Origin of the sequence: Nonomuraea sp. LPB2021202275-12-8, assembly GCF_037044575.1 — a bacterium.
Lineage (GTDB): Bacteria > Actinomycetota > Actinomycetes > Streptosporangiales > Streptosporangiaceae > Nonomuraea.
The window spans coordinates 1-55,796 of record NZ_JBAHWD010000005.1; the positions used below are offsets into that span (position 1 = coordinate 1).

Genomic DNA, 55,796 nt, shown 5'->3' on the forward strand with positions numbered 1-55,796 from the left:
CGGCCGCTCGACCGGCGCGGCCACGTGCTGCTGGTCGCATCCGCCGGGGGGCTGGCGTGGCTACCGGGCAGGCCGGCGCCGGCGCTGGGGGCGATGTTCGCCGCCATCGCGGGGGGCCGCGGGGCGGCGGGGCGCTGCCGCGCCGTACCGGCGGACTGCCGCTGTCCGCGCGGTGGAGCGGGACCGTGCAGCGCAGGCCGTGGACGGCCGGGCTGCTGGCGGCGGGGCTGCTCGTCGCGCTCGCGCTGCCCGCGCTGGACCTGCGTGCGGGCTGGTCCGACGCGAGCAACAGGCAGGTCGCTGACACCACCCGGCGCGCCGGCGATCTCCTGGCCCGTGGCTTCGGACCGGGCGCGGCGGCACCGCTGGTACTGGCGGCGGAGCCGGACGGCGGCTCGGCCCCTGCCGGAGGCGACGAGAGCGCCGGGAACGCTCCAGGGCCCGCTCCCGGGCTGATCGCCCGGGCCGTCGAGCAGGCGCGCGGGACGCCGGGGGTGGCCTCGGCGGTGGCGCTGGGGGAGCGGGCCGCGCTCGTGGTGCCCGCCACCGGCCCGCAGGACGAGGCCACCACCGCGCTGATCCACCGCCTGCGTGCCGAACTGCCCGCTCCCGTACTGGTCACCGGCTCCACCGCCGCGGCCGCGGACTTCGCCGGCTTCGCCGCCGGGCGGCTGCCGTGGCTGGTGGGCTCGGTGCTGCTGGCCTCGTTCGTGCTGCTCATGGGCGTGTTCAGGAGCGTGGTGCTGCCGCTGAAGGCGATCGTGGTCAACCTGCTGTCCATCGGCGCGGCGTACGGGGTGATCGTGGCGCTCTTCCAGTGGGACGTGCTGGGGCGCGGCACCGGCGGGCCGATCGACGCGTGGATGCCGACGATGCTGTTCGTCATCACGTTCGGGCTGTCGATGGACTACGAGGTGTTTCTGCTCTCGCGGATCAGGGAGGAATACCAGGCGGGGCTCGGCAACAGCGCCGCCGTCGCGGCCGGGCTCGCCGGGACGGCGCGGGTCATCACCGCCGCGGCCGCGATCATGTTCTGTGTGTTCGCCGCATTCGGCACCTTCGACGACCGCGCCCTGCAGATCATTGGCATCGGACTGGCCGCCGGGGTGCTGGTCGACGCGACCGTGGTGCGGATGGTCCTGGTGCCCGCGGCGATGGAGGTGCTCGGCGAGCGCAACTGGTGGTTCCCTCGACTGTCCTTCGGGAGTCTGCCACTGACGCGAAATGTTCCGTAGTATCCGGGCATCACGAGCGTTGGGGGCGCCAGGGTGCCAGGACAGAGCTTGGGTGTGGTCGTCGATCCCCGTGTGCCTCCGGGGGCGGCCGGGATGCTGCGTGCCAATGCCCCGTTGCTGTCCAGGATCAGAGCCGGCTGGGTGCCCCCTGCCGGGGTGCCGGCCGAGCGGCGGCGCAGGAGCCCGTCCAGCGTCGCGCTGCTCGCCACCACCCCGGTGATCATCGCCGCCATGGCGGTGCTGCTGGAGACGGCGATCGCGCCCGTCGGGTTCATCCTGCTGGGCGCGTTCGTCTTCGTCGTCCTCGTCAAGATCGCCAGCATCAACGAGGTTCCCGAGCATCACCGCCCGCACGAGCGGGAGGTCTACGAGCGGGCCCGCCGCTTCGAGGGCCGCTTCCTGCTGCCCGGTGACTTCGACGAGCAGGCGGCGCGGGTGCTCGGCAGGGCACAGCGCGCTGTCGGCTCCGTGCTGCGCTCCCACGTCAACGCCGAAGGCCTGCTCGACGACACGCGCAACGCCGTGATGCTGCCCGAGCAGGAGTGGGAGATCGCCCGGCTGCTGGCCAAGCTCTCCGCGCTGCGCACCGAGCATCGCGAGCTCATCGACCGGGGGATCGCGCCGGAGGTCGAGGCCGTGGTCCAGCCGCTGGAGAACGCGCTCACCAACAGCGAGGCCGCCGTGGTCGCGCGGGTCGAGGCGCTGGAACGTTACGCCGGCCACGTGGCCGAGGCCGAACGCGCCTACCATGCCCGCAGCCAGATCGAGCTGCTGCGCGCCCGGCTGCCCCGCTACGAGGAACTCCTGGCCGAATCCGGCGCCGACGCGCTGGCCGTACCCGAGATCGAACGGCTCGCCCAGGACGCCGACGACGTGGAACGCGCCCTGCGGCGCAGCGTGAGCTCCGCGCACGAGGCGTTCCGCTATCTGGAGAGCTGACGTTCGGACAGACCGCCACATAGGATCCGTTATGTGCCCGGTCGCCATGCGAAGGTGGTAATAGAGCCGACGGTGCCAGACGAGGCCGCCGACTTGTTCCGCGACAACCGCAAGCTGCTGGTGCGCATCCGCGCCGGCTGGACCCCCACGCACAGGCCCCGCCCGGCCGCCCTCGGGCTGTTCGCCAGGGGGCTGACGACCTTGGCGGCGCTGCTGGCCATCGCGGTCGGGCTCGACTTCTTCCTCGCGGGGTTCTACACGCCGTTCGTCGTCATCATGACCCTGGCCGCGCTGCTGATCGCCGGCGTGCTGGCCAAGCCCCGCCCCGACGCCGAGGTGGAGCGGCGGCACGCGGTCGAGCACCACGTCTACGAGAGCGCCCGCAGGTACGAGGGAAGGTTCGTGCTGCGCGAGGACCTCGACGACGGCGCCCGCACGCTCATGTCCCGCGCCCAGGCGGCCATCGACGCCATCATGGACTCCCACGTCAACGCCGAAGGGCTGCTGGACGACGTGCGCAACTCGGTGATGCTGCCCGCGCAGGAGTGGGAGATCGCCCGGCTGCTCGCCAAGCTGTCGCACTTACGGGCCGAACACGACGAGGTGGTCGCCGAGGGCGTCACGCCGGAGGTCGCGGCCGTCACCGAACCGCTGGGCCAGGCTCTCGACAGCAGCGAGCGCGCCGTGCTCACCCGCGTGGAGGCTCTGGAACGTTACGCCGGCCACGTGGCCGAGGCCGAGCGCGCCTATCGCGCCCGGCACCAGATCGAGCGGCTCAGCGCCAACCTGCCCCGCTACGAGGAACTGCTGGCCGAATCCGGCGCCGGCGACTCCGCGATGCCCGAGCTGAGCCGCCTGACAGAGGACGCCGACCGCCTCGAACAGGCCCTGCGCGACAGCGTCAGCTCGGCCCACGAGGCGTTCCGGCACTTGCGAGGGTGACAGGTTTGACGAGTCCAGAAGGCCGAGTTCCCATAGGATCCGGATTTGTGGCGGAAGTGGTGGTGGATCCGGGGGTGCCGCCGGAAGACGCGCAACTGATCAGGAACAGCAAGCTCGTCCTGATCAGGATGCGCCGCGGCTGGGTGCCCGAGCCACCGCGCAAGGCGGGCCGCTCCAAGGGGCTCGCCGGCATGCTGCTGGTCCTCGCGGCCCTCATGGTCACCCTCGGCGTGGCGAGCCGGGGCATCGGCCTGCTGTTGCTCGCGTTCGTGGCCGTTCCCGTGCTCGTCGTCACCTTCATCCGCAACGACCTCGCCGAGGAGGACGAGGAGGCGGCCGTCGACCGCGAGATCTACGAGCAACTGCGCTGGTACGAGGGCCGCTACGTGCTCGCCGAGGACCTCGAGGAGTCCTCACGCAGGCTGCTGTCGCGGGCGCAGCGTGCCATCGCCGCCGTGACCGAGTCGGCGGTCAACGCCGAAGGGCTCCTCGACGACGTGCGCAACTCGGTGATGCTGCCCGCGCAGGAGTGGCAGATCGCCCGGCTGCTCGCCAAGCTGTCCGCGCTGCGCGCCAAGCACAGGGAGACCGTCATCGGCGGCGGCCCCGAGGTGGCGGCGGTCGCCGAGCCGCTCGCCAGGGCGCTCGACAGCAGCGAGGCCGCCGTGGTGGCCCGGGTCGAGGCGCTGGAACGCTACGCCGCCAACGTGGCCGAGGCCGAGCGCGCCTTCCGGGCCCACCACCAGATCGAGGAGCTGCGTGGCAGGCTCCACCAGTATGAGGAGCTGGTCGCCGAGTCCGGCGCCGACGGCTTCGCCGTGCCCGAGATCGAACGGCTCAGCCGCGACGCCGACCAGCTCGACCAGGCGCTGCGGCGCAGCCTGAGCTCCGCCCACGAGGCCTTCCGCTATCTGGATCCCGGGCCCCCGCCCTCGGACTAGCCGTCGTGCCGGACGGCGCCTTCGGCGGCCCGCAGCAGCAGGTCGCAGAGCGCGTCGGCCGCGTCGAGGCGGCCCAGCTTCTGGGCGGCCTCGCCCATCGCGCCCCGCACTCCCGGGTCGGCGAGCAGCGGCATCAGCTCCGCCAGCAGCAGGTCGGCCGTGGGATGCGGCTCCAGCAGAGCCCGGGCGGCGCCCGCCGACACGAGGTAGGAGGCGTTCTTGCGCTGCTCGTCGCCTCCCGTCGGGATGAGCGGGATCAGCACCGACGGCTTGCCGATCGCCGTCAGCTCCGACACCGTGCCGGCGCCGCTGCGCGCGATCACCACGTCCGCGGCCGCGTACAGGTCGGCCAGCTCGCCGCCGACGTAGGGGACCGGATGGTAGCGGTCGGCCAGCTCCACGGGCAGCTCGACGGCCCGCATCTGCTCGATCCAGGCGGGCCCGCACTGGTGCACGATCTGGGCGTGCGGCAGGAGCCGGGGCAGGATCTCCGAGATCAGCGTGTTGATCTGCTTGCTGCCCTGCGCGCCGCCCGTCACGTAGATCAGGGGCACCTCGAACGTCAGCCCGAACAGGTCGTAGGCCGCCGCCCTGTTGCCCTGCAGCAGCTCCGGCCTGATCGGGTTGCCCGTCACGACCGCCTTGTCCCTGGCCGAGGCCGGAAGGTAGTCGAGCGACGACTCGTGGGACAGCGCGATCCGGGTCGCCAGCCTGGACAGGATGCGGTTGGCCAGCCCCACCACCGTGGTCTGCTCGTGCATGACCAGCGGGCGCCGGATCAGCTTGGCGGCGACCCCGATCGGCACCGCCACGTAGCCACCCGTCGACAGCACCACGTCGGGCAGGTAGCGGGCGGCGTGCCCGACCGCCTGAAGGACGCCCACCGGGATCCGGAACACGTCGGCGATGTTGGTGCCGAGCTCACGCAGGTTGGGCCGGCGGCGCAGCTTGCCCGTCGTGATCGCCTTGAACGGGATGCCGTGCTCGGCCGTGATCCTGGCCTCCAGGCCACCGGCCGTGCCCACCCAGAGCACGTCGTGCGGCACCTGACGCCGCCGCATCGCCGACAGGGTCGTCAGAGCCGGATAGGTGTGACCACCGGTGCCGCCGCCGGTGATCAACAGTCGCAGGGTTCGTGACATGCGCTCAGACTATGGCCGCACAGCGGAAACCCGTGTGTCCCGTGGCGGAGTCGGGGGTGTTGCCGGTGCGCGCGGCCACCCGGTAGCGGTTGCAGTAGGAGTCGTGGCACATGTACGAACCGCCGCGCACCACCTTGGCGGTGCCTTCGGCCGGCCCGGCCGGGTCCTGCGCGAACGGCTCCCACGTCGTGCCCCACCAGTCGGCGGTCCACTCCCACACGTTGCCCGACACGTTGTAGAGGCCGTAGCCGTTGGGCTGGAACGACTTCACCGGCACCGTCCCCTTGCTGGGGGCGCTCGGGAAGTGGCCCTGCCAGATGTTGCACCGTTGCCGCCCCTTCGGCGCCAGCTCGTCGCCCCACGGGTAGCGGGCCCGCTCCAGCCCGCCGCGCGCCGCGATCTCCCACTCGGCCTCGGTCGGCAGCCGCTTGCCCGCCCAGGCGGCGTAGGTGGCGGCGTCGTGCCACGACACCTGCACGACCGGGTGGTTCTGCCGGTCGCCCACCGACGAGCCGGGCCCCTCCGGCGAGCGCCACGTGGCCCCCTCGACGCCGACCCACCAGGGCGCCTGCGGCACGCTCGCGTCCATGACGCCGTGCCTGGCGAACTGCCTGAAGACGAACGACCAGCCGATCCGCTCGGCCTCGGTCACGTAGCCGGTCTCCTTCACGAACGTGGCGAACTGCGCGTTCGTCACGCACGCCGGATCGATCAGGAACGGCGCCAGCCGCACCTGGCGGACCGGCCCCTCGCCGTCCTCCGGATGGCCGTCGGAGTCGTCACCGCCCATCCAGAAGGTGCCGCCCGGAACGCGCGCCATCCCGCGCGGCGGCTCGCGCCGCACCGCCTCGGCCAGCCCGAGCAGCCCCGGCGTCGGCCCGGCCGGCCCCGGCGTCGGCCCGGCGGCCGCGTCCCTGCTCGGACCGCAGCACGCTCCCATCAGCACTCCTCACGTGTCACGACTTCTGGAAAGGGTAGTCGCCCCCGCATGCCCACGATCACCCGGCTGCCTCGGGCGACGGCCGCCGAGACGCTGCGCCTCGGCCTGACCATGGCCCTGCCGGCCGTCGCCCAGGGCGTCATCCTCCGCCGTCCCCTGATGGTCCGGCTGGCGAGCCTGGCCGACGCCGAAGGCAGGGCCGTCAAGCTGCTGCGGCGGCTGCGCGCCAAGCACGGCGACAGCCCCCTGCTCGTCCGCGTGCCGCTGCGCGGCTGGGCCGTGCTGCCGCTCGCCTCCCAGGACGTCCGGCGCGTGCTGGACGAGGCCTCGTTCACCCCCGCCAACCGCGAGAAGCGCGGCGCCCTCGGCCACTTCCAGCCGGACGCGGTGCTCGTCACCAGCGACCCCGAGCTGCGGGACAGGCGGCGCGCGCTCCACGAGCACGTGCTCCACTCCGGCACGGCCTCCTTCGAGCGCGTCATCAGGGAGGAGGCCGCCACACTGCCGCACGAGGGCGTGCTCACCTGGAAGGCGTTCCACGCCGCGCACTGGCGGGTGGCCCGGCGCATCGTGCTCGGCGACGCGGCCAGGGACGACGTGACCCTCACCCGGCTGCTCGACCGGCTGCGCGGCGACGCCAACTGGTTCTACCTGCGCGGGCGCCGCACCGACGTGCGCAACGCCTTCCAGCGCCGGCTGGCGCGCCACCTCCGGCGCGCCGAGCCCGGCAGCCTCGCCGCAGTCCTGGCCGGCACGCACGCCGCGCCCGACGTGCATCCCGAGGGGCAGGTGCCGCACTGGCTGTTCGCCTACGACGCCGCCGCCATGGCCGCCTACCGGGCGCTCGCCCTGCTCGCCACCCATCCGGGGCCGCTGGACGCGGCCCACCTGCGCGCCGCCGTGCTGGAGTCGGTCCGGCTCTGGCCCACCACGCTCGCCATCCTGCGCGACACCACCGTGCCGACCGAGTGGGACGTCCCGGAAGGCACCGTCGTGGCGATCTACAGCCCGTACGTGAACCGGGCCGAATCGGGCGACACCTACCGGCCCGAGCTCTGGCTGGGCGGCGACACCTGGGCGGGGGTGCCGTTCAGCGGCGGGTTCGCCCGCTGCCCCGGCGAGGACCTGGTGCTGTTCACCGCGGCGACCCTGCTGGAGACGTTCCTGCGGGAGCGGGAGGTGTTCCCCTCGGTGCGGCTGGAGGGCGCGCTGCCCGCATCGCTCGATCACTTCAGGCTCCGCTTCGCCGTGCGCGGCAGGGGGCTGTAGCGTCGAGCCATGCGACTCGGCGTGCTGGACATCGGCTCGAACACCGTCCACCTTCTCGTCGTCGACGCCCACCGCGGCGCCCGGCCGATCCCGGCCTACTCGCACAAGGAGGAGCTGCGCCTGACCGAATTTCTCGGCGCGGACAACAACCTGTCGGCCGAGGGCGTCGAGCGGCTCGGCGAGTTCGTCGAGGGCGCGGTGCGGATCGCCGAGGACAAGGGCGTGGAGGACCTGCTGGCCTTCGCCACCTCCGCGGTGCGCGACGCCGGCAACGGCGAGCAGGTGCTCGCCCAGGTCGACGAGCGCAGCGGGGCGCGCATCGAGGTGCTGTCCGGGCGTGACGAGGCGAGGCTGACGTTCCTGGCGGTGCGGCGCTGGTTCGGCTGGTCGTCCGGGCGGCTGCTCGCCTTCGACATAGGGGGCGGCTCGCTGGAGATCGCCGCGGGGGTCGACGAGGAGCCCGACGTGGCCGTGTCGCTTCCGCTCGGGGCCGGACGGCTGACCCGCGACCGGTTCACCGCCGACCCCCCGACCGCCGAGGAGGTGCGGAACCTGCGCAAGCACGTCCGCGGCGAGATCGCCCGCACGGTCGGCGACATCGTCAGACACGGCCGGGCCAACCGGGCGGTGGCGACCTCCAAGACGTTCAGGCAGCTCGCCAGGATCGCCGGGGCCGCGCCCTCCAGCGACGGCGTCTACGTCTCGCGCTCGCTGTCGAGGCAGGACACCGCCCACTGGGCGGCGAAGCTGACCTCCATGAGCTCGGCCGAGCGCGCCGAGCTGTCGGGGGTGTCCGAAGGGCGGGCGGCGCAGTTAGCGGCGGGGGCCGTGGTGGCCGACGCGGTCATGGACCTGTTCGAGGTGGAGCGGCTGGAGGTGTGCCCCTGGGCGTTGCGCGAGGGGGTCATACTCCGGCGGCTGGACCTGCTGCCCGGCCGGCTGGACGACAAGAAACCTACGCCCAAGTTAGGGTGAGATATCGTCACATAACGCCTGTCTGGCGGTGGTGAAAACGCATAAATGGATGTTTTCAGGGCATTTTTCCGCGAATGTGGACACTGCTCGGGGCGTTCGCCTCTCTGGTGATCGCCCTCATCCTGTCGTTCCTGGCCGTGGTCCTCATCTCGGTGCTCGTTCTCGTATGGCTCGCCTTCATGGCGGGCACGACGGCCGGGTCCTGACGGCTAAGTCGTCATGAAGTGCGGTCCGGCCGCCCCCGGGGCGAAGCGGAGCCGCTTCTCCAGGCACACCATCGCGCCGTTCTCGCGCTTGTTGGTGAAGCGGACGTCGTCGGCCAGGGCGCGCATGATCTGCAGGCCGCGGCCGTGCTCCGAGTTGGGCGAGGGCTCGACCACCGCGCCGGCGTCGAAGCCGCCGCCCGTGTCGGTCACCTTGATCACGCAGAGGTCGTCGTGGACGGAGGCCGTGACGGTGTAGTCGTCGCTCGGCTGCGCGTGCTTGATCACGTTGGAGCAGGCCTCGCTGAGCATGAGCTCGATGTCGTCACGGATCTGTGGATCCACACCCAGCGATCGAAGCGTGCCGTCCAGCATCTGCCTGATCAACGGGACACTCGCCGCATCCCTGGGCAGACGGAGCGCTATCGTCGCCTCCACTACTCCTCCTTCACTCGCCGTGTTCGAGCCTTCTGCCCGAGATCTCGCGCCCCAATCGCCACAGCGGTCTCCGACCTAGGGCTCCAGGAGCCTGAACGCCACTTCGAGGGAGGCATCGGCGATCTCACGCTCGGTGAGCGAGTCGTCATGCGCCGTCCACTTGGCGGCATGCAGCGTGAACAGCGCCATCGAGCGGCTGATCCGGGTGACCGGGGGCGTGCCGGGCTCGCTCATCTCGCCGACGAGCTCCAGCAGCACCTCGCGCATCCTGAGGATCTTCGGGTGATGGCGCAGCGCGGTCTGGTTGCGCTCCAGGAACCGGGCGATCTCCGCGTAGCGGGGCGCGCGGAGCCTGTCCGCGTAGCGCAGGACCAGCTCGCGCCGCATCCGCGGGGTCTTCGGCTGGGTCCTGGCCCAGGCCAGCAGCTCCTCGACCTCGACCACCCGCAGTTCGGCCAGGCTGGCCACGATGTCGTCCTTGGTCTTGAAGTGGTAGTAGAGGGCCGCCTTCGTCACGCCGAGCTTCTCGGCGATCTCCCGCAGCGAGGTCGCCTCGTATCCCTGCTCGATGAAGAGCTCGAGGGCGATCTCCTGGATCCGGGTCCGGGTGTCTTCCCGCACAACGCACCTGTCTCGACGGCGGCGATGAGATCCCCCAGCTTAGGGAGCGCACTTGCCGGGCGGCAAGTAAGCAAGATCTACGGGTCAGACGGGCGGCAGGCTGAAGAGCCGGTCCAGCGCGGTCATCCGCATCAGGCTGCGCAGATAAGGGGTCAGCGCGACCACGTGCAGCGTGGTGCCGGAGCCGGCGAGGGCCTGGTGCAGCCGCACCAGTGCGGCCAGCCCCGAGGAGTCGATGAACGCCAGGCCGGACAGGTCGATGTCCACGCGATCGCAGCCGTCGGCGGGGAGGATGGACGCGAGCTCCCCGGCGGTGTCGAAGTCGAGATCACCGGTGAGCGCCAGCCGGATCGTCGTCGCGTCGGGCGATATGATCTCGATGCGCAGCGGTGTCTTGTCCAGCACGTCACACAGCTTATCCATGGACGGAAAATGGGAGGCGCGCGGCGTGGCTTTTATGGAGAATCGCCGCATGTATACCATCAGGCGACCGCGTACCGAGGACGCTGCCGCGATCCACGACGTCATCGTGGCGCGCGACGTGAAGGTGCTCGGCGTGGCCGACTGCACGCTCGACGAGGTCGCGGACGACCTCGCCGAGCCGGGCTTCGACCTCGACACGGACGGCTGGCTGGCGCACGACGCCGATGGCGGGCCGCTCGCCTGGGCGTGGGCCTGCGCCAACGGCGACAGCGACCTGGTGGACATCGACGTGGTCGTCCGCCCCGGCGTCGACGGCCTGGCGGAGCGGCTCTGGCCGGTCGTGCTCGAACGGGCCCGCGAGCTGGCGCGTGAGCGCGGCCACGACGGCGTCACGGTCGACGTCGGCGTCTACCGCGCCGACGACGCCAAGCGCGCGCTCGCCAAGGAGCACGGTTTCGAGGCCGGCACCAGCTTCTACCGCATGCGCATCGACTTCGACGAGCCCGTCGAGCCTCCCGCCGGACCGCCCGGGCTCACCCTGCACACCGGCGAGAGCGAGGACATCCGCCGCGAGGCGCACAGCGTGCAGCAGGCGGGCTTCGCCGAGCACTTCGGCTTCGTCGAGATCGGCTACGAGCTGTGGCACGAGCGCAGGGACAAGCAGAGCGCCAACGACTGGAGCCAGCTCACCCTCGCCAGGATCGACGGCCGCCCGGCGGCGATGCTGCACTGCAACGACCAGTTCGTCTCCGACGAAGGCTGTGGTTACGTGGCCACGCTCGCCGTGCTGCCCGAGTTCAGAGGCCGCGGGCTGGGCCGGTTCCTGCTGCGGCGCGCTTTCGCCGCCGACGCCGCCCGCGGCCGCAAGGGCACCATCCTGCACGTCGACTCCAACAACGTCACCCCCGCGCTCGGCCTCTACGAGTCGGCGGGCATGCGCTCGGTCCTGATCATCGACGTGTGGCGGCGCCGGCTCTAAACCCGGTGCCCGGCCAGGTGATCCAGCACCGACTGGTTCGCCTCCCACCCGTCGGGGAACTTCACCGGCGCGCCGAGCTGCACCGGCTCCGCCGACGGATGGGCGTCCAGCAGCTCGGCGATGCCCGCCCTGGCGACCACCACGCAGGCGTGCCGGTGCCGCGAGGCCAGCACGCACAGCCGCCCCGACTCCAGGTGGAACGCGGTGGCGTCCCGGCGCCCCGACAGCGGGTGCAGCACGATCGTGACGTCGTACTCGCGGCCCTGCAGCCGGTTGGCGGTGTCGACGGTGATCTCCGGCGGCAGCCCGGCCGCCCTGATGGCCGCCACCTGGTCGCGGTGGGCGGCGCCGACCGCGATCCGGTCGGCCGTCACGGGCCGCTCGCCCTGCTCCGAGCCCGCCACGGCGCCGCGCTGCAGCAGCCGGGCGGCCAGCAGCGCGACGGCCTCCACGGCCTCGCCGTCGGTGCGCACGGTGTGCCGGTTCGGCAGCTCCAGCAGCGCCCACCCGGACCGGGCCGCCTCCTCCAGCGCCCGGTCGTGCACGGTGCCCATGCCGCCGGTTGTCAGCTCCAGCCGCCGATCCTCCGGCCCGGTGCCCGACCGGAACCCGGTGAACGGGTAGAACGCCCGCGACACCACCGGGGCGGCCGAGGCGGGCAGCCGCCACGACACCGGCAGCCGGTGCACCGGCAGGTCCGGATTGTGCCGCAGCAGCACCGAGACCGCGCTCTGCAGCGGATCCCACGACAGGCCCGACCACCGGTCGCCGTCCACGATGGAGAACGGGTCGAGCTGGCCGGGATCGCCGACGAACAGCGCTCGCTCGAACAGCCCGGCGATGCGCAGCAGCTTGTCCGAGCGCATCTGGTAGGCCTCGTCCACGATCGCCCACGGCCAGACCCGGCCGGCGATCCACGCCCACTTGTCCGCGGTCGCGAGGACGATGTCCGGATCGCCGAGATCCTGGACGCGGGTGCCGACGGTCACGCCGGGCAGCTCCAGCATCCTGGCCGGCGGCACGTAGCCGCTCGCGGACAGGCGCCCGACGGTCAGCCGCGGGTGCTTGTCGCAGATGCGGGCCACCAGGTCGTCGACCTGCTCGTTGGTCTGGGCGACGATCATCAGCGGCTCGCCGGTCGCGGCGATGTGCGCGGCGGCCCGTACGACCAGGGTGGACTTGCCCGCACCCGGCGGAGAGTCGACCACCACGCCCCGGTTGCGCGGCAGGTCGGCGAGCACGGCCTGGATGACCTGCTCCGGGGTGGGGTCGGTCACGACCACTCCTCCTGGGCGTCCTCGTCGGTGGGCACGTACTGCTGGGGCGGGCCGCCGTGCGTCCACGGGGTCGCCTCCGCCTCCGGCAGCGCGGGCGAGCCCTGGAAGTCGCCGGTGAGCGAGGTGTAGCAGACCCGCTCGCCCACCTCGGGCACCGAGCCGGGGGCGGGCGTCTTGGCCCTGCCCATGCCCTTGGTGATCTTGATGGTGACCAGGCCGTCGCGTGCCGACACCAGCTGCGCCCCCTGGCCACGGCGTCCCGGCGTGCCGAGGGCGGTCCCGGGGGTGAGCCGCACCGGATCGTCGGTCTTGATCACGACGAGCGGGCGCAGCTTGCGCGAGCGGCCCTCGCCCTCGGTGTTGCCGGGATCGGTCTCGACGACCTCGCCCGCGAACGCCTCGCCCGTCAGCCGGTACTCGGCCATGATCAGCGGATCGTCGTAGGCGCGCTGCACGTCGTAGGCGGCCTGGGCGCGCTCCATCCGGGCCAGCCGGGCCGCCGCCGCGATCGCGCCGTCCCGCCTGGCCTGCGGTGGCCCGCCCTCCGCGACCTGTGCGGCCATGCCGCTGAACGAGGCGCGGTCGAGCTCCCACCGCTGGGTCACGCTGGCGCCCTCCTCCAGGCCGCGCAGCAGGTCGATCGTCCGCCACATGAGCCGCCAGGTGGGTTCGAGCTGGGTGCGCAGCGCCTCGGTGACGCGTCCGGCCACCTCGCTCTCGATCGCCGGCGCGAGCACCTCGGCGTCGAAGCCCGGATCGGTCGCGGGGCCCGCGGGGGGCCAGATCAGCGGATCCTCCGCGTCGTCGTCAGGCCCCGAGGTGATCCAGGAGACCAGCGCGGCGAGGTTGGCGTCCTCCAGCGCGCTCTGCCCGCTCGCCCAGTGCCTGCCGAGCTCGTCGGTCGCGCACAGGGTCAGCGACGAGCCCGGGTAGGCGGCGCGCTCGCCGAAGTACGTCAGCCACCGGCCGAGCAGCGGCACCCCCTCCGGCACCGGGTACGGCCCGTCCACGCGGCGAAAGCGGGTCGAGCGGCCGAGCAGCCGCGTGAACGCCACCCCCGCGCGGTTCGGCACCACGAGCTGCGGAGCGTCCAGCGCCCGCTCGTACGGGTCGGCGTTCTTGCGCTCCACCGTCTCGGTGCTCGCCAGGAAGGTCTCGATGTACGGCACCAGCACCCCGGCCAGCTCGGCGGCCCAGGCGAAACGCAGGTCCCGGTTGCGCGGCTGCGGCACGGTCAGCAGCCGCGGCTCGTCGCGGTCGGTGCCGAGCATGGCGGCCAGCGGCGCGGCGGCCTCACCCGACAGCTTGAGCGGGATGAACACCATCGGCCGCGCCGACACGTGGCAGTGGCGGACGGTCGCGATCGGCTGCGCGATCCCCTCGTCGATGGCGCGCAGCCGGGCGAGCGAGGTGAGCAGGCTCATCCCCGAGACCTCCGGCCGGTGGCGCGGGCGTGGCGCGGCGGGGTCACGTGAGGCACTCCCGGCGCAGGCGCTCGGCGTTGCGGAGCAGTCTCGCGATCTCCTCCTGGCCGTGCGCGGGGTCACGGGTGCCGTCGGCCAGGCCGAGCACCTCGCCGACGGAGGCCACCCCGCCCAGCTCGTCCCGGACCTGCCGGCCGAGCAGATCGGAGGCGCCCTCCTGCCTGGCCTCGTCCCGGCAGAAGAAGCACAGGTCGCACGTGGACAGGCAGTCCGGCGCGTAGCGGGCCGCCGCCCCGCGCACCGCGTCGGCCAGCTCGGCGACCGGCCTTGTGGGCAGCCCGTCCTCGCCCGGCAGCAGGTCGAACGTCAGGTCGTCCGGCAGCCCGTCGAGGAGCCGGTCGAGGTTCGTCATCCTGGCGAGCTGGCGCCGCAGCACCGCGAGCTGCCTGCGCACGTCGACCAGCGTCGCCACCGGCCGGTTCGCGAAGTTCTCGGGGCAGACCAGCACCACCTCGTGCGAGACCCTGAGCGGGTCGTGTCCGAGCTCCTCCAGCAGCCCGCGCAGGGCCAGCACGTAAACGGCCGCCTGCCGCGCGGCCGCCGCGACCGCCGCGGGGTCCGCCTGCCCGTCGATCACCGCGAACGACTTGATCTCCACGATGTGGAACCGCCCGCCGACCTGGAACGCCACCACGTCCGGCTCCAGATAGGCGGTGTGCCCGGCGATGTCGAGGGTGAACAGCGGATGGTCGTAGACGGTGCCCGCGTCCTCCTCCCGGGCGGCGCGGTCGATCAGCGTCCGGGTGTGGGCGTGACGCAGGTGCGCGCCGACGTTCTCCACGTCGTGGTAGGCCACCTCGGCGATCGGCAGGCCGAGCACCTCGCGCAGCATCCGCAGCAGCTCCGCGCAGCCGTCGGCCTTGACCAGCGCCTCGAACGCGTTGCCACGCGTGATCGCGAACGGCGACTGCCCGAACGGCGCGGGAAACCCCAGGTGCCGCGCGGCGGCGTCCTTGTCGATCCCGGCCCCGTCCATGAGCGCCCTGCGCGTGCAGCCGGGGTTGGCCGCCAGCGCCGCGATCGCGCGGGCGTCATGCGGCTTCTGCGGCGTCGTGCCGCGCAACGCGTCAAGCCGGTTCATCGCCCGCCTCTCCTACCTGTTGATCTTCGGTCCGCGACGGTGCTCAGCGTAGCGGCGCCGAACAGCCCAGCCACCGCACCGAGCTGCGATGTCGCGCGTTTCGCCAGCTCGGCCCTGTCCTGCGTGTCGCGGCCCGCGTGCACCCGCAGCTCCCGGCGCGCCGCCTCGATCACCCGGCCGGGATCCGGCGGGCCGAACACGTCGTCGCCGGCGCCGGGGATGTTGCGCGCCATCCTGGCCAGCAGCCGGTCCGCGTCCGGTAAGGGGCGGGCCATGTCGCCCACGTGCCGTGCCACCTGCACGGCGCAGGTCAGGAAGTCGACGCGGGGGCTGAGCGGCCCCACCAGCCGCCGTTCGGCCGGCCAGGTGCTGACCGCGAGCAGGCCGCGCGCGGGGGAGAGGCGATCGGTCAGCGCCGCGCACAGGTAGTACGGCCTGGCGTACGGGGAGGACTTGAACGAGCGCTCCTCGTCGCGGCGCAGGCTGGTGAGCTGCGGGCTGCGGATGGTGCCGGAGAAGAACGCCTGGCTCACGGCGACGATCAGGCGGGCCTGCGCGGGGGCGTCCAGCAGGGTCAGCGCCTGGTGCACCTGCTCGCGCACCGTCACCAGCCGCAGCCCGTCCCCGCGCCCGTCCCCGCGCCCGTCCCCGCCGCCCCGCCGTCCGGCCCCGTCACCTTGCCGCGCGGGCCCGTCCGATCCGGTGCCCCGCCCGGCCGGGCCGTCCTGCTCCGGCGCCGCCCCGTCGTGGCTGACCAGGGCGTCCCACGCGCGCTCGGCGGTGCGGAGCTCCGCGCGCAGAATCCTGGCCGTGCCGCTGTCCCTGGCGCGCATCGCCTTGCGCACACCGGCCCGGAGCTCGTCGATCCGCCTCTCGAGATCGTCCAGCCGGTCACTCATGGCGCGAGCGTACCAATAGTTCCAGTAATTACCAGTATTTTAACTCATGCCCCTGCGGCGCTCAGGTCCCAGGAAGTCCGCCTTCCCCTGACGCCGGAGGAGCGGAGGTCCGCGGTGTCCTGCCTGTGCCGCGGTCAGAGCCCGTAGGCCTCCAGCAGGCGCAGCCAGATCTCGCTCACCGTGGGGAAGGACGGCACCGCGTGCCAGAGCCGCTCCAGCGGCACCTCGGCGGTGACCGCGATGGTGGCCGAGTGCAGCAGCTCGGCCGTGGCGGGCCCGACGAAGGTGACGCCGAGCAGCACCCCGCGATCCTCGTCCACGACCGCCTTGGCCCTGCCCTGATAGCCGTCGCCCAGCAGGTAGGCGCCGGTGAGGTTGGCGAGGTCGTACTCCACCGCGCGCACCCGGAAACCGTCGCGGCGGGCCGTCTCCTCGTTCCGGCCCACCTCGCAGATCTGCGGGTCGGTGAAGACGACCTGCGGCGCGCCGTAGCCGTCGGCGCGGTCCCGCAGGGCGGGCAGGTCGTCGGGTTTGCCGCCGGCGCGCGCGGCGATCACGTCACCGCACACCCTCGCCTGGTATTTCCCCATGTGGGTGAGCAGATTGCGGCCGTTGACGTCGCCGACCGCGTACAGCCAGCCCTCGGCCACGCCGGTGGCGCGCAGGCTGTCGTCCACCTCGACGGGCCCCTTGCCGGGCAGCCCGACGCTCTCCAGTCCCAGCCCCGCGGTGGCGAGCCTGCGGCCGGTGGCGACCAGCAGCTCGTCCGCCTCCAAAGGCGGCCCCTGCGACAGGTGCACGGTCACCTGGCCGCCCGGCTCCGGCCGCTCCACCCGGACGACGTCCGTACGGGTGCGCAGGTCGATGCCGGACGCGGCGAAGGAGGCGGCCAGCATCTCGCCCGCGAACGGCTCCATCCTCGACAGCAGCGAGCCGCCGCGCACCAGCATCGTCGTCTGCCGGGCGCCGAGCCCGTGCATGGCCTGCGCCATCTCGCACGCCACGACGCCGCCGCCGATGACGGCCAGGCGGGCGGGCACCGACGTGGCGGCGGTGACCTCGTGGCTGGTCCAGGGCGCGGCCTCGGCCAGGCCGGGCGTCGGCGGCACCGCCGCCGTGCTCCCGGTCGCCAGCACGACCGCGTGCCTGGCGGTCAGCAGCCGCTGCGCCCCGTCCGGGCCGCTGACCAGCACGCGCTTCGGGCCGTCGAGCCGCCCGTGTCCTCGCACGAACGTGGCGGGCACCCCCTCGATCCAGCGGACCTGGCCGGAGTCGTCGTAGTGGGACACCGCCTCGTCCCGTCTGGCCAGGACCGCGCCGGAGTCGATCGGTCCCAGCTTCAGGCCCGGCACGCGCCCTACCTCGGCAGCCAGCTCCACCGGGCGCAGCAGCGCCTTGCTCGGCACGCACGCCCAGTAGGAGCACTCGCCGCCGGCCAGCCGTTCCTCCACGACGGCCGTGCTCAGCCCGCCGCGCACGGCCCGGTCCACGACGTTCTCGCCGGCGGGACCGGCCCCGATCACGATGACGTCGAACTCGTCGGACACGCGTACCTCCGGCAACAGGGACACCTGGGGGAAGTCTGCCATCTGACCACCCGCCGGACGGCGGTTCAACGCGCCGGTGCCGCCGGCACGGCCCGCAGCCAGGTGCGGTCGTCGGTCAGGAACCGGTCCAGCCGCAGCCCGGCCCCGGCGAGTGCGGCGCCGAGCTGCTCGTCCGTCAGCCGCCGGGAGCGGAACGACTGGGTCCAGACGCGGTCTCCGCTGGTGTAGCGCATGGTGGCGTGGACCACCTCGGGTGACACCCGCTCCAGCGCGGCCAGCTCCAGGGTCAGGCCCTCGTGGGTCCTGCCCTGGCCCACCTTCCAGGCGTCGTGCAGATCCGGCGGCGTCCACTGGATCAGCACCGACCCGTCCGCCGCCACGTGCCGGGCGCACGCTTCGAGCAGCCCCCGCCGTCCCGCCTCGTCGGCGGTGTGCACGAGCTGGGAGGCCAGCAGGACCCCGTCGAAGCGCCGTGGCAGCCGAAGGTCCTGGATCCGCGAGCGCACGGTCGGCGCGCCGCGCACGTGGGCGAGCATCTCGGCCGACTCGTCCACCGCCACCACCTCGTAGCCGAGCTCGACCAGCGGATGCGTCACCCGTCCCACGCCCGCGCCCAGATCCAGGACCGAACCGCCGGGCGGCACCACCCCGGCGACGATCTCGGGCTCCCCGCTGGGCCTCATCAACCGGTAGAACTCGACCGCCGAGCCGTCCGGGGTGATCGCGCCGGAGCCTGTGCCGCTGCTGGGATCGATCGTCATGCCTCGACACTAACCGCCGCATTCGTCGCATCATGGGCGATCTATCCTGATCGGGTGAGTGGACGGGATCCGGGCCGGCGCAGGGCACTGCTGGACGCCGCCGACACGGTGATCATGCGTGACGGGCCGGAGGCGTCGATGGCCGCCATCGCCGCGGCGGCGGGCGTCAGCAAACCGATCCTCTACCGCCACTTCCGCGACAAGAGCGGCCTCTATCAGGCGCTGGCCGACCGCCACGTCCACATGGTGATCGCCCAGCTGCGTCCCGGATTCACCGAGGCGGGCGCCGACCTGCGCCACCGGGCCACCACGACGATCGCCGCCTATCTGGAGCTGATCTCCGCCAACCGCAACCTCTACCGCTTCCTGTTCCACCGGGCCAGTGCCGAGGACACCAGGACCCGCTCCCACATGACCTCGCTGGGGCGCAGCCTCGGCGAGGAGCTCGGCGAGAGGCTCGCGGCCGAGCGGGTGGTGCCCGACCCGGTGCGCGCCCAGGTGCTCGGGCACGCGTTCGTCGGCATGGTGCAGACGACCGGTGAGTGGTGGCTGGAACATCCCGAGGTGGACCGGGCGCGGGTGGTGGAGGGGCTGGTCGAGGTGATCGCCGCCGCCGTCAGTCCCCGAAGCGGGACAGCCTCCCACGCCGCCGGGCGTAGCTGAGCGCCCACCCGAACAGCCCGAGCGTCGCCGCCAGGTAGCCGACGTTCAGCCCGGCCGCCCACGCCAGCCGCTCCCACGGCACCGCCCCGCCGCCCAGGACCGTCCGCATCCCCTCGAACACGTGGGAGGCGGGCATGAACCAGGCGATGGTCTGCAGCGGCGCGGGCAGCACCGAGATCGGGTAGAAGATCCCCGCCAGCGGCTGCGCCACGAACACCAGCGACCAGGCGATCACCTGCGCGTTCTCGCCGAACCTGAGCACCGCCGCGATGCCGACCAGCCCGAGGGACCAGCCGAACACGAGCAGTACCCCCATGAACGGCACCAGCCCCACGCCCAGGCTCGTCACCCCGAACCCGTAGAACGCCAGCGCGAGTCCGGCCATCACCGCGACCGCGAACGCCACCTTGCCCAGCGCGAACAGCACCAGGCCCACCAGGTATTCGGCGCTCGACAGCGGGCTGACCTGGACGTTCAGCAGGTTGCGCGACCAGATGTCCTCCAGGAACGCGATCGAGATCTCGTTGCTGGCCTTCTGCAGCACCTGCCACAGCAGCACGGCCCCGATGAGGAACGACGCCACGAACGGCACCCGCTGGCTCTGCAGGAACACCGTGAGGAACCCCCACAGCACCAGCTCCACGGTGGGCCAGAACAGGATCTCGAACATCCTGATGGAGCTGCGCCGCAGCGCCGCGAAGTCGCGCCGGACGACCCCGAGGACCCGCCTGCGCCGCGCGGCCAGGCTGAGCGGGGGAAGTGCGAGATCGGTCATCCGCGAGCCACCTTGAGGAACACCTCTTCCAGGTCCTCGGCCCCGTAGTGCCCGGCGAGCTCCGCGGCGCTGCCGGTGGCCACGATCCGGCCTCCGGCCATGAAGTGGATCCGGTGGCACATCCGCTCGACCTCGCGCATGTTGTGCGAGGTGATCAGCATCGCGCTGCCGTTCTCGGCGGCCACCCGGGACAGCAGGCCGCGGATGCGGTCACCGGCGTCGGGGTCGAGGTTGGCCGTCGGCTCGTCGAGCACCAGCAGGCGCGGCGCGTTCAGCAGCGCCTTGGCGAGCTGCACCCGGGTGCGCTGTCCCGACGACAGGTCCATCATCCTGCGCCGGCTGAGCGGCCCCAGGTCGAACAGCTCGATCAGCTCGGCGACCCGCGCCTTCGGCCGCCGCAGCGCGTAGAGCCGGGCGAAGGAGTCGAGCACCTCGTGCACCAGCAGCACGCCGGGCAGGTCCACGTAGCTGGCGGCGAAGTTCATCTGGCTCAGCACCTCGGTCCGGTTGCGCGCCAGATCCAGGCCGAACACTCTGATCTCTCCGGTGTCGGGCGTGATGAGCCCTAGCAGCATGTGCAGGGTGGTCGACTTGCCGGCGCCGTTGAGCCCCAGCAGCCCGACGACCTCGCCCTCGCCGACGCTCAGGCTCAGCCCGTCGACGGCCGTGACCGTCCCGAACCGCTTCACCAACCGGACCGCCTCGAGTATGGCCACCGGTTCAGCCTGCGGCTCCCTCAAGGCTCAGCGCAACGGGTTTTCCAGCAGCTGGAGCAGGTCCCACTCGTTCTCGCAGACCCGCCGCCCGATCGCCGCCAGTTCCACAGACCGCGCGCCGCCGTGCAGGTGCCGCATCGCCTGCATGACGCAGATGACCCCCCACTTGAGCACCCCGAACGTCTCCCACCAGCGCAGCGCCTCCCGGTCGACGAGGTGCCCGCTCGCCTTCTCGTACGCCCGGATCAGGTCGTCGTAGTCACCGAAGCCGCCCACGGGCAGCGGCGACCCGAACCGCCACGCCTTCACGCACAGCCAGCCCAGATCCTCGACCGGGTCGCCGGCGTGCGACAGCTCCCAGTCGAGCACCGCCCTGATCCCGCCGGGGCCGACGATGAGGTTGCCGTTGCGGAAGTCGCCGTGCACGACGGTCTGCCGCCCGCCGGTGGGCCTGCTCGCGGCGAGCCGCCGGAAGGCCAGCTCGAACACGGGATGCGGCTGCCCGGTGAGATCGAGCACGTCCCGCCACTGGCGCAGGGGGTCCGTGCCCGCGCCGGTCGGTTCGGGCACGGCGGACAGCGGCATCCGGTGTACGGCCGCCAGCGCCTCCCCGCACTGCTCGGCCAGCCTGGGCCGCGCGTCCCGGAAGCGCTCGTCCCGAAGGATCTTGCGCGGGATCGTCTCGCCCGCGATCCGGGTCATCAGGATGTACGTCTCCGCCGCCGCGACGATCTCCGGCACCGGCACTCCCGCCTCGTAGGCGGCGCGCATCAGGGTCGCCTCGGCGGCCAGGCTCCCGCCCGCCTCCAGTGTCGCGCCGGGGGAGTCCAGCCGCAGGATCAGCTCATGCCGCTCGCCACCGTCGGCGACGTCCAGCGCCCACGTCTCGCGGGACGCGCCGCCGGGCAGCTTCTCGCTGTAGGGCACCGACGCGCCGGGGCCGAACGCCTCGCGCACGACGGCCTCGACGTCAGCCACGGCGCCACCGCCGGCCGGTCGCCGTGGCCGTCATCGGAGCCCGAACTCCCAGTTGCCACCCGCCGCGTAGACGCCGAGCACCCGCCGCCCCACCGAGTCGATGTGCACCTCGTCGGGCCCGTCGTAGATCCGCCCGGCCCGGGCGTGCCGGTACATCCGGTCCAGCGGCGTGTCGGCGGTCAGCCCGGCCGCGCCGTACACCTGGATGGCCCTGTCGATCACGTTGTGCAGCATCCGCGCCCCGACGACCTTGATCACCCCGATCTCCACCCGGGCGTCCGATCCCGCGTCGACGGCCTGTGCGGCGTGCAGGGTGAGCAGCCGGGCGGACTGGATCTCGGCGTAGGAGTCGAACACGTGCTGCCGCATGAGCTGTTTCCTGGCCAGCGGCTCGCCGAAGGCGGTCCGCTCGTGCAGTCTGCGGCACATCAGGTCGAACGCCCGCTGCGCCTGCCCGAGCCAGCGCATGCAATGGAAGATCCGCCCTGGCCCCAGCCGCTTCTGCGCGATCACGAACCCCTGTCCGCGGTCTCCGAGCAGGTTCGAGGCGGGCACCCGGACGTCCTGGTAGAGCACCTCGCAGTGTGAGCCGCTCAGCCCGAGCACCGGCGTCTCGCGCAGGATCGTGTAACCGGGCGTGTCGGTCGGCACCAGGATCATGGAGAACGCCAGGTGCCCCGGCGCCTCCTCGGTCCGGCACATGACGGTCGTGTAAGCCGCCTGGGAGGCGCCGGTGGTGAACCACTTGTGCCCGTTGATCACCCACTCGTCCCCGTCGAGCACGGCCGTGGTCCGGATCTGGGTCGGGTCGCTGCTGGACACGTCGGGCTCGGTCATCGCGAAACTCGGCGAGATGTCCCCGCGCACAAGTGGCATCAGGTAGCGATCGCGCTGCTCGGCGGAGGCCTGCTCGTGCAGCATCAGCGAATCCTGGAGGGTGTAGGTGCCGAGTGCGAGCTGGCCGAACTCGCTGCGTCCCTGCACCTCGTTGACGTACACGTAGTCAAGGAAGGGCAGCCCGCCGCCGCCCAGCTCCCGCGGATGCCCGAGCGCCCAGAGCCCTTCCTTCTTCGCCTCCTCCCGCAGCTCGCCCAGCGCCGCGGCGGCCGCGGCGCCCCCCTCGTGCAACACCCGCTCGGCGGGCTCCACCCGCTCGGTCATGAAGGCGTGGACGGCATCGCGGATCGGTCGGACACTGTCGGGCACGGCGAAGTCCATGAAATGATCCCAGCCGAAAATCGTTGCGGGGTCAACGGCATGCCGGCCGATCGCGTCGCCCGTCTCCGTGCCCGCGGGTGCATTCTGATCGCGAAGTCGGCGAGGGCGGGTTCGGAACGCGACCTTTCGGATAAGACGGTCTTATGCCAGACAACGGTTCGCGGGAAGAGCGTGGCCAGGCGCGGCAGGATGTGCACGACGCTCCATCGGCCGCCCAGTTGGTGGCGGCGGTGCGTGACTTCCTGGCCGATGACGTGCTGCCCGCCGTGGAGGGCCGCGTGCGGTTCCACACTCGGGTGGCGATCAACGTGCTCGCCATGGTCGAGCGGGAGATCGAGCTGGGCCCGGAGCAGGCGCGCGAGCACGCCGGCCGGCTGGCCTCGCTGGGGGTGGCGGACGACGCCGAGCTGGCCGCCGCCATCCGGGAGGGCCGCCTCGGCGACGACGGCGCCCTCACCGCCGCCCTGACGCAGGCCGTACGGGCGAAGCTGGAGGTCGCCAACCCCGGCTACCTCCGGTCATGACGAAGCCCGCCTCCCCGATGAGGAGACGGGCTCGGTCATGTCCTGTCAGTGCGCTCCGGTCAGGTCCATCGGCTTGACCTTCGGGTCGCCCTCGTCCGCGAAGTAGTCCGTCCGCGACGTGGCGTCCACTCCGTCCGCCACCTTCAGCGCCCGGAACACCAGCGTGCCCAGGACGGCCACCACCAGGTTGACGCCCAGTGCCAGGAAGCCGGCATAGATGGTCATCTTCGTGTCGAAGCCCAGATTGCCCAGGCTGAACGCGGATCCGCCGAAGTGCGCCTTGCCGTTGGCCGGGTTCGGGATCAGGTAGAGCATCCACATGCCCGCCCCGAGCCCGAGCGCCCATCCGGCGATCAGGCCGCCCTTGTGGAACCAGCGCGTGTACAGGCCCAGTCCCACGGACGGCAGCGTCTGCAGGATGATGACGCCGCCGATCAGCTGCAGGTCGATGGAGAACTGCGGATCCAGGATCAGGATGCACAGCACCGCCCCCACCTTCACCACCAGCGAGACCAGCTTGGAGACCTTGGCCTCCTGGGCGTCGGTGGCCTGCTTGTTCAGGTACTCCCGGTAGATGTTGCGGGTGAACAGGTTCGCCGCCGCGATCGACATGATGGCGGCGGGCACCAGCGCCCCGATGCCCACGGCGGCGTAGGCCACACCGGTGAACCAGTCCGGGAACATCTGGTCGAACAGCACCGGCACGACCGTGTTCGCGTCCGGCTTCCCGTTCGCCCCCACGACCGGCTTGACCCCGGCTGCGATGGCCATGAAGCCCAGCAGCGCGATCAGCCCGAGCAGGAAGCTGTAGGCGGGCAGCGCCGACATGTTCCGCTTGATCACGCCCCGGTTCTTCGAGGCCAGCACCCCGGTGAGGCTGTGCGGATAGAGGAACAGCGCCAGCGCCGACCCGAACGCCAGCGTGATGTACTGCAGCTGGTTGCCGGCGTTCAGCGTGAGCCCGTCACCCGGAGCCGGCGAGGCGTCGAACTTGGCCTTCGCGGCGTCGAAGATCGACCCCCAGCCGCCCAGCTGGGTGGGGATGTAGATCACGGCCGCCAGGATCACGATGTAGATCAGCGTGTCCTTGACGAACGCGATCAGCGCGGGCGCCCGCAGCCCCGACTGGTAGGTGTACGCCGCCAGGATGGCGAAGGCGATGATGATCGGCAGGTGCCCGGTGATCCCCATCGTCTTCAGCACCGCCTCGATGCCGACGAGCTGCAGCGCGATGTACGGCATCGTCGCCACCAGCCCGGTGATCGCGATGACGAGCGCCAGCGTCGGCGAGCCGAACCGGGCCCGGACGAAGTCGGCGGGCGTGACGAACCCGTGGACGTGCGACACCGACCACATCCGCGCCAGCACCAGGAACACCAGGGGGTAGACCACCACGGTGTACGGCAGAGCGTAGAAGCCGAGCGCGCCGGCGCCGAACACCAGGGCGGGCACGGCCACGAAGGTGTAGGCGGTGTAGAGGTCGCCGCCGACCAGGAACCAGGTGATCCAGGAGCCGAAGTTGCGGCCGCCGAGCCCCCACTCGTTGAGGCTCTGCAGGTCGTCGGGGCGCCGCCAGCGGGCCGCCACGAAGCCCATGCCGCTCACCACGAGGAACAGCACCGTGAAGACGACCAGCTCGGTCGTGTGCGCGCTCATCGGGTCATCCTGTAGACGAGCGTGGTGCAGGCGACGCCGACGAGGATGAAGGCGAGCTGCAGCCAGTAGAACAAGGGGAAGCCGAACAGCCGTGGCTCGTCGGCGTTGAAGAGGAACGTCAGAAGGGGCAGCACGATCGGCAGTAACAGCAGCCAGTTCCAGGGGCTGCGGTCGGTTTGCGGCCGCTCCGATTCCGGCGTGGTGGTCATGGGGTAACTCCCAGCACAGGTCGACAGTGAGGGGAGATTAGCCCTGAGGGCGATGTCGGCCCCAGTAGTGCGGATATTACGGTTTGGCCTAAACCGGCGAGTGGTCGGATTCCCACGACGAACGGCGCGTCCGGGAAAACATGACAGAGGATGTCCTCTTTACTGGTCAGCATCGGAGCCATGATTGCTTTGGTGGCGGGTGCGACCCGCGGCACGGGACGGGGTATCGCGGTCGAGCTGGGCGCGGCCGGCGCGACGGTCTACTGCACGGGCCGGAGCACCCGGGAGGGCCGCTCGGAGATGGACAGGCCGGAGACGATCGAGGAGACGGCGGAGCTGGTGACGGCGGCCGGCGGCACGGGCATCGCCGTCCGGACCGACCACCTCGACCCGGCCCAGGTCGAGGCGCTGGCCGGGCGCGTCGACCGGGAGCAGGGGCGGTTGGACGTGCTGGTCAACGACGTGTGGGGCGGCGAGCACCTGTGGGAGTGGGACACACCGGTCTGGAAACACGACATGGACAAGGGGCTGCGGCTGCTCAGGCTGGCGATCGACACCCACATCATCACCAGCCGCCACCTGCTGCCGCTGCTGATCAGGAACGAGGGCGGGCTCGTGGTCGAGGTCACCGACGGCACCTGGACGTACAACGAGACCCACTACCGGGAGAACGTCTACTACGACCTGGCCAAGATGTCGGTGAACCGGCTGGCGTTCGCCTGGTCGAACGAGCTGCGCCCGTACGGCGGCACCGGGGTGGCGATCACTCCCGGGTTCCTGCGCTCGGAGGCCATGCTGGAGGGTTTCGGCGTCACCGAGGACAACTGGCGTGAGGCGAAGGTCGACAGCGCCTGGCAGGTCTCCGAGACCCCCGCCTACGTCGGCAGGGGCGTGGCCGCCATCGCCACCGACCCGGACAAGCAGCGCTGGTCGGGCAAGTCGGTGGACAGCGGGCAGCTCGCCGAGGCGTACGGCCTCACGGACGTGGACGGCAGCCGGCCGCAGGTGTGGCGCTACATCACCGAGGTGAAGGAGGCGGGCAAGGACGCCGACCCGGCGGACTACCGCTAGTCGCGGGTGCCGAGGTGCGCCGGAGGCGGATCGCCGTACAGCGCCGCCATGCGGGTCGCGGCGTCGGCCACCAGGGCCCGCAGCTCCGGCGGGTCCAGCACCTCGGCCTCCGGCCCGAACCGCAACACCTGCGAGTAGGCCACGTGCGCCGACTCCACCGCCAGCCGGACGGTGCCGTCGGGCCGGAGCGAGGCGAGCGCGTCGTCGAGCGCGGCCGGGTCGGCGACGTGCCGCAGCATCCGCAGGCCGCGCTCGCTGAGCCGCAGCGTGACCACGTCCCGGAGCAGCGACCGGCTGAACTCCGCCGACTGCCCGGCCCAGAAGGCGGCCAGATCGAAGTCCTGGTCGCGCTCGAAGGGCTCGCCGAGCACGGAGATTTCGCCGAACCGGTGCACCCGGAAGATCAGGAACCGCGACGAGAGGCGGGCGGCCAGATACCAGGCGCCCGCCTTGAGCACCAGCCCGTACGGCTCCAGCGTCCGCGGCGTGTCCTTGTAGACGGCGCGGACGCGGTGATCAGTCCACACCGCCCTGGCCAGCGGCGCCAGCGCGGCCGGCGGCGGGTCGTCGCCGGCGAACCAGCCGGGCGCGTCCAGGTGGAAGCGCTGCGCGGCGACCGCCGGAGCGTCCCGCAGGGCCGGGGAGAGCGCGGCGGCGGCCTTCAGCCTGGCCGTGGCCGCCACCTCCGCCAGCCCCATCTCCCGCAGCGCCCCGGGCACCCCCGACAGGAACAGCGCCTCGGCCTCGGCCCTGTCCAGCCCGGTCAGCCGGGTGCGGTAGCCGTCCAGCAGCCGGTAGCCGCCCCCGCGCCCCCGGTCGGCGTAGACCGGGATGCCCGCCTCCGACAGCGCGAGCACGTCGCGGTGCACGGTCCGCTCGGAGACCTCCAGCTCCCCGGCCAGCTCGGCCGCCGTCATCCCGCCCCGGCCCTGCAGCAGCAGGACCAGCGACATCAGCCGCGCGGCGCGCACAGCGGGAGCACCACCGCGGACGGGCGGTCGGGGGAGTGGAAGACCTCGACGTCGGCGGGAACCATCGGCCCGCCGTCGCCGATCGGGCGCCCGGTGCCGGGGTTGCGGGCGATCGTCGGGTAGGCGCCCGCCGCGACGTGCACCCGGATCCGGTGGCCGCGCCTGAACCGGTGACCCACCGGCCACAGCTCCACCAGCACCTCGCGCACGTCCACCAGCGTATCGGGGCCGAGCCGGCGCACGCCCTCGCACACGTTCATGGACCGCCCGTCCGGGTGCACGTCGCACACGCGCACCACCACGTCCACGTACGGGGTGCTGGAGCGGACGAACAGCTCGGCGGAGACCGGCCCGATGGCCTCCACGTCGGACTCCAGCGGGGGCGAGCTGTAGACGAGCACGTCGCGCCGCGCTTCGAGCCGCCGCTGGTCGCGCGGTCTGGAGTCGGTCAGCAGCACCGGCCCGCCGATCACCGGCGTCGGGTGCTCCGGGTGGTAGCGGAAGCGGTCCGGCTCGCTCTCCGGCGGCTCGGCCGGACCCAGCCCGAAGCCGGGCCGCAGGTGCCAGCGCTGCGGCCGCACGCCGGGAACCGGCCAGTCGGGGTATTCGCGCCACTGCTCGGCCCCGGTCACGTACAACCGGACCGGCTGCTCGCGCAGCCCGGAGAAGTCGCCGAGCAGGTGCGCCCGGAACCAGGCCAGCGCCTCGTTCATCGAGGCCCGGCCGTGCCGGGCGTCGATGTGGTACCACGGCCCGATCGTCAGGTAGGGCCGCCGGCCGGCCTCGCGCAGGGCGAGGTAGTCCTTGAGCTGCCACGGCAGGAACACGTCGTACCAGCCGCCGAGCATGGTGACGGCCGCCTCCACCTCGCCGACCCTGGGGGAGAAGTCGCGTTTGGTCCAGTACGGCGCGGGGTCGGCGTGGTGGGCGAGCAGGTCACGGTAGAAGCGCAGCGGCCGCCCGGCCGCGGCCAGGTCCAGCTCGGCCATCGGCCGCCCGGACAGCACGGCCCGCCTGGTCACCCGGGGCGCGGTCAGCGCCGCGGTGCCGCCGAACCTGCGCGACATGGAGTCGGTCAGCGTGGTCCAGCTCAGCGTGGACTCCAGCGCGAACGCCCCGCCCACGTAGGCGGCGTCCCTGAACTGCGAGGCGGTGATCTGCGTGGCCATCGCCCTGAGCTCGGGCCCGGCGTCGGGGGCCACGGCCCACTGCGTGTAGCCGAGATAGGAGGGGCCGAACATCGCGAACGAGCCGCCGTACCAGGTCTGCTCGCGCATCCAGGCGATGGTGGCCAGGCCGTCGTCGTGTTCGTCGCCGAGCGGGTCGAGGAGCCCGCCCGACCCGAAGCCGCCGCGGCAGCTCTGGATCAGCACCTGGAAGCCGTGCCAGGCGAACCCGCGTCCGTACACGAGCCCGAACAGGCCGCGCCTGCCGTAGGGGGAGCGGATGAGGATGACCGGCGCCCGCCCCGCCCCCACCGGCTCGTAGCGGTCGGCCAGCAGGGTCACGCCGTCCGGCATCCGGACGGGAAGGTCGCGCTGAATTCGCACGCGTCGCATTACCTACCAGTAACATATGGCGCCCGGGGTGCGGTAGCCCGGGCGCGGCCCAGCGGTTCTAATCGAGCTGAACCGCTATGTCGGTCACCTGGCGGCCGGCCGGGAACGTGCCGACCTGAGTGGCGGCGCCGGTCAGCGCGTCCACCCGGTAGAAGCGGTAGGCGCCGTTCACGCGCAGGCTCGCGTACGCCTGGTTGGCCACGGTCGCCCCCTTGCGCAGCGTGCTGTGGACGTCGAACCCGGCCACAGGGCCGGCGTCGACGCCGAGCTTGCCGGTCGCGGCCAGGTTGCCGGCGTTGGCCGGCGACTGCGCGGAGACCTGGTCGTTCGCGGTGTCCACGTCGAACAGGGTCGTGGCGGTGGCCGGGCTGAGATCGTTGTTGGTGTATCCCGCCCCGGTGACGCCGATGGCGGTCGCCCCGGCCGTGGCCGGGGGCACGGGCGGGTTGGTCAGCTTGCCGTCGGTCGCGGTGGTCCCGGCCGCCGGAGCGCCCATCGGGTCGTCGATGTTGTGCCGCAGGTTCTGCCCGGTGTCGCTGATCACGCGCAGGCGGTTCGCGGCGGGGTTGAAGTCGACGCCGAAGCTCTTGCCGTCGAGCGCGACGCTGAGCTGGGAGACCTTGGCGGCCCTGGCGCCGGCGCCGAGGACGTAGATCCCTCCCTGGTCGCCGACGGCGTACAGCTTGCCGTTCTGCACCCGGTAGTCGATCCCGACCACCCTGGTGTCGCCCTTGAGCCCGTTCACCTTGCCGATCCTGGTCGCGGACCTCGGGTCGTCGGCCTGGAAGACCACCAGGTCACCCACCGAGGTCAGCCCGGCCACCTTCGGCGCCTCGGTGCGGCTTCCCGCGTGAGCGGGAGCGGCCAGGACCGCTCCCGCTCCGAGTGCCAGAAGCCCAATGGCCACTTTCTTACGCATCGTGTCTCTCCTCAGGGTCGGTGCTGCCATGTCCTTTCTTCGGCTGAGCTCCGCACCTGGATGCCTTGAGGAGGTCCGAGCCCGCCCCCGTGGCGGGTGGGGCGGGCTCGGCGGGTCGCGGATCTAGGAGACGGTCCTGTCGGGCCGCTCGGAGATCCTGATGGCGTTGACGATGGTCGAGCCGTCACGGGCGGCGAAGCGGACGTTGAGCTGCCCGTCGCTGACCCGCACCGTGTACTGCCTGCTCACGGCCGTGTACGTGCCCGCCTCCAGGGCCAGGTCCAGGGCCGGGATCGCCAGCTCGCCCTCGACCAGCACGTCGAACACCCGCCGCCCATAGCCGGTGTTCTTCAGGTCGGCGAAGTTCAGCTCCACCGTGTAGACCCCGGCGGGCACGTTGTCGAAGCGGTACTCCAGCATCTTCTCGCGTGCCGTCCTGAACAGCGCCTGGTCCGTGGTGCCCTTGATCGTCCTGCTCGTGCTCAGGGTGCCGCTGGAGTTGGCGATCCAGCCGTGGCCGCCCTGGCTGTACTTCCGGTCGGCGGTCCAGGCGTCACCGGCCACGTCCGTGGACCCACGGCTGGCGCCGACGTCGACGGCCACCTGGTGCTTGGGCACCACGACCGTCACCGCGACCTCGATGACGGGCTGGCGGCCGCTGGCCGACTTGATGATCAGCTTGCCGGACCGCACCGTGCCGGCGGCCACGCCGGCGCTGGAGACGGTGACCTTCAACGTCACCTTCTGGTCCTTGGCCAGGTCGCCGGAGACCGGGGCGACGCTGAGCCAGCCCGCCGCCGGGTCCGTGGTGACGGTGTACGGCGTCGGCGAGCCGAGGTTGGTCAGCTCCAGCGTCCGGCTCCTGGTGGCGTTGGTGGGCATCACCACGGTCACCTCGGCCACCGAGGCGGCCACCCTGCCCGTCACCAGCGCCGTGTCGATCGTGGTCACCGTGGTGGGCGCGACCGTGACGGGCTGCGTGAAGGTGCCGTAGTGCTCCTTGGACACCTCCACCTCGTAGTCGCCGGCCAGCACCTGGCCGTAGAACCTGCCGTCGGCGCCGGTGGTGAACGTCGCCACCTCGCCGATCTTGACCGTCGCGCCCGGCAGCGGGTCGCCGTCGTTGGCGTCGGTCACCACGCCTGTCACCAGACCGTGCCTGCTCGCGGTGAAGGTGAGGCTCTGCCCGGTGGACAGCGCCGCCTCGTTGTAGGAGTAGAGCAGCGCGTCGTCGCCCGCCGCGTTCTCGATGCCGACCGTGGCGGCCACGCCCTGGTCGCGCTCGCTCTCGATGTCCTTGTAGCGGTAGCCCACCGTCCCGTCCTCGCCCAGCAGCGCGGAGAACGAGATGCGCTGCGTGGCGTCGGAGTAGAACTTGGCGTTGCGCCACTCGATCACGTACTGGCGGTGCGGCGCCGTCCCGGTGACGCCTGTGTAGACGCCGCTCTCGGCGTCGAGCACCAGGTCGTCCCAGAACGGGTAGACCGCGTTGTTGGGCGTGCCCGTGCTGGGCAGCGTGCCGTTGTTGCCGGTGACGATCCGGTCCGCGGCGAAGGTGGCGAAGCCGTTGCTGCTGACCCACGCCGAGGTGCGGCCGCTGCCGTAGAACGGGACCGCGAACGGCAGCGTCACCTGGGTCGCCTCGTCGTCGCCGGTGAGAGCGAGCCTGTCGGTGCCGGCCACGTACGGCTCGGCGCCGCTGCGGCAGGTATAGCCGAAGTTGTCGCCGCGCAGCGGCAGCTCGATGTCCTTGGTCACGTCGCCGTCCACCGTGACGGGCACGGTGGTGCCGCTGGAGCAGCGCGACACCGGGACGACCCTGAGGTCGTAGGAGCCGTTCGGCAGCGTGAGCCGGTAGCGGCCCTGGGCGTCGGTGACGGCGCTGAGCGGGGTGCCGCCGGCCTCGACGCGGGCGCCCGCCTCGGGGGTGCCGGCGGTGCTGACCGTGCCGGACACCACGCTCGAGGCCAGCTGGGTCAGGGGCACGTCGACGGTGGTGCTCTGGTCGCCCACGACCGCCGCGCTCGCCGTCGCCGTCTCGTAGCCGAACTTCTCGGCCTTGATCTCGTAGTCGCCCGGCAGCAGGCGCACGAAGGTGTAGGTGCCGTCCGCGCCGGTGACGGCGCTGCGGGCCGCCGGCCCGTCGACAGTGACCGTGACGCCGGCCAGCGGCGCGCCGGCGGCGGTGACCGTGCCCTTCAACTCGCCGAGCGCCTCCTGCGGCGCGGCCTGGACGGCGGCGTAGGCGTCGAGCCTGCCCTCGCCCCAGATGTTGTTGTCGGTGGCGGTGCCGCCGCAGGCCGTGTCGCTCACGTCGATCGCGGTGCTGTCGAGCAGCGGCCGGGTGGCGGCGATGTCGCCGTTGAGGCGCGGCGACGCCGACCAGATGAGCGCCACGGTGGCCGCCACGTGCGGCGAGGCCATCGAGGTGCCCGTGTAGGAGTCGTAGTCGTCGTCGGGGACCGAGGAGCGGACGTTCACCGCGGGCGCCGCGATGTTGGGCTTGATCTCGCCGCCCTCGCCCTCGCCCTTGCTGGAGCGCGCGTACAGCGCGTTGTTGATGTCGAAGCCGCCCGCGCTGTAACTGATCGCGTACTGTCCCGGCGAGCCGCTGGTGCGGCAGGAGGGGCCCTCGTTGCCGTTGGAGAAGGCCGGGAAGATCCCGGCGGCGATCCACGCCTCCACCGTCTGCTTGTACCAGGGGTCGAAGCCGGCGCCGCCCCAGGAGTTGTTGACGATGTCCGGAGCCAGGTCCGGGCGCGGGTTGGCGCCGGAGGCGTCCGTGGGGGCCACGATCCACTGGCCGGCCGCCAGCAGGGAGGCGTCGGTGCAGGTGTTGAACTCGCAGCCCTTGGCGGCGATCCACTTGGCGCCCGGGGCGACGCCGATGCCGTTGGCGCCGACCATGGTGCCCATGACGTGGGTGCCGTGGCCGTTGTTGTCACACGGCGCCGTGCTCGGGCAGACCTCGGCCGGGTCGAACCAGTTGTAGTCGTGCGTCACCGAGCCGTCCGGGCTGCTGCCGCGGTAGGCCGCGGCCAGGTCGGGGTGGTCGAACTGCACACCGCTGTCGATGTTGGCGACCACGATGCCCTCGCCGCGGTTGCCCAGCTCGCTCCACACCTGCGGGGCGCGGACCCGGTCGATGTTCCACTCGACCGCGTTGATCCTGTTCTCCGCCTTGCCCTGGACGGGCTTCGGCAGCGTGAGGGTGCGGATCGGCTCGATCCGCTCGACCTCGGGCAGTTCGGCGATCGCGGCCGCCAGCTTCGCGCCGGCCGTCACCTTGACGGCGTTGACGATCCAGTAGGAGGTGAAGTCGGCGCCGTGCGACTCCAGCAGCTTGCGCAGGCCCGCCTGGGAGGAGGCGGCACGCTCGGTCTTGGCCTCATAGACCCGCTCGGCCTTGACCTCCTTCGTGGTGGCCCGGCGGGCGGCGCTGAGGTCGGCCTCGCCCTTGATCCGGACCCAGAAGGTGGCCTTGTCATCGCTGTCCAGCTGCGCCTGGACGGCCTCGCTGATCTTGTCGGGGTCGGGCGCCGCGTGCGCCACGCCATAAGGGAGGATGACACTGAGAGTAGCGACGGCTCCGACTAAGAGCGCACGCCAACGGGGGGTGTTCAGCACAACTCTCCTTCACACCAAGCGGTGTAGAGCTGATCTTTACGCCTATGTGGAGAAGAGTGAAGAGATCTTGTTCGGAATGCAAGTATTCCACGCCAACAAGATCTGACATGTCCTGAAATGTAATCTGGTCAGCTGAAATGTTGCCATCCGTGCCAGTTTGAACTCCGTGGCCGCTCAAGGCCCCTGCGCAGCCGGATCGGCAGGCCCTGCCCCTAGTCCCCGGCGCCGGTGCCGTTGTCAAACGGCGCCTTCTGCTCGCAGGCCGAGAACTGCGCGTCCCGGATGCGCGCGCCGATGTTCAGGACGCTCGCCACCGTCGCGCTCCCGGGCGGCGGACCGTACTTCCGGAGCTGGTTGTGCCCGGAGTAGGCGTTTGTCAGGCCGGACCGTGACAGCGAACCGCGCTCGCCGTGGCGGCCCGTCAAGATCACTGTGCGTGACCGTTCCTCCGGCGGAAGTGAGCGCAGGATCCGGGTGACGGTGTCAGCGAACCGGCGGGGCCGGACAGATCACCGTGAGGATCGCCACGCCAGGGGACGCCTCGCGGTGTCCTTCTGTCAGTACGTCTCCCGCCCGTCCCGCCGATACCCCACCTGCTTCAGCATCGCCAGCAGGTAGGCCTCGATCTCGCCCGCGTCGCCCGCGCCGGGACGCATGCCCAGGTGGTGCAGGATGGCCCCGTTGAGCAGCTGCTGGACGACCGCCAGGTCCCGGTCCGCGGGCAGCTGCCCCGCGTCGCGGGCGCGGCGCAGGGTGTCGCCCACCGCCGCCGCGCGCCGCCCGCCGTTGGCCTCGAGGTAGGCGGACAGCAGCTCGGGATGGTCGTCCACCGAGCCGTAGAGCCGGCGCAGCAGCCGCCGGTGCCGTGGATGGGACAGGTAGAGCGCCCACTCCGCCACCATGTGCTCGATGTCCCGCCAGCCGGCGAACACCGGATCGAGGTCGTGGTGCGCCACGAGCACCGCCCGCACCAGCAGGGCCGTCTTGCCGTCGAACCTGCGGTAGACGGTCGCCCGGGTGACGCCGGCCCGCTGGGCGACCCGTTCGATGCTCGTCTGGGCGGCGCCGCACTCGATGAGCAGGTCGAGCGCCGCCGCGAGGATGGCGGCGTCGGCCTCCTGGCTGCGCGGCCGCCCGGCGGAACGCCGCGGCCGGGCCAGCCGGCAGAGCGGCCGGCTCTCGCGCAGCTCGCCCAGCTCGACGGGCGGATCGAAGGGGTTGGGGCGCTCGGTGGGCAGGGTGGGCGGGGTCGCGGTCATGGCGGGCTCCTTCCGGTGCCGATTTGAATACAGCACAGCTCTGTATTGAAATCCGACACCTGGCGTGTCCGCGTTGCGTGATCTTGTCCGGGCGGAGTAATCTGTGCCCCATGCGAAATCGCGCCCGGCTTCAGTGGTGGCGCCGCTTCTAGGCGGCGCGAAATTCGCATACCTCAACGGACGGCCGCCCCGGTAAAGGCGGCCTTTGTCGTGCCCGCCCCCGGGGCTCATCGATTTCAGCTCACCAAAGGGGCAGCAGTGGAGACGAGCGGATATACCACCGCCGGGGGCGTCGGCGTCGAGCGCGAAGTGCGCCAGGTGTCAGAGGACGCGCTGGAAGAGATCGTGACGGCCCTCGGAGACAGGCGCGGCGGCGCGTTCTCCTCCGGCATGGACTACCCGGGCCGCTACAGCCGATGGGCGTTCGGCTACGTCGACCCCTGCCTGGAGCTGGTCGCCCGGGGCCGCACCATCTCGGCCAGGGCGCTCAACGCGCGCGGCAGGGTCGTGCTGCCGGCCGTCGCCTCCTGCCTGCTGGCCGCCGGCAAGCCGGTGGAGGAGCCCACCGCCGACTACGTCCAGGTGCGCGTCGACGAGTCCGAGGACCTGCTGCCGGAGGAGATGCGCAGCCGCAGGCCCACCGTGTTCACCGCGATCCGCGAGGTCATCGCCGCCTTCAAGGGCGACGACCCGCACCTCGGCCTCTACGGCGCGTTCGGCTACGACCTGGCCTTCCAGTTCGAGCCGATCAGGCAGGAGCTCGTCCGCCCCGACGACCAGCGCGACCTCGTCCTCCACCTGCCCGACCGGCTCGTCGTCATCGACAGGCAGCGCGAGACCTGCGTCGAGTACCGCTACGAGTTCACCGTCGACGGCGCCACCACCCGCGGCCTGGAGCGCGCCGGCGACTCCAACCGCCTCGTCGCCCCCGCCCAGGTCCCGGCCGACCCGGTCAGGGGCGACTACGCCAAGGTCGTCGCAGCGGCCAAGGAGAGGTTCAAGCGCGGCGACCTGTTCGAGGTCGTGCCCGGCCAGGTCTTCCACGCCACCTGCACCGACCCGGCCGCCTTCTACCGGAGCCTGCGCCACAGCAACCCGGCGCCGTACGAGTTCATCATCAGCCTCGGCGAGGGCGAGCACCTGGTCGGCGCCTCGCCCGAGATGTTCGTCCGGGTCACCGGCGACCGGGTCGAGACCTGCCCCATCTCCGGCACGATCGCCAGGGGCGACAACCCGGTCGAGGACGCCGAGGCCATCCGCACCCTGCTGTCGAGCGTCAAGGAGGAGTCGGAGCTCACCATGTGCACCGACGTGGACCGCAACGACAAGTCGCGTGTCTGCGTCCCCGGCACCGTCAAGGTCATCGGCCGCCGCCAGATCGAGCTCTACTCCCGCCTGATCCACACCGTCGACCACATCGAGGGCCGGCTGCGCCCCGAGTTCGACGCCCTGGACGCCTTCCTCACCCACATGTGGGCCGTCACGGTGACCGGCGCCCCCAAGACCTGGGCCATGCAGTTCATCGAGGACCACGAGGCCACCACCCGCAGGTGGTACGGCGGCGCCATCGGCTTCATCGGCTTCGACGGCTCCATGAACACCGGGCTCACCCTGCGCACCGCCCAGATCAAGCACGGCGTCGCGACCGTGCGCGCCGGGGCGACGCTGCTGTTCGACTCCGACCCCGAGGCCGAGGAGCGCGAGACCGAGCTCAAGGCCAGCGCCCTGCTCGGCGCGCTCGCCGCCGTCAACCAGCCCGACGCCGTGCCGGCCGCCGTGATCAGGGAGCAGCCGGGCCAGGGGATGAAGGTGCTGCTCGTCGACCACGAGGACTCCTTCGTCAACACCCTCGCCGACTACTTCCGCCAGGAGGGCGCCGACGTGGTGACGCTGCGCCACGGCTTCCCGGCGCGGACGATCGACGAGATCGGGCCCGACCTGGTGGTGCTCTCGCCCGGCCCCGGCTGGCCGTCGGACTTCGGCATGTCGGCGCTGATCGACGAGATCTACGCCCGCGACCTGCCGGTCTTCGGCGTCTGCCTCGGCCTGCAGGCGATGGTCGAGCAGGCCGGTGGCAACCTGGAGCTGCTGGACTACCCCGAGCACGGCAAGCGCGGGCGGGTCGCGCGGCTGGGCGGCAGCGCGCTGCTCGACGGCCTGCCCGAGGAGTTCACCGCGGCCCGCTACCACTCGCTGCACGCCAAGCGGCCCGGGGTCGTCGGCTTCACCCCGACCGCGGTCACGCCCGACGGCAACGTGATGGCGATCGAGGACCCGGCCAGGCGCCGCTTCGCGGTGCAGTTTCACCCGGAGTCGATCCTGACCGCCGAAGGCGGAGCCGGTGCGAAGATCATCGCCAACGTCCTGCGGCTTTCCCGCCGGCCCGCCTAACTCGTCGGCAAAACGTCCACGGGGGCCTGCGGGCAGCCTTTAGAGTCTGCCGCATGCTCCCCGTAGACCTGCCCGACACGGTGCGTGAGGCCCTGCTCGCCCCGCTCGTCGACCACGCCTGCCACGGGGTGCGCCGCGACGAGCTGTCCAGAGCGCAGTTCGAGCTGCTCATCAACGAGGGCGCGAGCCCCGCCCCGCCCGGCACCACCCACTTCGACACCCCGATCGGCGCCGGCATCCGCCGCTGGTGCGCGCCGGTGCTCGACCTGGAGCCGCACGCGGCCCCCGCCGTCTACCTGAGCCGCCGGGCCGAGCTGGGCGCGGCCGAGGCCAACCGGCGCCTGCTGCAGGCCTCCGGCGTGGTGGCGTTCCTGGTGGACACCGGGGTGGAGAGCGTCGATCTGCTGTCGGCGGCCGAGATGGGGCGCGGCGGGTCGGCGGCGGCGGACGAGATCGTCAGGGTCGAGCAGATCGAGCACGACGTGGCCGAGATGGCGCAGGTCGCCGTCGACTACATGGACAGCCTCACCGAGGAGCTCGCCGCCCGGGCCGCCAGGGCCGTCGGGCTCAAGACGGTCGCCGCCGCCCGGCTCGGCCTCGACTTCGACCCGTCCAGGCCGAGCCGCGGCTCGGTCCTCGCGGCGGCCAACCGGAGGCTGTCCGATCCCAAGCAGCGGCTGAACGAGCCCGTCCTGCTCCGCCACCTGCTCTGGGCGGCGGTCGACGTGGCCAGGGAGCGGGGCCTGCCGTTGCAGGTCCACACCGGGTTCGGCGACTGCGAGGCCGACCTGCATCGCGCGGACCCGGCCCGGCTCACCGGGTTCGTCCGGGCGCTCCAGCCGACCGGCGTGCCGGTGATCCTGCTCAACTGCTACCCGTTCCAGCGCCAGGCCGCCTACCTCGCCCATGCCTTCCCGCACGTCCACGTCGACGCCGGGCCCGCGTTCGCGCACACCGCGGCCGGTTCGGCGCGGATCCTGGAGGAGCTGCTGGAGCTGGCCCCGTTCCACAAGCTGCTGTTCGGCTCCGGCTGCCGGGGCGTGGCCGAGACCTGCTTCCTCGGCGCGCTCTACTTCCGGCAGGCCCTCGGCGGGGTGCTGAAGGCGCGCATCGACGAGAGGGAGTGGAGCGCCGCGGACGCGGCCAGGATCGCGCACATGATCGGCTCCGGCAATGCTCGCCGGGTATATCGGCTTTAGGGCCGTATTTCATGACTAAGGCGTGCGAGCCGTCCGGCTCGGCACCGCGGCCGGCACGGATCTCCCGCCGCTGATCGTCGTCTCCGGTACGCCTGCCGTGCCCGCGACCCGGGCGCGGCAGGCGTACGATGGCGGGCGGCCTGTTCGCAGAGGGAGGGGATCTACGCGTGCGTTTTCTGGACGATGTGACAGTGGAGCTGGTGAAACACAGTGCCTCGGACACCGATGTGCTGTGGGCGGCCCGCGTCTCCACGGCGGGTGAGCAGTCCCTGGAGGAGCTGGAGAAGGACCCGCAGCGTTCCAAGGGGCTGATCAACTTTCTGATGCGCGACCGGCACGGCAGCCCGTTCGAGCACAACTCCATGACGTTCTTCGTCAGCGCGCCGATCTTCGTCTTCCGCGAGTTCCAGCGCCACCGGGTGGGCTGGTCCTACAACGAGGAGAGCGGCCGCTACCGGGAGCTCCAGTCGGCCTTCTACGTGCCGGGCAAGGAGCGCAAGCTGGTGCAGGAGGGCAAGCCGGGCCACTACGTGTTCACCCCGGGCACCCCCGAGCAGCACAAGCTCGTCAACGAGGCGATGGAGGGCTCCTACCGCCAGTCCTACGCGGCTTACCAGGAGATGCTGGAGGCGGGCGTCGCCCGCGAGGTCGCGCGCGCCGTGCTGCCGCTGGGGCTGTTCTCCACGATGTACGCGACCTGCAACGCCCGCTCGCTCATGCACTTCCTGTCGCTGCGCACCCAGCACGAGCAGGCCAGGGTGCCCTCGTTCCCGCAGCGCGAGATCGAGATGGTGGCCGAGCGGATGGAGGCCGTCTGGGCCGAGCTCATGCCGCTCACCCACGCCGCCTTCGTCGCCAACGGCAGGGTGGCACCCTAGCCGCTGGTCAGGCGAGCGCGGGCAGCACGTAGACCTCGGCGCCCGGCGGCATCGCACAGTCGAGGCCGCCGAGGCCCCGGGAGTTCTCGCCGCACACGATCATGCTGATGTGCCGGCGGATGCGCCCGTACTCGTCGCGGATGCGCTCCTCCAGCAGCGGGTGGGTGCGGCGCAGCATGTCCAGGGCCGAGCCCAGGGTGGGCGGGGAGTCGCGGTCGGCGCCGATCGCGAACACCTTCACCTCGGTGCGCCCGCTGACCCACTGGCGCAGCGAGTTGGGCAGCACGAACACCACCATCATCACCGATTTCGCCATGGTCACAGCTCCGCCGCGCGCACGGTGAGCACGTCGGGCAGGTGCCTGGCCACCTGGGACCAGCTCTCGCCGTCGTCGCGCGAGCCGTAGACCTCGCCGTCGCGGGTGCCGAAGAACACCCCCGCCGTGGAGGCGGTCATCGCGTCGCGGAGCACGCTCGCGTACACCGGCTCCTCGGGCAGGCCCCGCTCCAGCGGGCGCCAGGTGTCGCCGGCGTCGTCGCTGCGGTAGACGCGGCAGCGGTGGCCGACCGGGGTGCGGTCCATGTCGGCATGCAGGGGCAGCACGTAGACGGTGTCGGTCTGGGCGGGGTGGACCACGATCGGGAAGCCGAAGTCCGACGGCAGCGACGAGCCGATGTCCTGCCAGGAGCCGCCGAAGTCGTCACTGCGGTAGACGCCGAAGTGGTGCTGCAGGAACAGCCGCTCGGGCCTGGCCGGGTGCATGACCACCTTGTGCACGCACTGGCCGAACTCCGGATACTGCTGCCCTTCGGGCATGAACGGCGCGCGGATGCCCTGGTTGGCCGCCTCCCAGGACAGGCCGCCGTCGCCGGTGCGGTAGAAGCCGCCCGTCGACACGGCCACGCCCATGATCCGGGGGTCGGACGGGTGGTTGACGATCGTGTGCAGGCAGAGCCCGCCGCCGCCCGGCTGCCACTGCGGCCGGTGCGGGTGCTCCCACAGCGCTTCGACCAGTTCGTAGGTGATGCCGCCGTCCTCCGACCGGAACAGCGCGCCGGGCTCCACCCCCGCCCACACCACCTGCGGCTCCGACGGCGAGGGGGCGAGCTGCCAGACCCTGGTGAGGGTCGCCCCTGTCTTCTCGGGGAAGGCGATGGGCGCCTTGCCGGCCTCCTGCCAGGACTTGCCGAGGTCGTCGGAGTACATCACCGAGGGGCCGAAGTGGCCGTACTCGATGCCCGCCAGGAGGCGGGGGGTGGCGCCGCGGGTGTCGATCGCCACCGAGTGCACCGCGACCGTGGAGAACTGGATCGGCTCGACCTCGAACCGGCCCCTCCCGGAGGAACGGGCGAGGAACAGGCCCTTGCGGGTGCCGATCGCGAGCATTGCGTCACTCATAGCATCGCTCCGATGTTCGCTTCCGGCCATCGTGCCACGCGGGTGTCCGCGCTGCCGAGGACTGGGCGATTCGCCACACGATTACTCGCCAGGTAATCGTCGGGCTTCCCGCCTATGGATAGCGTTACCGGATATGGGAGCACTTGCCGTACAAGAAGAGTCTTTTGGTGATTTGTTGCGATCTTGGCGTCAACGGCGCCGCGTGAGCCAGCTCGACCTGGCGATCGAGGCGGACGTGTCGTCGCGGCACATCAGCTTCCTGGAGACCGGGCGCGCCCGGCCGAGCCGCGAGATGGTGATGCGGCTGGCCGAGGAGCTGGAGGTGCCGCTGCGGCACCGCAACAGGCTGCTGGTGGCCGCCGGGTTCGCGCCGGTGTTCCCGGAGCGCGCGGTGCGCGCTCCGGAGATGGAGGTGGTCCGCCAGGCGCTGGACAAGATCCTGGCCGGGCACGAACCGTACCCGGCGCTGGTCGTGGACGCCGGCTGGAATCTGGTGGCGGCCAACTCGGCGGCCGCGCTGTTCATGGACGGCGTGCCGGCGGAGCTGCTGAAGGAGCCGGTCAACGCGATGCGCCTGTCGCTGCACCCCGACGCGATGGGCGGCAGGCTGGTGAACCTCGCCGAGGTGCGGGCCCACCTGCTGCACCGGCTGCGCAGGCAGGCGGAGATCTCGGGCGACGGGCGGCTGGCCGAGCTGCACGACGAGCTGGCCGCCTACACCTATCCGGGCGTGGACCTGAACGTGGCGCACGTGCCCGGGCCCGGCGACATCCTGGTACCGCTGCGGATCAGGCACGGTGACACGATCCTGTCGATGTTCACCACGATCGCCACGTTCGGCACGCCCGTCGACGTGACGGTCTCCGAGCTGGCCATCGAGACGTTCTGGCCCAACGACGCGGAGACCGCCGCAGCCTTCAGGTGATCATCGCTCGGAGTGCACGATGTCGCGGTGGATGCGCGACAGCGGCACGCCGTCGATCTGCAGGCGGCGGACCGTCTCGTTGACCATGGCGGACGGCCCGCACACGAACACCTCGTGCTCGGCCCAGGAGTGGAAGCGCTGCGTCACCTCCGGCAGGTGGCCGCGCATGCCGTCGTAGGCGGGCTCGTCCGACACCACCGGCAGCACCCGCAGCCAGGGGAAGGCCGACTCCATCCGGATGAGGTCGGGCAGGTCGTAGAGCTCTGCCGAGGTGCGCGCGCCGTACAGCAGGTGGATGTTGGGCCTGCGGCCGGAGTCGATGACCTGCTCGATGATCGCCTTCAGCGGCGCGAGGCCGGTGCCGCCGGCCACGCAGAGCATGTCGCGGGCGCTGCGCTCCGGCGCCGCCATCGTGCCCATCGGCGGCCCGAGCATGACCGTGTCGCCGATGCGGGTGTCCCTGATCAGGGTGGTGGAGACCCACCCGCCGGGAACCGAGCGCACGTGCAGCCTGATCGAGTTGTCGGCGCGGGGCGCGTTCGCGATGGAGAACGTCCGCCACACGCGCGGCCAGCGCGCGGTCTGCACGTTGACGTACTGGCCGGCCGTGTAGGGCAGCCGCTGCGTGGGGTGCAGCGTGATGACCGCGATCTCGTTGTGCCGGCGCTCGTGGTCGACGACGTCGGCCAGCCACCACGCGGGCGAGACTCCCGCGTCCGCCTCGGCCGATTCGATCATGAGGTTGGCCGCGGCCGTGTAGGCCGACACCCACGCGGCCTCGATCTCGCTGGTCCAGATGTCGGCGGCGAAGCGCCGGACGGTGGCCAGCAGGGCGGTGCCGATCGCGGTGTAGTGCTCGGCGATCACGCCGTATTTGCGATGATCCCTCCCCAAGTGGCCGAGAAACGACGCCATGCTGTCCGGACTGTCCAGGCTCCAGACGATGCGGGTCAGCGCACCGAAGAGCCGGTCCCGCTGCACGTCCATGGCCGGCGGGAACATCCCGCGCAGATGCGGGTTCTCCGCGAACAGTCGGCCGTAGAAGTAGGCGGCCGCCTTGTCGGCCACCGGCTCGATGATGGAGAAACTCTCCTTAACCAGGCGCGGATTCAACGACATATACCCAACCCGTCCTATTGCCCGGAAACGAATTCCGGTCGTGTCGTCCCACCTCCCTGACGGTTCCGGGTAGCGAGCGTCCGGCGGGCCCCGGCACGTCCGGCCGCTCGAAATCAAGTGTTACACCACCTCCGGGACCCCACAACCGATTCGCCCCAATGAGGTGCGAACCTGAACTATCCGTAACGACACCGTTATTATTTGCATTCAGCGGGGACGAGTTTCGGCCAGATAATGTGAAAAAGAATTGTATTCGTATTCTTCTGTGGAAATAGGCGTTACCGGCCGCCTCGCGCGAGCCCGGCCCGCCCCGGCCGGGCTTCCGGGAGGCCTCCGGGGGCGGTTGCGGGGCTCCGGAGGGGCGGGGGGAGAAAGATCTCCGGGAGAAGCGACATAACCGAAATGGTGTGCGTCATGATGGGCGTGTGGCTGCCCCACCGGCGCCGGCACGGACCCCGCCCTGCCGCCTGGAGAACGCTCCCCTGGAGAACGCATGTCCCGACCGCTGATAGGCATCACCGCCTACTTCGAAGCCGCTCGCTGGGATGTCTGGGTGCGGGAGGCCGTGCTGTCCCCGCCGGCCTACGCCAAGGCGGTCGAGCGGGCGGGCGGCGCCCCCGTGGTGCTGCCGCCGCTCAGCCCGCACGCGATCGACGACTACGTGCGCGGGCTGCGCGCGGTGGTGCTGACCGGCGGAGTCGAGGTCGGCGCCGCCGCCTACGGCGACGAGCAGGACGAGCGGGTGCCCGGGGCCCAGCCGCAGCGCGACCGGTTCGAGCTGGCGCTGGCCAGGGCGGCGGTGCGGGCCGAGGTGCCCATCCTGGCCATCGCCCGCGGCATGCACGTGCTGAACGTCGCCCAGGGCGGCACGCTCATCCCCTGGCTGCCCGAGATGCTGGAGAGCGAGCGCCACGGCGAGCCCGGCGGCACCCACCGCATCCAGGTGAGCGTGTCCAGCAAGCTCGGCAAGGCGGTCGGCGACCACGTCGAGGCGGTGGCCCCGCACACCCAGTCGGTGCGCCGCCTGGGCAGCGGCCTGCTGGCGGTGGCCTGGGCCGAGGACCAGATCGTCGAGGGCATCGAGCTGCAGGGACACCGCTTCGCCGTGGGCGTTCAGTGGCACCCCGAGCGCGGAGACGACAACGGGCTGTTCGATGCGCTCGTGGAAGCGGCCCGCTAGGCTGCGATCATGCCGCTGCACCCTCAGGCGCGGGAGTACGTCGCCCTCTACCCCTCGGACCTGAACACCGACCTGGCCACGCTGGACCTGGAAGGGATCCAGCGGATGCGCGCGCAGGACGGTTTCGCGGCGCAGCGCGGCCCACTCCCGCAGCTGCCCTCCGTCCGCGACGAGACCGCCGAGGGCGTGCCCGTGCGCATCTACCGCGCCGACCGAGGCGACGAGCCGCGGCCCGTCGTCGTCTACCTCCACGGCGGAGGCTGGGTGTTCGGCAGCGTCAAGCGCAACGACGCGCTCGGCCGCGACCTCGCCATCCGCACCGGGGCGATCGTCGTCTCGGTCGACTACCGCCTGGCCCCCGAGCACCCCTTCCCGGCCGCCGCCGACGACGCCTGGACGGTGCTGCGCGACATCTTCGCCCGCCCCGCCTTCTACCAGAGCAACGGCACCCTGGCCCTGGTCGGCGACAGTGCGGGCGGCAACCTCGCCGCCGTGGCCGCCTGGCAGGCGCGCGACGCCGGCCTGCGCCTGGCCCACCAGGTGCTCGTCTACCCCGTGCTGGACGCCAGGATGGACACCCCCAGCTACACCGAGTTCGCCAAGGGCTTCGGCCTGGACGCCGAGGAGATGAGCTGGTACGTCCAGCACTACTCCGCCGGCGCCGACCTCGACGACCCGCGGCTCTCCCCGTCGCGCCTGCCGTCCGCCGCCGGCCTGCCACCGGCCACGGTGGTGACCGCCGGCTGCGACGTGCTGCGCGACGAGGGCGAGCGCTACGGCAAGCGCCTGGCCGAGGCGGGCGTGCCCGTCGAGGTGCGCAGGTTCGACGGGGCGGTGCACGGCTTCTTCGGCCTGCCGAGGCTGTTCGACCAGGCGATCGAGGCCCGCGCGTACGTGGCCGACCGGCTGAGGGAGTTCCTGTGACCTACGAGCGGCTCAAGACCGACGTCCCCGCCGAGGGCGTGCTCCGGATCACCATCAGCGAGCCCCGCAGGCTCAACGCCGTCGACATGACCGGCCACCGCGAACTGGCCGAGATCTGGCGCGACGTGGACCGCGACGACTCCGTCAGAGCCGTCGTGATCAGAGGCGAGGGCGAGGCGTTCTCCGCCGGCGGCGACCTGTCGATGATCGAGGAGATGACCCGCGACCACGCCACCAGGCTGCGCGTCTTCGCCGAGGCCCGCGACATCGTCTACAACGTCCTCAACTGCGCCAAGCCCGTCGTCTCGGCCATCCAGGGACCCGCCGTCGGCGCCGGCCTGGCCGTCGCGCTGCTGGCCGACATCTCCGTCGCCGGCCGCACCGCCCGCATCATCGACGGCCACACCCGGCTCGGCGTCGCCGCCGGCGACCACGCCGCCATCATCTGGCCGCTGCTGTGCGGGCTGGCCAAGGCCAAATACCACCTGCTGCTGTGCGAGCCGGTCACCGGGGAGCAGGCCGAGCGGATGGGCCTGGTCAGCCTCTGCGTCGACGACGACCAGGTGCACGACAAGGCCATGGAGATCGCCGTGCGGCTCGCGTCCGGCTCGCAGGAGGCGATCAGGCTGACCAAATACTCGCTCAACAACTGGCTGCGGACGGCGGGCCCGGCCTTCGACGCCTCGCTGGCGATGGAGTTCCTCGGCTTCACCGGCCCCGACGTCGCCGAGGGCGTGCGCGCGCTGCGCGAGAAGCGGCCTCCGTCCTTCTCCTGAACGTCCTTCTCCTGAACGTCCCTGTCCTGAACGTCCCTGTCCTGAACGTCCCTGTCCTGAACGTCCTCTTCCTGAGCCGTGGTTTCACCCCCGTGACTGGGGTAGGCGCAGTGCCATGGAGGACGAGGAAGTGGCTGGTCGCCAAGGGCGTCACGCGCACACAGCGGGCCTGTCCGCCGAGGTCGAGAACGCTGCCCCGGGGGACGAAGCAGCGGCCCGACGGCGCCCGGCCAGCCACCCGGACGCAGAGGAGGTCGTTCACCCCGCCACGCGGAGGTAGACAGGCCGAGGTCGCGCAACCGGCCGAGGCGCAGGACGGTCCGGCGACGACGAGCGGCGGGCGTGCAGGGGTGACGGTCAGAAACTGCGGGGCAGGCCGAGCACCTGGGTCGCGAGGTAGTTGAGCAGAAGCTCCTCGGTCACAGGTGCCACCTTCCCGATCCGGGCGTCGGTGAGCAGCCTGGCGACGGGGTACTCCAGGGAGTACGCCATGCCGCCGTGCGTCTGGAACGCCGCGTCGGCCGCCTCCCAGGCCGCCTGCGAGGCCGTCAGCTTGGCGATGTTGGCCTCGGTGCCGCACGGCAGGCGCCGGTCGAACGACCACGCCGCCTTGTAGATCATCAGCCGGGCCAGCTCGATCTTCGCCTTGACCTGGGCCAGCGGAAACGCGATGGCCTGGTTGGCGCCGATCGGGCGGCCGAACACCTCGCGCTCCTTGGCGTACTCGACGGCGACCCGGAGCGCCACCTCCGCCCCGCCCAGCGCGGAGGCCGCCAGCAGGATCCGTTCGGGGTTGAGGATGTCCCACAGCACGGCCGCGCCCTGGTCGACCTGCCCCACCACGCTGGTGGCGGGCACCCGCAACTCGTCGGCGAACACCATGTTGGACGGCGTGGTGTTGGCGCCCAGCTTCGGGATCGGCCGGTAGGACAGCTGCCCGGCCGCGACCGCCTCCGGCACGTTGACCAGGAAGACCGTCAGCCCGTTGGTGCGCGGCTTGGCGTCGGCCGCCGGGATCGTCCGGGTGACCAGGAGCATCCAGGTGGCCCGCTGCACGCCGGTGATCCAGATCTTCTGCCCGTTGATCACGTAGTCGTCGCCGTCGCGGCGGGCCGACGTGGTGATCGCCAGCGAGTTGGATCCCGCGTCGGGCTCGGTCAGCGCGAAGCACGTCTCCAGCTCGCCGGTGGCGAGCCTCGGCAGCAGCGCCGCCTGCTGCTCCCCGGTGCCGTGCCTGGCCAGGGTGAGCGCGCCGAACCCGGGCGTGAGCACGTACGTGAAAGCCGAACCGCCGGCGGCGCCCGAGGCGGCGATCGTCTCGGTCGCCACGGCGAGTTCCAGCAGGCCCTGCCCACCGCCGCCGAACTCCTCCGGCACGGCCAGGCCGAGCCAGCCGCCCTTGGCGAGCTCCGCCCAGACCTCCTCGGGCCAGCGCTTGTCGCTCTCGCAGCGCTGCCAGTAGTCCAGGTCGTAGCCGGCGCAGATGTCGCCGATGCCGCGGCGCACCGCGAGGGCGCTCTCGGGGAGGGAGAAGTCCATCACGCCATCGTAGAAGGAAGTTCTGTTACCGGTCGAGGGCGGCGGGCGTGGAAGACGAACGCCGGAGGCGCGTTGCGCCACACCGTCCGCCCGGCCACCACCTCCTCGAACCGCTCCGCCAGCAGCGCGCGGAAGCGGCGGGCCCTGGCCAGCGGGATCGCGTGGATGTAGGAGAACGTGGTGAACGCACCGGCCGGATTCATCGCCGAGGTCACCGCGGCCAGCAGCCCGCGCTGCAGGCCGTCGGGGAACGCAGCCCACGGCAGCCCGCTGACCACCACGTCAGCCTGGCGCAGCCCCCGATCCGCGAGCAGCTTGGCGAGCTCGGCGGCGTCGCCATGCACCACGTCGACCTTGGGGAAGCGCTCGGCGAGCACCGCCGCCATCGGCCCGTTGAGCTCCACCGCCAGGTGATGGCCGCGGCCGGCCAGCCTGCGCTGGATCTCCTCGGTGAACGGGCCCGTCCCCGGCCCCAGCTCGACAATGGTCGGCTCGCCGCGCTCGGGCAGCGGCGCGCAGACCGCCGCGGCCAGGCGCTGGGAGCTGGGGGCGATGGCGCCGATGCTGGCCGGGGCCCGGAGGAACTGGCCGAGGAACAGTGCGCTGTCGTTGGACATACATCTGAAGGTACGGCGGAAGATCGCATGCTGCGTCCATCAAGGGGACGGAGATCTGGCCACTAGGAGGAGAGGGCATCCTCCGCCGGGAGGACTGTCCGAGCGTCCGGCCTGGATACCTTTGACCCCATGAGTTGGCGTTGGCGCGGTGTCCCCTTCGACCTGCTCCTCGCCGCAGCCGGCGTCAGCCTGGACCTGCTGATGTCCGGCCAGGCGCGGACAGGAGAGCTGCCGCCGCAGTATACGGTCGTGCCGCTGGCCCTCCTGGTAGGCGCGCCCATGGGCTTCGTGCGGCGCTGGCCGCTGCCGACGGCACTGTGGCTGTCGGCCGCCCTCGTCTTCACCGACCAGATCGAGGCGTTCAGCTCCAACACCGCGCAGATGCTGCTGCTCGTGGCCGTCGGCGTCACCGCCTACAGCGCGGGCTGGCGGGCCGTCGCCGCCGCCATGACGGCGAGCGGGATCGCCACCGCGATCAACCTGGCCGATCCCGGCGTGGCCTTCACCGCGAACGCGTGGATGTACTCCGCCGGCCTCGCCCTGTTCCCCGGGATCGTCGGCGGCTACCTGCGCGGCTCGGTGGGCGAGCTGGAGCGCCGCGACGTCACCCCCGACGTGCTCCTGGCGGCGGGCGGCGTCGCGCAGACCGTGCTCAGCACCTGGACGAGCTGGCACTCCGGCGCCCAGCCCGCCTGGGTCACCGGGCTGCTCGTCGTCATGGCCGGGCTGTCGCTCGGCGTCGCCAGGCGGCTGCCCGGGCTGGTCTTCCTGTTCCAGGCCATCCTGCTGGTGGCCGCCGACGGCTACCTGCCCGAGGTGGTCAACACCTGCCTGGTCCTGACCCTCATCGCCCTCGGCGTGTTCGCGATGCGGGTGGCCTCCTGGATCTGGACGTCGATCGCCTACCTCGCCACCTGCCTGCTCGCGGCGATCGCGGTCGTCGGGCCGGACACCGAGGTCACCGCGTTCCGTGCCGCCGTGCTGTGCGCCCTGGTGATCACGCCGATCGCGATCGGCCGCTACCTCGGCGTCAAGCAGGCCGCCGCCGCCGCCGAACGGCTGCGGATACGCGAGTCGACCCGGCTCACCGTCGCCCAGGTCCGCGCCGACCAGCTCGCCGAGCGCGAGCGCATCGCCCGCGACGTGCACGACATCGTCGCCCACCACGTCGGAGCCATGGTGCTGCGGGCCAGCGCCGCCCGCTACACCGCGCCGGACGGCCCGGTCGCCGACGCGCTGACCGACATCCGCGAGACCGGCCACCAGGTGCTGGAGGACCTGCGCGGGCTGATCGACCTGCTGCGCGACCCCGAACGCCAGCCCGGCCTGCTCGCCGACCCCGCCGACGTGGTCCGCGAGTCCGCCGAGCGGATGGCGGCCGCCGGACTCGTAGTGGACTTGACCCTCGACCCCGACACCGCCCACGCCTCGCTCATCGCCCGCACCTCCGCGGCGCGCATCGTCCAGGAAGGCCTCACGAACGTGCTCAAACACGCAGGACCAGGTACGAAGGTCCGCGTCTGCGTCTACTCCGACGGCGACGGGCTGGCCGTCGAGATCCGCAACGGCCGCCCGCCCACCACCATCGAGCGCCTGCCCTCCTCGGGCCGCGGCCTGGCGGGCATGCGCGAACGGGTCAGAGCGCTCGGCGGCACCCTCACCGCCGGCCCCGATGAGGACGGCGGCTGGCTTCTGGCCGCCAACCTGCCCGCGGTCCGGGGCACCGCATGATCCGCGTGCTCATCGCCGACGACCAGGTCCTCGTCAGGGCCGGGGTGCGCATGCTGCTCCAGGCCAACGACGACATGGAGGTGGTCGGCGAGGCCGACGACGGCGCCGAGGCGGTTCGGCTGGCCGAGCGGCACCTGCCCGACGTCATCCTGATGGACCTGCGGATGCCCAGAGTCGACGGCCTGGAGGCCATCCGGCGCGTGCTCGCGGCCCGGCCGGGCACCCGGATCGTGGTGCTGACCACGTTCGCCGAGGACTCCAACGTGTACGCGGCCCTGCGCGCCGGCGCCGTCGGCTTCCTGGTCAAGGACGACGAGCCGGAGCGCATGGTCGACGCCGTGCGCAGGGCCCACGCCGGGGAGCAGCTCCTGGCGCCCTCCGTGCTGCGCCGCGTCGTCGAGCGCTTCCTCGACGCCGAGGAGCAGGCCGCGGTGCCGGCCCCCCGCGGCCTCACCGAGCGCGAGGTGGAGGTGCTCGCGCTGGTCGGCACCGGCCTGTCCAACGCGGAGATCGCCGAGAGGCTGCACGTCGGCGTCACCACCGTCAAGACCCACATCGCGGCCGCCATGGACAAGCTCGGCCTGCGCAACCGCATCCAGGCCGCGGTGGTCGCGCACCGCACCGGCCTGGTCGACGCCTCCTTCCGCCCGGTGCGTCCGCCGCGGGGCGGATCGGCGAATAGCCCGGCAGACTGACGACCCCGGGCGGGTCCGGCGACGATCCTTGCCGTCTGCATCGCACGACGGAAGGACCACGCCATGCACTACACCGCCCCGCAGGCCGCCCAGCCCGAGACCGCCCCGGCCAGAGCGGTCCCCGCGGGCCTGCTCTACACCCTGCGCGTCGTCATCGTCGCCCAGGCGGTCGCCCTCGTGGTGGCCGCCTCGTTCGCCGGCCAGTCGGTCGCCACCGACGGCGCGATGGGCGAGGCGCACGTGATGGCCGGGATGCTCGTCCACCTCGTCGCGCTGGTGCAGATCGTCTGCGCCGTCCTCGTCTGGCGGCCCGGGCGCGGCGCCGGCTGGCCGGCCCTGGTCAGCCTCGGCCTCTTCGTCGTCGGGATGGCGCAGCACTTCACCTGGGAACTGCTCAGCGCCCACCTGCCCAACGGCGTCATCCTGTTCGGGCTCATCGTCGCGATGCTGGTCTGGGCGTGGTCGCCGGGAGCCGCCCGCCGCCGCTAATGTCGGTGATGTGTACGTGAAGATCTGCGGGTTGAGCGAGCCCGAGCATGTGGCCACCGCCGTCGAGGCGGGCGCCGACGCCATCGGGTTCGTGCTGACGCCGAGCCCGCGCCAGGTCACTCCCGAGCGCGCGGCCGAACTGGCCGCGCTGGTGCCCGGCCATGTGCTGACCGTCGGCGTCTTCCGCGGCGAGGACCCGGCGGCCGTGCGTGCCGCCGTCCTGACCGCCGGGGTGCGCGGCATCCAGCTGCACGGCAGGCACCCGCACGGCGACTTCACCTCGCTGAAGGACCTCGACCGCACCCTGGTCAGAGCCGTCGACGCCCGCGCGGACCTGCGCTGCGGCGCCTTCGACGAGAGCTTGCTGATCGTCGACGCGCCACGCCCCGGCTCGGGGGAGCCATGGGACTGGGCGGCGGTGCGCGGCCGCCCCACCGGCAGATGGCTGCTCGCGGGCGGTCTGGACCCGGCCAACGTGGCAGGCGCCGTCGCGGCGGCCCGGCCGTGGGGGGTGGACGTGTCCAGCGGGGTCGAGACCGCGCCGGGCGTCAAGGATTCGGGCCTCATCGCCCGCTTCGTCACGGAGGCGCGCGGTGCGGTCTGAGCTGGCGCGGGCGCTCGCCTTCCAGCAGGGGTTCGCCCGCCGCAGGTCGCCACACGCCGTCGACGTGCCCGGCGGCTTCGCCGTCCTCGACGACCGCTACCCCTACTCCTACGACGACAACAAGCTCATCGTCTGGGACGCCGCCGATCCGGCCGCGGTGCTGGAGGCGGCCGACGAGGTCCTGGCCGAGCGGGGCCACCGCCTGGTCAACGTGGACTCCGACGAGCTCGGCGTGGCCTTCGCGCCCGCGTTCGCCGCGGCCGGCTACCAGCACGCCGAGAACGTCGTCATGGCCTTCCGCGGCGATCCGCCCGCGGGCCCGCCCGAGGCGGAGCACCTGGATCTCCCGGCGCTCCTGCCCGTGCTGCGCCGCGACTGGCGCGCGGACCTGCCGGAGGCGGGGGAGCAGACCATCGAGCAGCTCGCCGCCCGCGTCGAGACCCGGCTGCGGGGCGCCGACCTGGTGGGCTTCCGCGGCGTGCGCGCCCCCGACGGCGAGCTCGCCGCCAGGGCCGACCTGTACGTGCACGACGGCGTCGCCCAGATCGAGGACGTCTACACCACCACCCGCCACCGGGGCAGGGGCCACGCCCGCACGCTCATGCGGTCGCTGCTGGCCGAGGCGGCCGGCAGCGAGCCGATCTTCCTGGTCGCCGACGCCGCGGACTGGCCCAGGGAGTTCTACGGCAGGCTCGGCTTCGCCGAGGTCGGCCGCACCCACTCCTTCCTGAGGGTGTGACGGCCGCAGCGCTCATCGCTGGGGGCCTGGTTTGGCCGGATGCGGCCCCGCTGTGCTGGGAGTTCACGCAGTAGGGTCTGCTGCGTGAGTGAAACTTCCGCCGAGGACCGAATCTGGACGGTTCCCAACCTGCTGAGCTTCCTGCGCCTCCTAGGCGTGCCCGTGTTCCTCTGGCTTGTTCTAGGCCCGAAGGCGGACGGGTGGGCCATCGCCGTCCTGGCGGTCGCGGGGTTCACCGACTGGCTCGACGGCAAGATCGCCCGGGCGTTCAACCAGATCAGCAGGCTAGGGCGGATCATCGACCCGGCGGCCGACAAGCTCTACGTCTTCGCCACGATCGTGGCGCTGCTGGTGCGGGACGTCATCCCGTGGTGGCTGGCGGCGGCCGTCCTGGGCCGGGAGCTCTTTGTCGCTTGTTTCATCCCTGTACTCCGCAAACACGGCTATAAGGCACTTCAGGTGCATTTCCTGGGCAAAGCCGCCATGTTCAACCTCATGTACGCCTTCCCGCTGCTCTTCCTTGCCTCCCACTCTGGGTGGTATGCCGATATAGCCCGAATTGTCGGGTGGGCGTTCGCGCTCTGGGGCACGGGCCTGTACTGGTGGGCAGGCATGTTGTATGTGATACAGGTGCGCCAGCTCACAACCGCGACCACAAAGGAGTGATCGGGTGAAGGCGGTCGTCATGGCGGGCGGTGAGGGCACTCGGCTGCGTCCGATGACGGCCAACCAACCCAAACCCCTGCTCCCCGTGGTCAACCGTCCGATCATGGAGCACGTGTTACGCCTGCTCAAGCGGCATGGGATCACCGAGACCGTGGTGACGGTCCAGTTCCTGGCCGCGCTGGTGCGCAACTACTTCGGCGACGGCGACGAGCTGGGCATGCGCCTGCAGTACGCCACCGAGGACATTCCGCTGGGCACGGCCGGCAGCGTGAAGAACGCCGCGGCCCGGCTGAGCGACGATCGTTTCCTGGTCATCTCCGGCGACGCCCTCACGGATATCGACTTATCGGACATGGTCCGGTTTCATCGCGAAAATTCGGCTCTTGTCACCATTGGTCTGAAGCGGGTGCCTAACCCGCTGGAATTCGGCATCATCATCGTCGACGACCTCGGCCGGGTGCAGCGCTTCCTGGAGAAGCCCACCTGGGGCCAGGTCTTCTCCGACACCGTCAACACCGGCATCTACGTCATGGAGCCCGAGGTCCTCGGCGACGTGGCCACCGGCGAGCCCGTCGACTGGGCGGCCGACGTCTTCCCCAGGCTCCTCGAACGCGGCGCCCCCATCTACGGCTACGTGGCCGACGGCTACTGGGAGGACGTCGGCACCCACGAGAGCTACCTCAAGGCCCAGGCCGACGTCCTGTCCGGCAAGGTCAAGCTGGACATCGGCGGCTTCGAGCTGTCCCCCGGCGTGTGGGTGGCCGGATCCGCCTCCGTCGAGCCGGACGCGGTGCTCAAGGGCCCGCTGTTCATCGGCGAGTACGCCAAGGTCGAGGCGGGCGCCGAACTGCGCGAGTTCACCGTCCTGGGCAACAACGCCGTGGTCCGCGAGGGCGCCTTCCTGCACCGCGCGGTCATTCACAACAACGTCTACCTCGGCCCCGGCACCCACCTGCGCGGCTGCGTGATCGGCAAGAGCACCGACGTGATGAGCGGCGCCCGCATCGAGGAGAACGCCGTCATCGGCGACGAGTGCGTCATCGAGGCCGAGGCGTACGTCTCCAGCGGGGTGCGGGTCTACCCGTTCAAGACCATCGAGGCGGGCGCCGTCGTCAACACCAGCGTCATCTGGGAGTCGCGCGGCCAGCGCAGCCTGTTCGGCCGGAGGGGCGTCAGCGGCCTGGTCAACGTCGAGATCACCCCGGAGCTGTGCGTACGGCTGGCCAGCGCGTACGCCACCACCCTGCGCAAGGGCGAGCACGTCATCACCTCCCGCGACTCCTCCCTGGCCGCCAGGGCGCTGAAGCGGGCCGTGATCAGCGCGCTCACCGCCAGCGCGATCAACGTGCTCGACCTGGAGGCCGCGCCGCTGCCGGTGGCCCGCTTCCACGCCTCGCGGGGGACCGCGGCGGGCGGCATCACGCTGCGCACCACGGCGGGGGACCCGCAGAGCGTCGACATCGTCATCATGGACGACCGCGGCGCCGACTTGTCTCCCGCCGCCCAGCGCAAGCTGGAGCGCGTCTTCTCGCGCCAGGAGTTCCGCCGCGCCTTCCCCGGCGAGATCGCCGAGCTCACCTACCCCGCCAGAGCCGTCGAGGACTACTCCCACGAGCTGCTGCGCCGGGTGGACATGACCGGCGTGAGAGACATGAAGGTGGTGGTCGACTGCGCCGGCGGCACCTCCTCGCTGGTCCTGCCCCGGCTGCTCGGCCGCGCCGGCATCGAGGTGCTCACCGTGAACGCCGTCCTCGACGACCTGTCGCCCACCGAGACGATCGCCGAGCGCCGCCGTGATCTGCAGCGCCTGTCGGAGCTGGTCAGCTCCTCGCGCGCGGCGTTCGGAGTCCGCTTCGACCCGGTCGGTGAGCGCATCGCCCTGGTGGACGAGATGGGCCAGCTCATCAGCGAGGAACGCGCCCTGCTCGTGGTGCTCGACCTGGTGGCGGCCGAGCGCCGCAGCGGCCAGGTGGCGCTGCCCGTGACCACCACCAGGGTCGCCGAGCAGGTCTGCCGCTTCCACGGCGTGCAGGTGCAGTGGACCTCCACCGCGGTCGACGCCCTCACCTCCGCCGCCGCGGGCGCCGGCATGATCTTCGCGGGCGACGGCCGGGGCGGGTTCGTGGTGCCCGAGTTCAGCCCCGCGCTCGACGGGCTGGCCGCGTTCATGCGCCTGCTGGGGCTGGTGGCCCGCACCCGGCTGTCCCTCAGCCAGATCGACGCCAGGATCCCCGAGGCCAAGCTGCTCAAGCGGGCGATCCCGACGCAGTGGGCGGCCAAGGGGGCGGTGATGCGCTCGGTCATCGAGGCGGCCGAGTCAGCCTCGGAGGGCTACCGCATCGACACCACGGACGGGGTGCGGGTGGTCGGCGACGACGGGAGCTGGGTGCTCATCCTGCCCGCCGCCACCGAGCCCGTCACCGACCTGTGGGCCGAGGCGGCCGACGTCGACACCGCTGCGGTCCTCCTGGAGCGGTGGGCCAGGGTGGTGGAGCAGGCCACCATGTGATCGCCCGGATCCGCGGTCGCGGTCGGAGGACGGCGATTTGTCGGATGGAGGGCAAGATCGTAATGTTAGAAAGGCGCGGCGGCATGGACCTTCAGGCAGGGGCGGCGGTAACTTTGTCAGCGTCCGAACCTGTCGTCCAGCGCCCCGCCTTGACCTTTGCCGCTGATCAGCGTAAGTTGCGGCATTCGCAAACTTGAGAGCGAAGCGAGGCGCGCCCCGAGCACCGTTGCCGCGTCTTCGCGGTAGGAGGCCGAGCCGATCGATGCCGAGCGTCTACTGCACGCAGTGCGGGCATGCCAACCCCGAGGATGCCCGTTTCTGTTCCCGCTGTGGGTCACCATTGGCCAGACCGGAGGTCTCAGGGGACACCACGTCGACGATCTCCGTCGCGGGAATAGAGGCGTACGAGGCAGAGACCGGTGACATGCTGCTGGCCGAGCGGGCGCTGGTCGAACAGCTCCCGCCGGGCACGGCCTTGCTAACCGTGACCAGGGGGCCCAACCAGGGCAGCCGTTTCCGGCTCGACAAGGAGCTCACCACCACCGGGCGCCATCCGGAGAGCGACATCTTCCTCGACGACATCACCGTCTCGCGCAGGCATGTCGAGTTCTATCGCAAGCGCGGTGGCCAGTTCTCCGTGCGCGACGTGGGCAGCCTCAACGGCACCTACGTCAACAGGGAGCGCATCGAGGAGGTCCCGCTGCATTCGGGCGACGAGGTGCAGATCGGCAAGTTCCGGCTCCTGTTCCTGATGCGGACACCCACCGGCGCATGAGCTCGCAGGCGGCACGCTCGCACATGAGCATCGGGGAGGTGCTCGCCCTCCTGCAGGGCGAGTTCCCCGACGTCACCGTCTCCAAGATCCGCTTCCTTGAGGGCGAGGGGCTCATCGAGCCCGAGCGCACGCCGTCCGGCTTCCGCAAGTTCACCCACCTGCACGTCCAGCAGCTCCGCTACATCCTCACCGAGCAGCGCGACCACTACCTGCCGCTGAGGGTGATCAAGGACAAGATGGCGGAGAGCTTCGCCCGTCCCCGCGCCGTGCAGGACAAGCAGGAGGTGCGGCTCAGCCGTGCCGAGCTGCTCGAGGCGGCCGGGCTCGACGAGGAGACCCTCACCGAGCTGGAGGACTACGGCCTGCTCGCGCCGACGGCCAGGCGCTACGACGATGACGCG

55 protein-coding genes (1 of these 55 running past the window's edge) are annotated in these 55,796 nt (G+C 71.7%); 27 read left to right on the forward strand and 28 right to left on the reverse strand.

Going from position 1 to position 55,796, the window contains the following annotated elements; all coding sequences use genetic code 11:
• Positions 1 to 56 precede the first annotated feature (56 nt).
• The 4 genes from V5E28_RS10885 (at position 57) to V5E28_RS10900 (ending at position 4,057) form a co-directional block, all read left to right on the forward strand.
• Positions 57 to 1,235, forward strand: coding sequence for an MMPL family transporter (locus V5E28_RS10885; protein WP_336206419.1), 1,179 nt, complete (start codon positions 57 to 59; stop codon positions 1,233 to 1,235).
• Between the two features lie 93 nt (positions 1,236 to 1,328).
• The gene (locus tag V5E28_RS10890) at positions 1,329 to 2,174 is read left to right on the forward strand and encodes a hypothetical protein (protein ID WP_336206420.1); all 846 of its coding nucleotides are present in this window, start codon (positions 1,329 to 1,331) and stop codon (positions 2,172 to 2,174) included.
• A 72-nt stretch (positions 2,175 to 2,246) separates the two neighbouring features.
• On the forward strand, positions 2,247 to 3,116 hold the full coding sequence (locus V5E28_RS10895) for a hypothetical protein (RefSeq protein WP_336206422.1): 870 nt from the start codon (positions 2,247 to 2,249) through the stop codon (positions 3,114 to 3,116).
• Between the two features lie 47 nt (positions 3,117 to 3,163).
• Positions 3,164 to 4,057 carry a hypothetical protein gene (locus V5E28_RS10900; protein WP_336206423.1) on the forward strand — a complete coding sequence of 298 codons (894 nt, stop codon included), beginning with the start codon at positions 3,164 to 3,166 and terminating at the stop codon, positions 4,055 to 4,057.
• Here the strand turns inward: V5E28_RS10900 and V5E28_RS10905 are convergent.
• Both V5E28_RS10905 and V5E28_RS10910 read right to left on the reverse strand, forming a co-directional pair.
• Entirely contained in the window at positions 4,054 to 5,199 is a 1,146-nt protein-coding gene (locus V5E28_RS10905) for a UDP-N-acetylglucosamine--N-acetylmuramyl-(pentapeptide) pyrophosphoryl-undecaprenol N-acetylglucosamine transferase (RefSeq protein WP_336206425.1), read from the reverse strand. The two genes, V5E28_RS10900 and V5E28_RS10905, sit on opposite strands and share 4 nt — an antisense overlap.
• 4 nt (positions 5,200 to 5,203) lie before the next feature.
• Positions 5,204 to 6,019: a formylglycine-generating enzyme family protein gene (locus V5E28_RS10910; RefSeq protein WP_442945805.1), complete on the reverse strand. Its 816-nt coding sequence runs from the start codon at positions 6,017 to 6,019 to the stop codon at positions 5,204 to 5,206.
• 168 nt (positions 6,020 to 6,187) lie between these two features.
• On the opposite strand from V5E28_RS10910, the gene V5E28_RS10915 reads away from it, so the two are divergent.
• From V5E28_RS10915 to V5E28_RS10925, 3 genes are all read left to right on the forward strand, one after another.
• Positions 6,188 to 7,408 carry a cytochrome P450 gene (locus tag V5E28_RS10915; RefSeq protein ID WP_336206428.1) on the forward strand — a complete coding sequence of 407 codons (1,221 nt, stop codon included), beginning with the start codon at positions 6,188 to 6,190 and terminating at the stop codon, positions 7,406 to 7,408.
• A gap of 9 nt (positions 7,409 to 7,417) precedes the next feature.
• Entirely contained in the window at positions 7,418 to 8,383 is a 966-nt protein-coding gene (locus V5E28_RS10920; RefSeq protein ID WP_336206430.1) for a Ppx/GppA phosphatase family protein, read from the forward strand.
• 74 nt (positions 8,384 to 8,457) lie between these two features.
• Positions 8,458 to 8,589: a hypothetical protein gene (locus V5E28_RS10925; RefSeq protein WP_336206432.1), complete on the forward strand. Its 132-nt coding sequence runs from the start codon at positions 8,458 to 8,460 to the stop codon at positions 8,587 to 8,589.
• Between the two features lie 3 nt (positions 8,590 to 8,592).
• Here V5E28_RS10925 and V5E28_RS10930 read toward each other — a convergent pair whose 3' ends face one another.
• The 3 genes from V5E28_RS10930 to V5E28_RS10940 form a co-directional block, all read right to left on the reverse strand.
• Positions 8,593 to 9,024, reverse strand: a complete 432-nt coding sequence (locus V5E28_RS10930) for an ATP-binding protein (protein WP_336206433.1) — start codon at positions 9,022 to 9,024, stop codon at positions 8,593 to 8,595.
• Between the two features lie 75 nt (positions 9,025 to 9,099).
• Positions 9,100 to 9,645, reverse strand: a complete 546-nt coding sequence (locus V5E28_RS10935) for a TetR/AcrR family transcriptional regulator (RefSeq protein WP_336206435.1) — start codon at positions 9,643 to 9,645, stop codon at positions 9,100 to 9,102.
• 84 nt (positions 9,646 to 9,729) lie between these two features.
• Positions 9,730 to 10,068, reverse strand: a complete 339-nt coding sequence (locus V5E28_RS10940) for an STAS domain-containing protein (protein ID WP_336206437.1) — start codon at positions 10,066 to 10,068, stop codon at positions 9,730 to 9,732.
• A 49-nt stretch (positions 10,069 to 10,117) separates the two neighbouring features.
• Between V5E28_RS10940 and V5E28_RS10945 the strand changes: the two genes are divergently transcribed.
• The gene (locus V5E28_RS10945) at positions 10,118 to 11,047 is read left to right on the forward strand and encodes a GNAT family N-acetyltransferase (RefSeq protein WP_336206439.1); all 930 of its coding nucleotides are present in this window, start codon (positions 10,118 to 10,120) and stop codon (positions 11,045 to 11,047) included.
• On the opposite strand, the gene V5E28_RS10950 is transcribed toward V5E28_RS10945, so the two are convergent.
• The 6 genes from V5E28_RS10950 to V5E28_RS10975 form a co-directional block, all read right to left on the reverse strand.
• Entirely contained in the window at positions 11,044 to 12,324 is a 1,281-nt protein-coding gene (locus tag V5E28_RS10950) for an AAA family ATPase (RefSeq protein WP_336206441.1), read from the reverse strand. The genes V5E28_RS10945 and V5E28_RS10950 overlap by 4 nt on opposite strands.
• The gene (locus tag V5E28_RS10955) at positions 12,321 to 13,748 is read right to left on the reverse strand and encodes a hypothetical protein (protein WP_336206443.1); all 1,428 of its coding nucleotides are present in this window, start codon (positions 13,746 to 13,748) and stop codon (positions 12,321 to 12,323) included. The genes V5E28_RS10950 and V5E28_RS10955 overlap by 4 nt, the downstream gene beginning before the upstream one ends.
• 43 nt (positions 13,749 to 13,791) lie before the next feature.
• A complete protein-coding gene (locus V5E28_RS10960; RefSeq protein ID WP_336206445.1) occupies positions 13,792 to 14,889 on the reverse strand; it encodes a hypothetical protein in 1,098 nt (365 codons plus the stop codon).
• The gene (locus tag V5E28_RS10965) at positions 14,886 to 15,788 is read right to left on the reverse strand and encodes a hypothetical protein (protein ID WP_336206446.1); all 903 of its coding nucleotides are present in this window, start codon (positions 15,786 to 15,788) and stop codon (positions 14,886 to 14,888) included. Before V5E28_RS10965 ends, V5E28_RS10960 begins: the two co-directional genes overlap by 4 nt.
• A gap of 134 nt (positions 15,789 to 15,922) precedes the next feature.
• Positions 15,923 to 17,377 (reverse strand): dihydrolipoyl dehydrogenase family protein, encoded by a 1,455-nt coding sequence (locus V5E28_RS10970; RefSeq protein ID WP_336206448.1) that lies wholly within the window; start codon positions 17,375 to 17,377, stop codon positions 15,923 to 15,925.
• 23 nt (positions 17,378 to 17,400) lie between these two features.
• Positions 17,401 to 18,096: a class I SAM-dependent methyltransferase gene (locus tag V5E28_RS10975; RefSeq protein ID WP_336206450.1), complete on the reverse strand. Its 696-nt coding sequence runs from the start codon at positions 18,094 to 18,096 to the stop codon at positions 17,401 to 17,403.
• A gap of 54 nt (positions 18,097 to 18,150) precedes the next feature.
• On the opposite strand from V5E28_RS10975, the gene V5E28_RS10980 reads away from it, so the two are divergent.
• Positions 18,151 to 18,759: a TetR family transcriptional regulator gene (locus V5E28_RS10980; protein WP_336206452.1), complete on the forward strand. Its 609-nt coding sequence runs from the start codon at positions 18,151 to 18,153 to the stop codon at positions 18,757 to 18,759.
• On the opposite strand, the gene V5E28_RS10985 is transcribed toward V5E28_RS10980, so the two are convergent.
• From V5E28_RS10985 to V5E28_RS11000, 4 genes are read right to left on the reverse strand one after another with little or no spacing between them, the layout of a single operon-like run.
• The gene (locus V5E28_RS10985; RefSeq protein WP_336206454.1) at positions 18,713 to 19,534 is read right to left on the reverse strand and encodes an ABC transporter permease; all 822 of its coding nucleotides are present in this window, start codon (positions 19,532 to 19,534) and stop codon (positions 18,713 to 18,715) included. The genes V5E28_RS10980 and V5E28_RS10985 overlap by 47 nt on opposite strands.
• A complete protein-coding gene (locus V5E28_RS10990; RefSeq protein WP_336206456.1) occupies positions 19,531 to 20,250 on the reverse strand; it encodes an ABC transporter ATP-binding protein in 720 nt (239 codons plus the stop codon). The genes V5E28_RS10985 and V5E28_RS10990 overlap by 4 nt, the downstream gene beginning before the upstream one ends.
• Before the next feature lie 27 nt (positions 20,251 to 20,277).
• Entirely contained in the window at positions 20,278 to 21,228 is a 951-nt protein-coding gene (locus tag V5E28_RS10995) for a phosphotransferase family protein (protein ID WP_336206458.1), read from the reverse strand.
• A 30-nt stretch (positions 21,229 to 21,258) separates the two neighbouring features.
• Positions 21,259 to 22,446, reverse strand: coding sequence for an acyl-CoA dehydrogenase family protein (locus V5E28_RS11000; RefSeq protein ID WP_336206460.1), 1,188 nt, complete (start codon positions 22,444 to 22,446; stop codon positions 21,259 to 21,261).
• 143 nt (positions 22,447 to 22,589) lie between these two features.
• Between V5E28_RS11000 and V5E28_RS11005 the strand changes: the two genes are divergently transcribed.
• Positions 22,590 to 22,970 (forward strand): DUF6285 domain-containing protein, encoded by a 381-nt coding sequence (locus tag V5E28_RS11005; RefSeq protein ID WP_336206461.1) that lies wholly within the window; start codon positions 22,590 to 22,592, stop codon positions 22,968 to 22,970.
• A gap of 45 nt (positions 22,971 to 23,015) precedes the next feature.
• Here the strand turns inward: V5E28_RS11005 and mctP are convergent, their stop codons facing one another.
• Together mctP and V5E28_RS11015 are read right to left on the reverse strand one after the other, a co-directional pair.
• On the reverse strand, positions 23,016 to 24,626 hold the full coding sequence (gene mctP, locus V5E28_RS11010; protein WP_336206465.1) for a monocarboxylate uptake permease MctP: 1,611 nt from the start codon (positions 24,624 to 24,626) through the stop codon (positions 23,016 to 23,018).
• Positions 24,623 to 24,835 carry a DUF3311 domain-containing protein gene (locus V5E28_RS11015; RefSeq protein ID WP_336206467.1) on the reverse strand — a complete coding sequence of 71 codons (213 nt, stop codon included), beginning with the start codon at positions 24,833 to 24,835 and terminating at the stop codon, positions 24,623 to 24,625. The genes mctP and V5E28_RS11015 overlap by 4 nt, the downstream gene beginning before the upstream one ends.
• A gap of 180 nt (positions 24,836 to 25,015) precedes the next feature.
• On the opposite strand from V5E28_RS11015, the gene V5E28_RS11020 reads away from it, so the two are divergent.
• A complete protein-coding gene (locus V5E28_RS11020) occupies positions 25,016 to 25,906 on the forward strand; it encodes an SDR family oxidoreductase (RefSeq protein WP_336206469.1) in 891 nt (296 codons plus the stop codon).
• On the opposite strand, the gene V5E28_RS11025 is transcribed toward V5E28_RS11020, so the two are convergent.
• The 6 genes from V5E28_RS11025 to V5E28_RS11050 form a co-directional block, all read right to left on the reverse strand.
• Positions 25,903 to 26,877, reverse strand: coding sequence for a helix-turn-helix transcriptional regulator (locus V5E28_RS11025; protein ID WP_336206471.1), 975 nt, complete (start codon positions 26,875 to 26,877; stop codon positions 25,903 to 25,905). The two genes, V5E28_RS11020 and V5E28_RS11025, sit on opposite strands and share 4 nt — an antisense overlap.
• Positions 26,859 to 28,436 carry a CocE/NonD family hydrolase gene (locus tag V5E28_RS11030; RefSeq protein ID WP_336206472.1) on the reverse strand — a complete coding sequence of 526 codons (1,578 nt, stop codon included), beginning with the start codon at positions 28,434 to 28,436 and terminating at the stop codon, positions 26,859 to 26,861. Before V5E28_RS11030 ends, V5E28_RS11025 begins: the two co-directional genes overlap by 19 nt.
• 58 nt (positions 28,437 to 28,494) lie before the next feature.
• Positions 28,495 to 29,355, reverse strand: a complete 861-nt coding sequence (locus V5E28_RS11035) for a DUF4394 domain-containing protein (RefSeq protein WP_336206474.1) — start codon at positions 29,353 to 29,355, stop codon at positions 28,495 to 28,497.
• Between the two features lie 123 nt (positions 29,356 to 29,478).
• A complete protein-coding gene (locus V5E28_RS11040) occupies positions 29,479 to 32,907 on the reverse strand; it encodes a S8 family serine peptidase (protein WP_336206476.1) in 3,429 nt (1,142 codons plus the stop codon).
• A 287-nt stretch (positions 32,908 to 33,194) separates the two neighbouring features.
• Positions 33,195 to 33,413 (reverse strand): hypothetical protein, encoded by a 219-nt coding sequence (locus V5E28_RS11045; protein ID WP_336206478.1) that lies wholly within the window; start codon positions 33,411 to 33,413, stop codon positions 33,195 to 33,197.
• Positions 33,414 to 33,539: 126 nt separating this feature from the next.
• A complete protein-coding gene (locus V5E28_RS11050; RefSeq protein WP_336206479.1) occupies positions 33,540 to 34,241 on the reverse strand; it encodes a TetR/AcrR family transcriptional regulator in 702 nt (233 codons plus the stop codon).
• Between the two features lie 258 nt (positions 34,242 to 34,499).
• On the opposite strand from V5E28_RS11050, the gene V5E28_RS11055 reads away from it, so the two are divergent.
• From V5E28_RS11055 to thyX, 3 genes are all read left to right on the forward strand, one after another.
• Complete coding sequence (locus V5E28_RS11055; RefSeq protein WP_336206481.1) at positions 34,500 to 36,632, forward strand: anthranilate synthase component I; 2,133 nt, start codon at positions 34,500 to 34,502, stop codon at positions 36,630 to 36,632.
• 53 nt (positions 36,633 to 36,685) lie between these two features.
• The gene (locus V5E28_RS11060; protein ID WP_336206483.1) at positions 36,686 to 37,831 is read left to right on the forward strand and encodes an amidohydrolase family protein; all 1,146 of its coding nucleotides are present in this window, start codon (positions 36,686 to 36,688) and stop codon (positions 37,829 to 37,831) included.
• Between the two features lie 167 nt (positions 37,832 to 37,998).
• On the forward strand, positions 37,999 to 38,709 hold the full coding sequence (gene thyX, locus V5E28_RS11065; protein ID WP_336206485.1) for an FAD-dependent thymidylate synthase: 711 nt from the start codon (positions 37,999 to 38,001) through the stop codon (positions 38,707 to 38,709).
• A gap of 7 nt (positions 38,710 to 38,716) precedes the next feature.
• Here thyX and V5E28_RS11070 read toward each other — a convergent pair whose 3' ends face one another.
• The gene (locus V5E28_RS11070; RefSeq protein ID WP_336206487.1) at positions 38,717 to 39,025 is read right to left on the reverse strand and encodes a hypothetical protein; all 309 of its coding nucleotides are present in this window, start codon (positions 39,023 to 39,025) and stop codon (positions 38,717 to 38,719) included.
• Between the two features lie 2 nt (positions 39,026 to 39,027).
• Entirely contained in the window at positions 39,028 to 40,107 is a 1,080-nt protein-coding gene (locus tag V5E28_RS11075) for a WD40/YVTN/BNR-like repeat-containing protein (RefSeq protein WP_336206489.1), read from the reverse strand.
• A gap of 133 nt (positions 40,108 to 40,240) precedes the next feature.
• On the opposite strand from V5E28_RS11075, the gene V5E28_RS11080 reads away from it, so the two are divergent.
• Positions 40,241 to 41,032 carry a helix-turn-helix domain-containing protein gene (locus V5E28_RS11080; RefSeq protein ID WP_336206491.1) on the forward strand — a complete coding sequence of 264 codons (792 nt, stop codon included), beginning with the start codon at positions 40,241 to 40,243 and terminating at the stop codon, positions 41,030 to 41,032.
• Here the strand turns inward: V5E28_RS11080 and V5E28_RS11085 are convergent, their stop codons facing one another.
• Positions 41,033 to 42,100, reverse strand: coding sequence for a globin domain-containing protein (locus V5E28_RS11085; protein ID WP_336206493.1), 1,068 nt, complete (start codon positions 42,098 to 42,100; stop codon positions 41,033 to 41,035).
• 544 nt (positions 42,101 to 42,644) lie between these two features.
• On the opposite strand from V5E28_RS11085, the gene V5E28_RS11090 reads away from it, so the two are divergent.
• From V5E28_RS11090 to V5E28_RS11100, 3 genes are read left to right on the forward strand one after another with little or no spacing between them, the layout of a single operon-like run.
• Entirely contained in the window at positions 42,645 to 43,331 is a 687-nt protein-coding gene (locus V5E28_RS11090; RefSeq protein ID WP_336206494.1) for a gamma-glutamyl-gamma-aminobutyrate hydrolase family protein, read from the forward strand.
• A 9-nt stretch (positions 43,332 to 43,340) separates the two neighbouring features.
• Complete coding sequence (locus tag V5E28_RS11095) at positions 43,341 to 44,255, forward strand: alpha/beta hydrolase (protein ID WP_336206496.1); 915 nt, start codon at positions 43,341 to 43,343, stop codon at positions 44,253 to 44,255.
• A complete protein-coding gene (locus V5E28_RS11100) occupies positions 44,252 to 45,031 on the forward strand; it encodes an enoyl-CoA hydratase/isomerase family protein (RefSeq protein ID WP_336206498.1) in 780 nt (259 codons plus the stop codon). Before V5E28_RS11095 ends, V5E28_RS11100 begins: the two co-directional genes overlap by 4 nt.
• A gap of 357 nt (positions 45,032 to 45,388) precedes the next feature.
• Here the strand turns inward: V5E28_RS11100 and V5E28_RS11105 are convergent, their stop codons facing one another.
• Together V5E28_RS11105 and V5E28_RS11110 are read right to left on the reverse strand one after the other, a co-directional pair.
• Positions 45,389 to 46,570, reverse strand: coding sequence for an acyl-CoA dehydrogenase family protein (locus V5E28_RS11105; protein WP_336206500.1), 1,182 nt, complete (start codon positions 46,568 to 46,570; stop codon positions 45,389 to 45,391).
• Positions 46,570 to 47,187, reverse strand: a complete 618-nt coding sequence (locus V5E28_RS11110) for a class I SAM-dependent methyltransferase (RefSeq protein ID WP_336206501.1) — start codon at positions 47,185 to 47,187, stop codon at positions 46,570 to 46,572. Before V5E28_RS11110 ends, V5E28_RS11105 begins: the two co-directional genes overlap by 1 nt.
• 129 nt (positions 47,188 to 47,316) lie before the next feature.
• Between V5E28_RS11110 and V5E28_RS11115 the strand changes: the two genes are divergently transcribed.
• The 9 genes from V5E28_RS11115 to ftsR form a co-directional block, all read left to right on the forward strand.
• Complete coding sequence (locus V5E28_RS11115; protein ID WP_336206504.1) at positions 47,317 to 48,918, forward strand: sensor histidine kinase; 1,602 nt, start codon at positions 47,317 to 47,319, stop codon at positions 48,916 to 48,918.
• Positions 48,915 to 49,613, forward strand: coding sequence for a response regulator transcription factor (locus V5E28_RS11120; RefSeq protein ID WP_336206506.1), 699 nt, complete (start codon positions 48,915 to 48,917; stop codon positions 49,611 to 49,613). The genes V5E28_RS11115 and V5E28_RS11120 overlap by 4 nt, the downstream gene beginning before the upstream one ends.
• A 63-nt stretch (positions 49,614 to 49,676) precedes the next feature.
• Positions 49,677 to 50,102: a hypothetical protein gene (locus tag V5E28_RS11125; protein ID WP_336206508.1), complete on the forward strand. Its 426-nt coding sequence runs from the start codon at positions 49,677 to 49,679 to the stop codon at positions 50,100 to 50,102.
• Between the two features lie 10 nt (positions 50,103 to 50,112).
• Complete coding sequence (locus tag V5E28_RS11130; RefSeq protein WP_336206510.1) at positions 50,113 to 50,706, forward strand: phosphoribosylanthranilate isomerase; 594 nt, start codon at positions 50,113 to 50,115, stop codon at positions 50,704 to 50,706.
• The gene (locus V5E28_RS11135) at positions 50,696 to 51,445 is read left to right on the forward strand and encodes a GNAT family N-acetyltransferase (RefSeq protein WP_336206511.1); all 750 of its coding nucleotides are present in this window, start codon (positions 50,696 to 50,698) and stop codon (positions 51,443 to 51,445) included. The genes V5E28_RS11130 and V5E28_RS11135 overlap by 11 nt, the downstream gene beginning before the upstream one ends.
• Positions 51,446 to 51,529: 84 nt before the next feature.
• The gene (locus V5E28_RS11140) at positions 51,530 to 52,111 is read left to right on the forward strand and encodes a CDP-alcohol phosphatidyltransferase family protein (RefSeq protein ID WP_336206513.1); all 582 of its coding nucleotides are present in this window, start codon (positions 51,530 to 51,532) and stop codon (positions 52,109 to 52,111) included.
• Between the two features lie 4 nt (positions 52,112 to 52,115).
• A complete protein-coding gene (locus tag V5E28_RS11145) occupies positions 52,116 to 54,620 on the forward strand; it encodes a mannose-1-phosphate guanyltransferase (protein WP_336206515.1) in 2,505 nt (834 codons plus the stop codon).
• A gap of 262 nt (positions 54,621 to 54,882) precedes the next feature.
• The gene (locus V5E28_RS11150; RefSeq protein WP_336206517.1) at positions 54,883 to 55,395 is read left to right on the forward strand and encodes an FHA domain-containing protein; all 513 of its coding nucleotides are present in this window, start codon (positions 54,883 to 54,885) and stop codon (positions 55,393 to 55,395) included.
• A gap of 23 nt (positions 55,396 to 55,418) precedes the next feature.
• On the forward strand, positions 55,419 to 55,796 hold the 5' portion of the coding sequence (ftsR, locus tag V5E28_RS11155; protein ID WP_336206518.1) for a transcriptional regulator FtsR. It continues 249 nt past the right edge of the window; only the first 378 of its 627 coding nucleotides appear in the window; the start codon lies at positions 55,419 to 55,421; its stop codon lies beyond the right edge, outside the window.

Coding starts and splice junctions, on each gene's coding strand:
- V5E28_RS11000 (WP_336206460.1), bottom strand. CDS start 22,446: ATGGACTTCGCCGTGCCCGACAGTGTCCGACCGATCCGCGATGCCGTC.
- V5E28_RS10960 (WP_336206445.1), bottom strand. CDS start 14,889: ATGAACCGGCTTGACGCGTTGCGCGGCACGACGCCGCAGAAGCCGCAT.
- V5E28_RS10985 (WP_336206454.1), bottom strand. CDS start 19,534: ATGACCGATCTCGCACTTCCCCCGCTCAGCCTGGCCGCGCGGCGCAGG.
- V5E28_RS10965 (WP_336206446.1), bottom strand. CDS start 15,788: ATGAGTGACCGGCTGGACGATCTCGAGAGGCGGATCGACGAGCTCCGG.
- V5E28_RS11110 (WP_336206501.1), bottom strand. CDS start 47,187: ATGTCCAACGACAGCGCACTGTTCCTCGGCCAGTTCCTCCGGGCCCCG.
- V5E28_RS11005 (WP_336206461.1), top strand. CDS start 22,590: ATGCCAGACAACGGTTCGCGGGAAGAGCGTGGCCAGGCGCGGCAGGAT.
- V5E28_RS10910 (WP_442945805.1), bottom strand. CDS start 6,019: ATGGCGCGCGTTCCGGGCGGCACCTTCTGGATGGGCGGTGACGACTCC.
- V5E28_RS11150 (WP_336206517.1), top strand. CDS start 54,883: ATGCCGAGCGTCTACTGCACGCAGTGCGGGCATGCCAACCCCGAGGAT.
- V5E28_RS11120 (WP_336206506.1), top strand. CDS start 48,915: ATGATCCGCGTGCTCATCGCCGACGACCAGGTCCTCGTCAGGGCCGGG.
- V5E28_RS11070 (WP_336206487.1), bottom strand. CDS start 39,025: ATGGCGAAATCGGTGATGATGGTGGTGTTCGTGCTGCCCAACTCGCTG.
- V5E28_RS10925 (WP_336206432.1), top strand. CDS start 8,458: ATGTGGACACTGCTCGGGGCGTTCGCCTCTCTGGTGATCGCCCTCATC.
- V5E28_RS11080 (WP_336206491.1), top strand. CDS start 40,241: ATGGGAGCACTTGCCGTACAAGAAGAGTCTTTTGGTGATTTGTTGCGA.
- V5E28_RS11035 (WP_336206474.1), bottom strand. CDS start 29,355: ATGCGTAAGAAAGTGGCCATTGGGCTTCTGGCACTCGGAGCGGGAGCG.
- V5E28_RS11095 (WP_336206496.1), top strand. CDS start 43,341: ATGCCGCTGCACCCTCAGGCGCGGGAGTACGTCGCCCTCTACCCCTCG.
- V5E28_RS11090 (WP_336206494.1), top strand. CDS start 42,645: ATGTCCCGACCGCTGATAGGCATCACCGCCTACTTCGAAGCCGCTCGC.
- V5E28_RS10920 (WP_336206430.1), top strand. CDS start 7,418: ATGCGACTCGGCGTGCTGGACATCGGCTCGAACACCGTCCACCTTCTC.
- V5E28_RS11125 (WP_336206508.1), top strand. CDS start 49,677: ATGCACTACACCGCCCCGCAGGCCGCCCAGCCCGAGACCGCCCCGGCC.
- V5E28_RS11115 (WP_336206504.1), top strand. CDS start 47,317: ATGAGTTGGCGTTGGCGCGGTGTCCCCTTCGACCTGCTCCTCGCCGCA.
- V5E28_RS10940 (WP_336206437.1), bottom strand. CDS start 10,068: ATGGATAAGCTGTGTGACGTGCTGGACAAGACACCGCTGCGCATCGAG.
- V5E28_RS11030 (WP_336206472.1), bottom strand. CDS start 28,436: ATGCGACGCGTGCGAATTCAGCGCGACCTTCCCGTCCGGATGCCGGAC.
- V5E28_RS11105 (WP_336206500.1), bottom strand. CDS start 46,570: ATGGACTTCTCCCTCCCCGAGAGCGCCCTCGCGGTGCGCCGCGGCATC.
- V5E28_RS10945 (WP_336206439.1), top strand. CDS start 10,118: ATGTATACCATCAGGCGACCGCGTACCGAGGACGCTGCCGCGATCCAC.
- V5E28_RS10905 (WP_336206425.1), bottom strand. CDS start 5,199: ATGTCACGAACCCTGCGACTGTTGATCACCGGCGGCGGCACCGGTGGT.
- V5E28_RS10970 (WP_336206448.1), bottom strand. CDS start 17,377: ATGGCAGACTTCCCCCAGGTGTCCCTGTTGCCGGAGGTACGCGTGTCC.
- V5E28_RS11060 (WP_336206483.1), top strand. CDS start 36,686: ATGCTCCCCGTAGACCTGCCCGACACGGTGCGTGAGGCCCTGCTCGCC.
- V5E28_RS10915 (WP_336206428.1), top strand. CDS start 6,188: ATGCCCACGATCACCCGGCTGCCTCGGGCGACGGCCGCCGAGACGCTG.
- mctP (WP_336206465.1), bottom strand. CDS start 24,626: ATGAGCGCGCACACGACCGAGCTGGTCGTCTTCACGGTGCTGTTCCTC.
- V5E28_RS10955 (WP_336206443.1), bottom strand. CDS start 13,748: ATGAGCCTGCTCACCTCGCTCGCCCGGCTGCGCGCCATCGACGAGGGG.
- V5E28_RS10975 (WP_336206450.1), bottom strand. CDS start 18,096: ATGACGATCGATCCCAGCAGCGGCACAGGCTCCGGCGCGATCACCCCG.
- V5E28_RS11075 (WP_336206489.1), bottom strand. CDS start 40,107: ATGAGTGACGCAATGCTCGCGATCGGCACCCGCAAGGGCCTGTTCCTC.
- V5E28_RS10890 (WP_336206420.1), top strand. CDS start 1,329: ATGCTGCGTGCCAATGCCCCGTTGCTGTCCAGGATCAGAGCCGGCTGG.
- V5E28_RS11050 (WP_336206479.1), bottom strand. CDS start 34,241: ATGACCGCGACCCCGCCCACCCTGCCCACCGAGCGCCCCAACCCCTTC.
- V5E28_RS11015 (WP_336206467.1), bottom strand. CDS start 24,835: ATGACCACCACGCCGGAATCGGAGCGGCCGCAAACCGACCGCAGCCCC.
- V5E28_RS11020 (WP_336206469.1), top strand. CDS start 25,016: ATGATTGCTTTGGTGGCGGGTGCGACCCGCGGCACGGGACGGGGTATC.